Source organism: Pseudomonas sp. JAI111 (genome assembly GCF_024809425.1).
GTDB lineage: Bacteria > Pseudomonadota > Gammaproteobacteria > Pseudomonadales > Pseudomonadaceae > Aquipseudomonas.
Genome location: NZ_JANUCB010000008.1, coordinates 227,290 through 284,960 on the forward strand (window position 1 = coordinate 227,290; position 57,671 = coordinate 284,960).

Annotated in this window: 53 protein-coding genes (2 of these 53 only partly in view); 27 read left to right on the plus strand and 26 right to left on the minus strand. The window is 60.0% G+C overall.

What is annotated here, in order from left to right; all coding sequences use genetic code 11:
• Window positions 1-324, plus strand: partial view of an oxidoreductase gene (locus HNR03_RS23350; protein ID WP_222588613.1) — the 3' portion only. 318 nt of this gene lie to the left of the window's left edge; only the last 324 of its 642 coding nucleotides appear in the window; its start codon lies off the left edge, out of view; the stop codon is at window positions 322-324.
• Window positions 325-460: 136 nt separating this feature from the next.
• On the opposite strand, the gene HNR03_RS23355 is transcribed toward HNR03_RS23350, so the two are convergent.
• The 4 genes from HNR03_RS23355 to HNR03_RS23370 form a co-directional block, all read right to left on the minus strand.
• Window positions 461-745, minus strand: coding sequence for a YceK/YidQ family lipoprotein (locus HNR03_RS23355; protein ID WP_222588614.1), 285 nt, complete (start codon window positions 743-745; stop codon window positions 461-463).
• Window positions 738-1,370, minus strand: coding sequence for a flavin prenyltransferase UbiX (ubiX, locus tag HNR03_RS23360; protein WP_222588615.1), 633 nt, complete (start codon window positions 1,368-1,370; stop codon window positions 738-740). The genes HNR03_RS23355 and ubiX overlap by 8 nt, the downstream gene beginning before the upstream one ends.
• The gene (mpl, locus tag HNR03_RS23365; RefSeq protein WP_259156132.1) at window positions 1,367-2,716 is read right to left on the minus strand and encodes a UDP-N-acetylmuramate:L-alanyl-gamma-D-glutamyl-meso-diaminopimelate ligase; all 1,350 of its coding nucleotides are present in this window, start codon (window positions 2,714-2,716) and stop codon (window positions 1,367-1,369) included. The genes ubiX and mpl overlap by 4 nt, the downstream gene beginning before the upstream one ends.
• Before the next feature lie 264 nt (window positions 2,717-2,980).
• On the minus strand, window positions 2,981-4,894 hold the full coding sequence (locus HNR03_RS23370; RefSeq protein ID WP_259156133.1) for a sigma-54-dependent Fis family transcriptional regulator: 1,914 nt from the start codon (window positions 4,892-4,894) through the stop codon (window positions 2,981-2,983).
• Between the two features lie 408 nt (window positions 4,895-5,302).
• On the opposite strand from HNR03_RS23370, the gene HNR03_RS23375 reads away from it, so the two are divergent.
• The 9 genes from HNR03_RS23375 to HNR03_RS23415 all read left to right on the plus strand — a co-directional run bounded on the left by HNR03_RS23375 (window position 5,303) and on the right by HNR03_RS23415 (window position 14,761).
• A complete protein-coding gene (locus HNR03_RS23375) occupies window positions 5,303-6,823 on the plus strand; it encodes an aldehyde dehydrogenase family protein (protein ID WP_222588618.1) in 1,521 nt (506 codons plus the stop codon).
• Between the two features lie 267 nt (window positions 6,824-7,090).
• Window positions 7,091-8,461 carry an ethanolamine permease gene (gene eat, locus HNR03_RS23380; protein WP_259156136.1) on the plus strand — a complete coding sequence of 457 codons (1,371 nt, stop codon included), beginning with the start codon at window positions 7,091-7,093 and terminating at the stop codon, window positions 8,459-8,461.
• A gap of 175 nt (window positions 8,462-8,636) precedes the next feature.
• Window positions 8,637-10,031: an ethanolamine ammonia-lyase subunit EutB gene (locus HNR03_RS23385; RefSeq protein WP_259156137.1), complete on the plus strand. Its 1,395-nt coding sequence runs from the start codon at window positions 8,637-8,639 to the stop codon at window positions 10,029-10,031.
• An 8-nt stretch (window positions 10,032-10,039) separates the two neighbouring features.
• Window positions 10,040-10,864, plus strand: a complete 825-nt coding sequence (eutC, locus tag HNR03_RS23390) for an ethanolamine ammonia-lyase subunit EutC (RefSeq protein ID WP_259156138.1) — start codon at window positions 10,040-10,042, stop codon at window positions 10,862-10,864.
• 120 nt (window positions 10,865-10,984) lie between these two features.
• Entirely contained in the window at window positions 10,985-11,443 is a 459-nt protein-coding gene (locus tag HNR03_RS23395; protein WP_090179395.1) for an N-acetyltransferase, read from the plus strand.
• 225 nt (window positions 11,444-11,668) lie between these two features.
• Entirely contained in the window at window positions 11,669-12,319 is a 651-nt protein-coding gene (locus HNR03_RS23400) for a DedA family protein (RefSeq protein ID WP_259156139.1), read from the plus strand.
• 12 nt (window positions 12,320-12,331) lie between these two features.
• A complete protein-coding gene (locus tag HNR03_RS23405; RefSeq protein WP_259156140.1) occupies window positions 12,332-13,144 on the plus strand; it encodes a zinc-dependent peptidase in 813 nt (270 codons plus the stop codon).
• 113 nt (window positions 13,145-13,257) lie between these two features.
• Window positions 13,258-13,785, plus strand: coding sequence for an inorganic diphosphatase (ppa, locus tag HNR03_RS23410; protein ID WP_222588625.1), 528 nt, complete (start codon window positions 13,258-13,260; stop codon window positions 13,783-13,785).
• 229 nt (window positions 13,786-14,014) lie between these two features.
• Window positions 14,015-14,761: a S24 family peptidase gene (locus HNR03_RS23415; RefSeq protein ID WP_259156141.1), complete on the plus strand. Its 747-nt coding sequence runs from the start codon at window positions 14,015-14,017 to the stop codon at window positions 14,759-14,761.
• Between the two features lie 561 nt (window positions 14,762-15,322).
• On the opposite strand, the gene HNR03_RS23420 is transcribed toward HNR03_RS23415, so the two are convergent.
• Entirely contained in the window at window positions 15,323-16,000 is a 678-nt protein-coding gene (locus tag HNR03_RS23420; RefSeq protein ID WP_259156142.1) for a hypothetical protein, read from the minus strand.
• Window positions 16,001-16,324: 324 nt separating this feature from the next.
• On the opposite strand from HNR03_RS23420, the gene HNR03_RS23425 reads away from it, so the two are divergent.
• From HNR03_RS23425 to HNR03_RS23440, 4 genes are all read left to right on the plus strand, one after another.
• Window positions 16,325-16,975, plus strand: coding sequence for a response regulator transcription factor (locus tag HNR03_RS23425; protein WP_259156143.1), 651 nt, complete (start codon window positions 16,325-16,327; stop codon window positions 16,973-16,975).
• A 538-nt stretch (window positions 16,976-17,513) separates the two neighbouring features.
• Window positions 17,514-19,178, plus strand: coding sequence for a ShlB/FhaC/HecB family hemolysin secretion/activation protein (locus HNR03_RS23430; protein WP_259156144.1), 1,665 nt, complete (start codon window positions 17,514-17,516; stop codon window positions 19,176-19,178).
• 64 nt (window positions 19,179-19,242) lie between these two features.
• Window positions 19,243-21,816, plus strand: a complete 2,574-nt coding sequence (locus HNR03_RS23435; protein ID WP_259156145.1) for a filamentous hemagglutinin N-terminal domain-containing protein — start codon at window positions 19,243-19,245, stop codon at window positions 21,814-21,816.
• Window positions 21,817-21,932: 116 nt separating this feature from the next.
• Window positions 21,933-22,709 (plus strand): hypothetical protein, encoded by a 777-nt coding sequence (locus HNR03_RS23440; protein WP_259156146.1) that lies wholly within the window; start codon window positions 21,933-21,935, stop codon window positions 22,707-22,709.
• 198 nt (window positions 22,710-22,907) lie between these two features.
• On the opposite strand, the gene HNR03_RS23445 is transcribed toward HNR03_RS23440, so the two are convergent.
• From HNR03_RS23445 to HNR03_RS23470, 6 genes are read right to left on the minus strand one after another with little or no spacing between them, the layout of a single operon-like run.
• Window positions 22,908-23,723, minus strand: a complete 816-nt coding sequence (locus tag HNR03_RS23445) for a YfaP family protein (RefSeq protein ID WP_259156147.1) — start codon at window positions 23,721-23,723, stop codon at window positions 22,908-22,910.
• Window positions 23,724-23,726: 3 nt separating this feature from the next.
• Window positions 23,727-25,346 (minus strand): DUF2300 domain-containing protein, encoded by a 1,620-nt coding sequence (locus tag HNR03_RS23450; protein ID WP_259156148.1) that lies wholly within the window; start codon window positions 25,344-25,346, stop codon window positions 23,727-23,729.
• Window position 25,347: 1 nt separating this feature from the next.
• Window positions 25,348-29,922: an alpha-2-macroglobulin gene (locus HNR03_RS23455; protein ID WP_259156212.1), complete on the minus strand. Its 4,575-nt coding sequence runs from the start codon at window positions 29,920-29,922 to the stop codon at window positions 25,348-25,350.
• The gene (locus HNR03_RS23460) at window positions 29,919-30,569 is read right to left on the minus strand and encodes a DUF1175 domain-containing protein (protein WP_405046081.1); all 651 of its coding nucleotides are present in this window, start codon (window positions 30,567-30,569) and stop codon (window positions 29,919-29,921) included. The genes HNR03_RS23455 and HNR03_RS23460 overlap by 4 nt, the downstream gene beginning before the upstream one ends.
• Window positions 30,554-32,266 carry a DUF2138 domain-containing protein gene (locus HNR03_RS23465; protein WP_259156149.1) on the minus strand — a complete coding sequence of 571 codons (1,713 nt, stop codon included), beginning with the start codon at window positions 32,264-32,266 and terminating at the stop codon, window positions 30,554-30,556. The genes HNR03_RS23460 and HNR03_RS23465 overlap by 16 nt, the downstream gene beginning before the upstream one ends.
• Before the next feature lie 36 nt (window positions 32,267-32,302).
• Window positions 32,303-33,094: a YfaP family protein gene (locus HNR03_RS23470; RefSeq protein ID WP_259156151.1), complete on the minus strand. Its 792-nt coding sequence runs from the start codon at window positions 33,092-33,094 to the stop codon at window positions 32,303-32,305.
• 276 nt (window positions 33,095-33,370) lie between these two features.
• Between HNR03_RS23470 and HNR03_RS23475 the strand changes: the two genes are divergently transcribed.
• From HNR03_RS23475 to HNR03_RS23495, 5 genes are all read left to right on the plus strand, one after another.
• Window positions 33,371-34,513 (plus strand): Fic family protein, encoded by a 1,143-nt coding sequence (locus HNR03_RS23475; protein ID WP_259156154.1) that lies wholly within the window; start codon window positions 33,371-33,373, stop codon window positions 34,511-34,513.
• 77 nt (window positions 34,514-34,590) lie between these two features.
• Window positions 34,591-34,833, plus strand: coding sequence for an exodeoxyribonuclease VII small subunit (locus tag HNR03_RS23480; RefSeq protein ID WP_007894317.1), 243 nt, complete (start codon window positions 34,591-34,593; stop codon window positions 34,831-34,833).
• On the plus strand, window positions 34,830-35,717 hold the full coding sequence (gene ispA, locus HNR03_RS23485; RefSeq protein ID WP_259156162.1) for a (2E,6E)-farnesyl diphosphate synthase: 888 nt from the start codon (window positions 34,830-34,832) through the stop codon (window positions 35,715-35,717). The genes HNR03_RS23480 and ispA overlap by 4 nt, the downstream gene beginning before the upstream one ends.
• A 92-nt stretch (window positions 35,718-35,809) precedes the next feature.
• On the plus strand, window positions 35,810-37,708 hold the full coding sequence (gene dxs, locus HNR03_RS23490) for a 1-deoxy-D-xylulose-5-phosphate synthase (protein WP_259156164.1): 1,899 nt from the start codon (window positions 35,810-35,812) through the stop codon (window positions 37,706-37,708).
• A gap of 158 nt (window positions 37,709-37,866) precedes the next feature.
• Window positions 37,867-39,750, plus strand: a complete 1,884-nt coding sequence (locus HNR03_RS23495) for a TonB-dependent receptor domain-containing protein (protein WP_259156166.1) — start codon at window positions 37,867-37,869, stop codon at window positions 39,748-39,750.
• Between the two features lie 113 nt (window positions 39,751-39,863).
• On the opposite strand, the gene HNR03_RS23500 is transcribed toward HNR03_RS23495, so the two are convergent.
• The 12 genes from HNR03_RS23500 to nrdR all read right to left on the minus strand — a co-directional run bounded on the left by HNR03_RS23500 (window position 39,864) and on the right by nrdR (window position 48,830).
• The gene (locus HNR03_RS23500) at window positions 39,864-40,664 is read right to left on the minus strand and encodes a helical backbone metal receptor (RefSeq protein ID WP_259156168.1); all 801 of its coding nucleotides are present in this window, start codon (window positions 40,662-40,664) and stop codon (window positions 39,864-39,866) included.
• On the minus strand, window positions 40,664-41,083 hold the full coding sequence (locus HNR03_RS23505; protein WP_259156170.1) for an MFS transporter: 420 nt from the start codon (window positions 41,081-41,083) through the stop codon (window positions 40,664-40,666). Before HNR03_RS23505 ends, HNR03_RS23500 begins: the two co-directional genes overlap by 1 nt.
• Window positions 41,080-41,697, minus strand: coding sequence for a GTP cyclohydrolase II (gene ribA / locus HNR03_RS23510; RefSeq protein WP_045057501.1), 618 nt, complete (start codon window positions 41,695-41,697; stop codon window positions 41,080-41,082). Before ribA ends, HNR03_RS23505 begins: the two co-directional genes overlap by 4 nt.
• Window positions 41,698-41,949: 252 nt before the next feature.
• Entirely contained in the window at window positions 41,950-42,687 is a 738-nt protein-coding gene (locus tag HNR03_RS23515) for an ABC transporter substrate-binding protein (RefSeq protein WP_259156172.1), read from the minus strand.
• A 22-nt stretch (window positions 42,688-42,709) separates the two neighbouring features.
• Window positions 42,710-43,213: a phosphatidylglycerophosphatase A gene (locus HNR03_RS23520; protein ID WP_259156173.1), complete on the minus strand. Its 504-nt coding sequence runs from the start codon at window positions 43,211-43,213 to the stop codon at window positions 42,710-42,712.
• Entirely contained in the window at window positions 43,210-44,175 is a 966-nt protein-coding gene (gene thiL / locus HNR03_RS23525; protein WP_259156174.1) for a thiamine-phosphate kinase, read from the minus strand. The genes HNR03_RS23520 and thiL overlap by 4 nt, the downstream gene beginning before the upstream one ends.
• Window positions 44,176-44,350: 175 nt before the next feature.
• Entirely contained in the window at window positions 44,351-44,851 is a 501-nt protein-coding gene (gene nusB, locus HNR03_RS23530) for a transcription antitermination factor NusB (protein ID WP_259156175.1), read from the minus strand.
• Window positions 44,848-45,324, minus strand: coding sequence for a 6,7-dimethyl-8-ribityllumazine synthase (gene ribE / locus HNR03_RS23535; RefSeq protein ID WP_003185938.1), 477 nt, complete (start codon window positions 45,322-45,324; stop codon window positions 44,848-44,850). Before ribE ends, nusB begins: the two co-directional genes overlap by 4 nt.
• 91 nt (window positions 45,325-45,415) lie before the next feature.
• The gene (ribBA, locus tag HNR03_RS23540; protein WP_090179339.1) at window positions 45,416-46,507 is read right to left on the minus strand and encodes a bifunctional 3,4-dihydroxy-2-butanone-4-phosphate synthase/GTP cyclohydrolase II; all 1,092 of its coding nucleotides are present in this window, start codon (window positions 46,505-46,507) and stop codon (window positions 45,416-45,418) included.
• A 16-nt stretch (window positions 46,508-46,523) separates the two neighbouring features.
• Window positions 46,524-47,189 carry a riboflavin synthase gene (locus HNR03_RS23545; protein WP_008000433.1) on the minus strand — a complete coding sequence of 222 codons (666 nt, stop codon included), beginning with the start codon at window positions 47,187-47,189 and terminating at the stop codon, window positions 46,524-46,526.
• Between the two features lie 46 nt (window positions 47,190-47,235).
• Window positions 47,236-48,369: a bifunctional diaminohydroxyphosphoribosylaminopyrimidine deaminase/5-amino-6-(5-phosphoribosylamino)uracil reductase RibD gene (gene ribD / locus HNR03_RS23550; RefSeq protein WP_259156176.1), complete on the minus strand. Its 1,134-nt coding sequence runs from the start codon at window positions 48,367-48,369 to the stop codon at window positions 47,236-47,238.
• The gene (gene nrdR, locus HNR03_RS23555; RefSeq protein ID WP_003228656.1) at window positions 48,366-48,830 is read right to left on the minus strand and encodes a transcriptional regulator NrdR; all 465 of its coding nucleotides are present in this window, start codon (window positions 48,828-48,830) and stop codon (window positions 48,366-48,368) included. The genes ribD and nrdR overlap by 4 nt, the downstream gene beginning before the upstream one ends.
• 128 nt (window positions 48,831-48,958) lie before the next feature.
• Between nrdR and HNR03_RS23560 the strand changes: the two genes are divergently transcribed.
• The 3 genes from HNR03_RS23560 (at window position 48,959) to trxA (ending at window position 51,130) form a co-directional block, all read left to right on the plus strand.
• Entirely contained in the window at window positions 48,959-49,423 is a 465-nt protein-coding gene (locus HNR03_RS23560) for a hypothetical protein (RefSeq protein WP_222588641.1), read from the plus strand.
• Window positions 49,420-50,076 (plus strand): methyltransferase, encoded by a 657-nt coding sequence (locus HNR03_RS23565; protein ID WP_222588642.1) that lies wholly within the window; start codon window positions 49,420-49,422, stop codon window positions 50,074-50,076. Before HNR03_RS23560 ends, HNR03_RS23565 begins: the two co-directional genes overlap by 4 nt.
• A gap of 181 nt (window positions 50,077-50,257) precedes the next feature.
• Window positions 50,258-51,130: a thioredoxin gene (gene trxA, locus HNR03_RS23570; protein ID WP_208671254.1), complete on the plus strand. Its 873-nt coding sequence runs from the start codon at window positions 50,258-50,260 to the stop codon at window positions 51,128-51,130.
• 103 nt (window positions 51,131-51,233) lie between these two features.
• Here the strand turns inward: trxA and HNR03_RS23575 are convergent, their stop codons facing one another.
• The gene (locus HNR03_RS23575) at window positions 51,234-51,575 is read right to left on the minus strand and encodes a hypothetical protein (protein ID WP_259156177.1); all 342 of its coding nucleotides are present in this window, start codon (window positions 51,573-51,575) and stop codon (window positions 51,234-51,236) included.
• Between the two features lie 135 nt (window positions 51,576-51,710).
• Here HNR03_RS23575 and HNR03_RS23580 point away from each other — a divergent pair, with 135 nt between their 5' ends.
• From HNR03_RS23580 to HNR03_RS23600, 5 genes are all read left to right on the plus strand, one after another.
• Complete coding sequence (locus HNR03_RS23580) at window positions 51,711-52,283, plus strand: DUF2796 domain-containing protein (protein ID WP_259156178.1); 573 nt, start codon at window positions 51,711-51,713, stop codon at window positions 52,281-52,283.
• A 137-nt stretch (window positions 52,284-52,420) separates the two neighbouring features.
• The gene (locus HNR03_RS23585; RefSeq protein WP_259156179.1) at window positions 52,421-53,131 is read left to right on the plus strand and encodes an ABC transporter ATP-binding protein; all 711 of its coding nucleotides are present in this window, start codon (window positions 52,421-52,423) and stop codon (window positions 53,129-53,131) included.
• 1 nt (window position 53,132) lies between these two features.
• Entirely contained in the window at window positions 53,133-54,398 is a 1,266-nt protein-coding gene (locus tag HNR03_RS23590) for an ABC transporter permease (RefSeq protein WP_208671250.1), read from the plus strand.
• Between the two features lie 11 nt (window positions 54,399-54,409).
• Entirely contained in the window at window positions 54,410-54,928 is a 519-nt protein-coding gene (locus tag HNR03_RS23595; RefSeq protein WP_090179313.1) for a DUF3299 domain-containing protein, read from the plus strand.
• 222 nt (window positions 54,929-55,150) lie between these two features.
• Entirely contained in the window at window positions 55,151-55,849 is a 699-nt protein-coding gene (locus HNR03_RS23600; RefSeq protein ID WP_222588648.1) for an OmpW family protein, read from the plus strand.
• 126 nt (window positions 55,850-55,975) lie between these two features.
• Here HNR03_RS23600 and HNR03_RS23605 read toward each other — a convergent pair whose 3' ends face one another.
• Window positions 55,976-56,905 (minus strand): NAD-dependent epimerase/dehydratase family protein, encoded by a 930-nt coding sequence (locus HNR03_RS23605; RefSeq protein ID WP_259156180.1) that lies wholly within the window; start codon window positions 56,903-56,905, stop codon window positions 55,976-55,978.
• A protein-coding gene (locus tag HNR03_RS23610; protein ID WP_222588650.1) for a sugar nucleotide-binding protein crosses the window boundary here: on the minus strand, window positions 56,898-57,671 show its 3' portion. 111 nt of this gene lie beyond the right edge of the window; only the last 774 of its 885 coding nucleotides appear in the window; its start codon lies beyond the right edge, outside the window; the stop codon is at window positions 56,898-56,900. The genes HNR03_RS23605 and HNR03_RS23610 overlap by 8 nt, the downstream gene beginning before the upstream one ends.

Here is a 57,671-nt window from a genome sequence, read left to right on the forward strand (position 1 = left end):
CGGCACCTGATCGTGATCAGTGCCTTGGGAGCCGATCGCAGGTCGCCTGTTTTCTACAATCGGGTCAAAGGCGAGATGGAACACGCGTTGATCGCACAGAATTGGCCGCAACTGACCATTTGTCGGCCGTCATTGCTGCTGGGCGATCGCGTGGAACCGCGTATGGCGGAACAAATTGCCGGACCGTTGTCGCGACTGATCCCCGGAAAATATCGCGGCATCGAGGCCTGCCAATTGGCGCGGGCGATGTGGCGATTGGCGTTGGAAGAGCAGGATGGAGTGCGGATTGTCGAGTCGGATGAATTGCGCAAACTCGGCAAATAACTCTTCATCGACTGTACCGACACCTTCGCGGGCAAGCCCGCTCCCCCATTTGACCGTGGTCGCTCGGACAATTCGGTTAATGTGGGAGCGAGCCTGCTCGCGAAGGGCGCGACAGACACCGAATTAATGCCGAACGCTACATCCCGCCAGTTGCCTGGAAGCTGACGCCGATCACCGTCAACACCGACAATGGCAGCAACAGCGTATCGAGCAATGCGCTGGCCGGCAGGTCGACACCGGGATAGCTCGGGGCTTCAGCACCAAAACGGTCCTTCGCGCAGCAACCGCCGTTCATCGCATACAAATCCAGACGCGTCCCCGAGTACACCACGGGCGCCCCGGGTTTGGCCGCATCGAGGGTGCGCGCCGTGGCGCAACCCGTCAGCTGCAACACCAGCACCATGATCAGCAGCTTATTCATCGCTGCTCAAATGGTGTTCCCCCCAGCGCGGAAGCATGTCTTGCGGGATGTTCAGCAGATTGAGAATCCTCGCCACCACAAAGTCGATCAAGTCATCGATGGTCTGCGGCTGATGATAGAAACCTGGCGAGGCCGGCAAAATCGTCACGCCCATGTTCGACAACTTGAGCATGTGCTCCAGATGGATGCTCGAATACGGTGCCTCACGCGGCACCAGAATCAGCTGGCGACGCTCCTTCAGCGTGACGTCGGCCGCCCGCTCGATCAAGTTGTTGCAGGCGCCGGTCGCAATCGCCGACAGCGTCCCGGTCGAGCACGGCACCACCACCATCGCCGCTGGCGCACCGGAGCCCGAGGCTACCGGCGACATCCAGTCTTCCTTGCCGTACACCTTGATCTGCCCGGCGGCGGCGCCGGTGTATTCGGTCAGGAAAGCCTGCATCGTCTGCGGTTTGGCGGGCAGCGTGACGTCGGTTTCGGTGGCCATCACCAGTTGCGCTGCCTTGGAGATCAGGAAATGCACCTCGCGGTCTTCGCGGATCAGACAGTCGAGCAGACGCAAGCCGTACTGGGCGCCCGAAGCGCCCGTCATCGCCAGGGTGATGCGTTCCGGGCCGCTGTTCATTTGAGCGCCTCGGCGAGCTTGCCGTGCAGGCCGCCGAAGCCGCCGTTGCTCATGATGACCACATGGGTGCCCGGTTGAGCCTGGGACTTCACGCGCTCAATGATGCCTTCCAGCGAATCACTGACGATCGATGGCACGGTGCACAACGCAGCGGTCGCGCCCAAGTCCCAGCCGAGGTTGGCCGGGGCGTACCAGATCACCTGATCGGCATCGACCACGCTTTCCGGCAAGCCATCGCGGTGGGCGCCAAGTTTCATGGAATTGGAGCGAGGCTCGATGATCGCAATCAACGGCGCATCACCGATGCGCTTGCGCAGGCCATCAAGGGTTGTGGCGATGGCCGTCGGGTGGTGAGCGAAGTCGTCATAGATGGTGATGCCGCGAACTTCGGCGACTTTTTCCATCCGGCGCTTCACGCTTTTGAAGGCGCTCAATGCAGCTATGCCCATCGACGGCACGACGCCGACGTGGCGGGCAGCAGCCAGCGTGGCCAAGGCATTGGCGACGTTGTGCTGGCCAGTCATGTCCCACTCGACCACGCCTTGGGCGACGCCTTCGAACATCACTTCAAACTTCGAGCCGTCTTCGCTGAGCAGTTTGACCTGCCACTGACCTCCGGCGCCGGTGGTTTGCACCGGTGTCCAGCAGCCCATCTCGATGACACGCTGCAAGGCAGGTTCCGTCGTCGGGTGGATCACCAGGCCTTCGCTCGGAATGGTCCGCACCAAATGGTGGAACTGGCGCTCGATGGCCGGCAGATCGGGGAAGATGTCGGCATGATCGTATTCGAGGTTGTTCAGGATCGCCGTACGTGGGCGGTAGTGAACAAATTTCGAGCGCTTGTCGAAAAACGCGCTGTCGTACTCGTCGGCTTCGATGACGAAGAACGGCGTATCGCCCAAGCGGGCCGACACCGAGAAATTCTGCGGCACGCCGCCAATCAAGAAGCCCGGGCTCATGCCCGCGTGCTCCAGGACCCAGGCGAGCATGCTGCTGGTGGTGGTTTTGCCGTGGGTGCCGGCGACGGCCAGGACCCAGCGACCTTGCAGCACGTGATCCGCCAGCCATTGCGGGCCGGAGACGTAAGGCAGGCCTTTGTTCAACACGTATTCCACGGCCGGGTTGCCGCGGGACATTGCGTTGCCGATCACCACCAGATCCGGTGCCGGATCGAGTTGAGCGGGATCGTAGCCTTGGGTCAACTCAATGCCCTGCGCTTCAAGCTGAGTGCTCATCGGCGGATAGACGTTGGCATCGGAGCCCGTCACGTGATGACCCAGCTCTTTGGCCAGAACCGCCATCGAACCCATGAAAGTGCCGCAGATACCAAGAATATGAATGTGCATTAGTCGACCTCGTAAAACATGGCCGCAGGTTAGCGTAGGGAGGGGGAAATCGCACCTTGTGTTTCGGTCTCACGGACGCCATCGTCGGAATGCCGCCCAGACCAAGCCCACTCCCACAGGGTCCAACGGCGTTCGGATAATTGATCGTTCCCACGCTCCGCGTGGGAATGCAGCAAGGGACGCTCTGCGTCCCAACAGCGGACGCGGAGCGTCCGGGGAGGCATTCCCACGCAGAGCGTGGGAACGATCAGCGCTACAAAGCCTCTACCTGGCAATCCCGTGCTTGCGCAGTTTTCGATAAAGCGTATTGCGGCTGACGCCGAGCTGTTCTGCTGTATTCGTCATATGCCAGCGCGTCTGCTCCAGCGCATTGAGCAAGGCCAATCGCTCGGCATCGTCCAGCGGATGCTCGGACGGTTCTTCAACGACCACAGCCGGCAATGGCCGAACCTGACGAATCATCGCCGGCAGATCTTCCAGCCCGATCCGTCCACCGTCACACAGCGCCGCCAAGGTGCGCAGCACATTGCGTAATTGCCGCACGTTTCCCGGCCATGCGAAGCCCAGCAACGCCTGCCGTGCCGGCTCATCGATCACCACCGTCTCACCGCCCGCCTCTTCAGCCAGCAAAAAGTCGAGCAGTTGCGATTTATCACTGCGATCGCGCAACGCCGGCAACGCCACTTCCAACCCATTGAGCCGGTAATACAGATCCTCACGGAAACTGCCGTCCTGCACGCGCCCCAGCAAATTACGGTGCGTGGCGCTGATGATCCGCACATTGACCGGCTCCGGCTCACCACCGATCGGCACCACCTGGCGATCTTCCAGCACTCTTAATAGCCGGGTCTGCAATGCCAACGGCATGTCGCCGATTTCATCGAGGAACAAGGTCCCGCCGTCGGCCTGCTGCAACTTGCCGCGCATGCCTTCCTTGCGCGCGCCGGTGAAACTGCCGCCGCGATAACCGAACAGTTCGCTCTCGATCAGGCTTTCGGGAATGGCCGCACAATTGAGGGCAACGAAGGCTTTTTCGGCCCGTTGACTGGCCTGGTGCACGGCTTTGGCGAACGCTTCTTTGCCAGAACCGGTTTCGCCGTTGATCAACAGCGGCACGTCCCGTTCGAACACGCGCAGGGACTTGCGGAAATCTTCCTGCAACGCGATATCGCCAATACAAATCCCCGACAGGCGCGCCGGCTCGGCAATCACCGGACGTTGCACCACCGGCACCGGAATGCTGCGTGGCTGCCCACGCAACAGCGCAAACAGACTCCGCCCGTCTCGGGTGCGCAGCGGCCAACTGGCGCTGGCGTTCACGCTCGCGCGGCCGAGCAACTCATCCAGCGAGCAATCGAAAAACGCCTCGACCGGCTGCCCCAATAATCCGCAGCGACCATGCCCCAGCAGGTTCAGGGCACTTTGATTGACGGCACTGATCCGCCCTTCTCCGTCAAACGCCAGCAACCCTTCGCTGAACAGCCCGACGGACTCGGCCTGCAGGTGAAAACGCAACAGCCATTGATTGTCGAAGTAGCGCAGGAAATAGCAGCTCTCGATCATCTTCGCCGACAGATTGACCAGTGCCATGGTGTGAAACTGGCTCTGACGCGAAACCTCGTGACGCGCCGAAGACACGTCGAGCACCGCCAGCAGCTCGCCATGCGGGTCGAACACCGGGCTCGCCGAGCAGGTCAGGCCCGTGTGGCGACCGCGAAAGTGTTCGTCCTGGTGGATGGTCAGCGACTGACGCTCCACCAGGCAGGTGCCGATGCCGTTGGTGCCTTCGCAGGCCTCGCTCCAGTCGGCGCCGAGCCAGAGCCCGGCACGCTCGAAAATCTTGCGTTCGGCGGGCGCTGTGACGCAATTGAGGATCACGCCACGGGCGTCGGTCAGCAGCACCGCGTGGCCGGCGCCGGAAAGTTGCTGATGCAGGCTGGTCATTTCGTTGCCGGCGATGTGCAGCACTTGCTGCAGGCGCTCGCGGCTTTCCAGTACGCGGCCGTGCTCCAGCACCGTCGGCGCTACGGTCAGGGCCGGGTCGAGGTGATAGTCCTCAAGACACCGCAGCCAGGAACGGGCAATCGACGGATCGCTGCCCGGGCCGTGCAGGTGGGATTTGCCCTGAGTGACCGTCAGGACCTGCTGGGCATGGCGACTCAAATGGTTGTCGTGCATTTTCTTATTGTTCTCCCCGAGCGGTTTTCACCGCCCCCGTAGGAGCTGTCGAGTGCAACGAGGCTGCGATCTTTTGATCTTGCTCTTAAAAAACAACATCAAAAGATCGCAGCCTCGTTGCACTCGACAGCTCCTACAAGGGTTATGCGGCTGTAGCGAGCATCCTCCAGCCTAGCCGGCATTGCAATGGTGGCAAGACCGCTCGGTCACAGGTTGTGCCACAAGCGGTACAAAGTGTCACGGCGACTGTACCGAAAGCGTCACAGCGGCGTTCCGCCCGTCCGACAAAAACAGCGCAAGGCCTTGATTTACCTGACCTGCAAGGCAGTGGCCCGACCTTTGCTCTACGCTTATAGCAAGCGCACATGCGCTCTCTCTTATAAGTACAAAAGCCAAGGAGAAATCACTATGCGTTACGCTCACCCCGGTACTGAAGGCGCTATCGTTTCGTTCAAGAGCAAGTACGGTAATTACATCGGCGGCGAGTTCGTCGCGCCTGTCAAAGGTCAGTACTTCACCAATACCTCGCCAGTGAATGGCCAACCGATTGCCGAATTTCCGCGCTCCACGGCCGAAGACATCGACAAAGCCCTGGACGCCGCCCACGCCGCTGCCGATGCCTGGGGCGCCACGTCCGTCCAGGCGCGCTCGCTGGTGCTGCTGAAAATCGCCGACCGCATCGAACAGAACCTGGAACTGCTGGCAATCACCGAATCCTGGGACAACGGCAAAGCCGTGCGTGAAACGCTCAATGCCGACATCCCGCTGGCCGCGGACCATTTCCGCTACTTCGCCGGTTGCATTCGTGCCCAGGAAGGCAGCGCCGCCGAGATCGACGGCAACACCGTGGCTTATCACATCCATGAACCGCTGGGCGTGGTCGGGCAGATCATCCCTTGGAACTTCCCGATCCTGATGGCCGCGTGGAAACTTGCCCCGGCCCTGGCTGCCGGTAACTGCGTCGTGCTCAAGCCTGCCGAGCAAACGCCACTGGGCATTACCGTGCTGATGGAGCTGATCGGCGACCTGCTGCCGCCGGGCGTGCTGAACGTGGTGCAAGGCTTCGGCAAAGAAGCCGGCGAAGCGCTCGCCACCAGCAAACGCATCGCCAAGATCGCCTTCACCGGCTCAACCCCGGTCGGCTCGCACATCATGAAATGCGCAGCTGAAAACATCATTCCGTCCACCGTGGAGCTGGGCGGCAAGTCGCCGAACATCTTCTTCGAAGACATCATGCAGGCCGAACCGACCTTCATCGAAAAAGCCGCCGAAGGCCTGGTGCTGGCGTTCTTCAACCAGGGCGAAGTCTGCACCTGCCCTTCGCGCGCCCTGGTGCAAGAATCGATCTACGACGAGTTCATGAAAGTGGTCATGAACAAAGTCCTGCAAATCAAACGTGGCGACCCGCTGGACACCGACACCATGGTCGGCGCCCAGGCGTCCGAGCAGCAATTCGACAAAATCCTTTCGTACCTGGAAATCGCCAAGGGCGAAGGCGCCGAACTGCTGACTGGCGGCAAGATAGAAAAACTTGAGGGCAACCTGGCGACCGGGTATTACATCCAGCCGACCCTGCTCAAGGGCACCAACAAAATGCGCGTGTTCCAGGAAGAAATCTTTGGCCCGGTGGTGAGCATCACCACGTTCAAGGACGAAGCCGAAGCCCTGGCCATCGCCAACGACACCGAGTTCGGCCTGGGTGCCGGCCTCTGGACCCGCGACATCAACCGCGCCTATCGCATGGGCCGCGCCATCAAGGCCGGTCGTGTGTGGACCAACTGCTACCACCTGTACCCGGCGCATGCCGCGTTCGGTGGCTACAAAAAGTCTGGCGTCGGGCGTGAAACCCACAAAATGATGCTCGATCACTATCAGCAGACCAAAAACCTGCTGGTGAGCTACGACATCAATCCGCTGGGCTTCTTCTAAAAACCGGGGGCGACACAGAAGTTTCTGTGTCGCCCTTCAAATGGCTATCGCGAGCAAGCCCGCTCCCACAGGGATTTGTGGTTATTCCCAACATTTTGGTTCACCCCAAAACCCTGTGGGAGCGGGCTTGCCCGCGATGGCGTCCTTAACGACAACATAAAAACATTGCCCTGCCGCTCTGGCACGGGCCTTGCGTGCCCGCTCCACACCCAAACGTCGTATCCGAAAGTCCAAAAGATCAAACAATAAAAAATACAGCGAGGACTTATGACTTCTTCCACACAGCTCAAACCCACACTCGGCACCCTGCATTTATGGGGTATTGCCGTCGGCCTGGTGATTTCCGGCGAGTATTTCGGCTGGAGTTACGGCTGGGGCACCGCAGGCACCCTGGGCTTTCTCGTCACCGCCCTGATGGTGGCGACGATGTACACCTGCTTCATCTTCAGCTTCACCGAATTGACCACCGCCATTCCCCACGCAGGCGGGCCGTTTGCCTATAGCCGGCGGGCCTTTGGCGAGAAAGGCGGATTGATCGCCGGCATCGCCACCCTGATCGAGTTCGTCTTTGCGCCCCCGGCGATTGCCATGGCTATTGGCGCCTATCTGAACGTGCAATACCCGGACTTGGACCCGAAGATCGCCGCCGTTGGCGCCTATTTTGTGTTCATGACCCTCAATATTCTCGGCGTCAGCATCGCAGCCACATTCGAACTGGTGGTCACCGTACTGGCGGTCGCCGAGCTGCTGGTGTTCATGGGCGTCGTTGCTCCCGGCTTCAGCTTCAGTAACTTCGTGCTCAATGGCTGGTCGGGCTCCAACGAATTCACCATGGCTTCGATCCCCGGCATCTTTGCGGCGATCCCTTTTGCCATCTGGTTTTTCCTCGCCATTGAAGGCGCGGCCATGGCGGCCGAAGAAGCCAAGGACCCGAAACGCACGATTCCCAAGGCCTATGTCAGCGGCATTCTGACCCTGGTGTTCCTGGCCATTGGCGTGATGGTGATGGCCGGCGGCGTTGGCGACTGGCGCCAACTGTCGAACATCAACGATCCACTGCCGCAGGCGATGAAAGCCGTAGTCGGCAACAATTCGAGCTGGATGCACATGCTGGTCTGGATCGGCCTGTTCGGTCTGGTGGCGAGTTTCCACGGGATCATCCTCGGCTACTCGCGGCAGTTCTTTGCCCTGGCCCGGGCCGGTTACCTGCCCCCTTCGCTGGCCAAGCTTTCGCGCTTCCAGACGCCACACCGGGCCATCCTGGCCGGCGGCGTGATTGGTATCGCGGCGATCTATAGCGACGGCCTGGTCAATCTGCAAGGCATGACCCTGACGGCGGCGATGATCACCATGTCGGTGTTCGGCGCCATCGTGATGTACATCATCAGTATGCTGAGCCTGTTCAAACTGCGTAAAACCGAGCCGAACCTGGAACGCACCTTCCGCGCGCCGGGCTATCCGATTGTGCCGGGGATTGCGCTGTTTCTGGCGGTGGTGTGCCTGGTGGCGATGGCCTGGTTCAACACGCTGATCGGCTGTGTGTTCCTCGGCTTCATGGCGGCCGGATACTTGTATTTCCAATTGACCGCCAAGCAGCGTTTCGATGCCCCGGCAGATGCGATGCTCGAAAGCGTCTGAGTTGCACCGGCGCCGGGCCAATCTGCCGGCGCCTGCCATATAGAAGTGCACACCAACCCTGTAGGAGCTGTCGAGTGCAACGAGGCTGCGATCTTGAAAGGCAAGATCAAAGGATCGCAGCCTCGTTGCACTCGACAGCTCCTACAGTGATTCATGATTTGGAGGACACCGTTCCATGGCCACATTTGCCCATTCCGTCGGCGCCCAGACCTATCGCTTCGCCAGCCTCAAAGACGTCATGGCCAAGGCCAGTCCCGCGCGTTCCGGGGACTTTCTGGCCGGCGTCGCGGCCCTCAACGATGGCGAGCGAGTGGCCGCGCAGATGGCCTTGGCCGACATCCCGCTGACGCACTTCCTGGAGGAAATGCTGGTTCCTTACGAGGCCGATGAAGTCACCCGGCTGATCATCGACACCCACGACACTCAGGCTTTTTCAGCCGTCAGCCACCTCACTGTTGGCGGTTTTCGCGACTGGCTGTTGAGCGACGCCGCTGACGAACAGAGCCTGCGCGCGCTCGCCCCCGGCCTGACCCCGGAAATGGCCGCCGCGGTGTCAAAGATCATGCGCGTGCAGGATCTGGTGCTGGTGGCGCAGAAAATCCGTGTCGTCACAAAATTTCGCGGCACGATGGGCCTGCGTGGACGTTTATCCACTCGCCTGCAACCCAATCACCCCACCGACGAACCGGCCGGCATCGCGGCGAGCATTCTCGACGGCCTGCTGTACGGCAACGGCGACGCGATGATCGGCATCAACCCGGCCACCGACAGCATCGCCTCGATCTGCGCCATGCTGGAAATGCTCGACGCGATCATCCAGCGCTACGAAATTCCGACCCAGGCCTGCGTGCTGACCCACGTCACGACCTCCATCGAGGCGATCAATCGCGGCGTTCCGCTGGACCTGGTGTTCCAATCGATCGCCGGCACTGAAGCGGCCAATGCCAGTTTCGGCATCAACCTGAATGTCCTGCAGGAAGGTTACGACGCCGGCCTGAGCCTGAATCGCGGAACGCTGGGCCGCAACCTGATGTATTTCGAGACCGGCCAGGGCAGCGCCCTGTCAGCCAACGCCCACCACGGCATGGATCAACAGACCTGCGAAACCCGCGCCTACGCCGTGGCACGCCATTTCAAGCCGTTCCTGGTCAATACAGTTGTAGGATTCATCGGTCCGGAATACCTCTACAACGGCAAACAGATCATTCGCGCCGGCCTCGAAGACCACTTCTGCGGCAAGCTGCTGGGCGTACCGATGGGCTGCGACATTTGCTACACCAACCACGCCGAAGCCGACCAGGACGACATGGACACCCTGCTGACCCTGTTGAGCGTGGCCGGGATCAACTTCATCATGGGCATCCCCGGCTCCGACGACATCATGCTCAACTACCAGACCACCTCGTTCCACGACGCCTTGTATGCCCGCCAGACACTGGGGCTGAAACCGGCGCCGGAGTTCGAACAGTGGCTGGCGAAAATGGGCATCCTCACCCAGGCGGATGGCAAGATTCACTTCGGTGACAGGCTACCGCCGGCTTTCCGCCAAGCGATGGCGCAACTGGGATGAGTGTTGAAATGGATAAACCGCCTGTAGATGCAGAAAATCCACTGCTGGAATTGCGTCGCCTGACGCCGGCACGCATTGCCCTGGGCCGCACCGGCACCAGCATGCCAACCAGCGCGCAACTGGATTTCCAGTACGCCCACGCCCAGGCTCGGGATGCGGTGCATTTGCCGTTCGATCATGCCGGGCTCAGCGCGCAATTGGCTGAATGCGGGCGCGACAGTCTGTTGCTGCATAGCGCCGCTGCCAACCGGGACAGTTACTTGCAGCGCCCCGATCTGGGGCGAAAGTTGAGTGATGAGTCGGCGCAGACCTTGCGCGATTACGCCTTGGCTCATCCTGGCGGCGTGGATCTGGCGATTGTCGTGGCCGATGGACTGTCGGCGCTGGCCGTTCATCGTCATACGCTGCCGTTTCTGGCGCGAATGGAAGAACAGATCAAGGCGGAAGGCTGGTCGGTGTCGCCGGTCATGCTGGTCGCCCAGGGCCGGGTCGCCGTGGCCGACGAGATTGGCGAGCTGTTGGGCGCAAAAATGGTGGTCATCCTGATTGGCGAGCGCCCGGGCCTCAGTTCGCCAGACAGCCTGGGGTTATATTTCACCTACGGTCCCAAGGTCGGGCTGACGGACGCCTACCGCAATTGCATCTCCAATGTTCGACTTGAGGGCCTGAGTTACGGCATGGCGGCACACCGCTTGCTGTACTTGATGCGTGAGGCTTGCCGGCGCCAACTGTCGGGCGTCAACTTGAAGGACGAAGCGCAGATTCACACCCTGGAGTCGGACGCAGGTGCGGACATGAAAGGTAATTTCCTGCTCAGTCCACCTGATGCCTGAACCGTTTCCGCATTGCGTTTGTGCTTTGATTTCAGGCAGGATCGATGCACGGCTGCCCGAGTGAAGAACCGTTCGCCGTCAGAGCACGTGATGACAGCCACTTGAAGACGAGACCTATCGATGCGGATTATTCAAGCGACCCTCGAACACCTGGACCTGCTGACCCCGTTGTTCGTCAAATATCGCGAATTTTATGGCGCCCTGGCGTATCCGGACTCGTCCCGGGCGTTCCTTGAGAAACGTCTGCGACGCAAGGAATCGGTGATCTACCTGGCACTGGCCGATTCCGACGACAAACTGATGGGTTTCTGTCAGTTGTATCCGAGCTTTTCGTCCCTTTCGCTTAAACGCGTGTGGATCCTCAACGACATCTACGTCGCCGAAGACGCCCGCCGCCAGCTGGTGGCCGACAACCTCATCCGCACCGCGAAGAAAATGGCCAAGGAAACCAATGCCGTGCGCATGCGTGTTTCCACCAGCAGCAACAATGAAGTGGCGCAGAAAACCTACGAGTCCATCGGATTCAAGGAAGACACCGAATTCAAGAACTACGTGTTGCCGATCAGCGACGAACTTTAAGGTTGCTCCTGTGTGGCGACGGGCCTGCCCCCGCTCGCCACAGGGTTGGTGTGCAGCCTGTCGGACCTCTGACATTCCCCGCTACAAACTCGACAGGTTTTTCACGAATCAAATCGTATAATGCCGCACTTTCCGGCTTGTACGAAAAACTACATTCGTCTGTAGGCTTTCGCGAAGTCATCCGCACAGGCCTGCAGAGTCGGGCCATCACGACAGGTGCCCTCCATGGATTTCAACCCGATCGACCTTATTCTGCATCTCGATGTTTACCTCGACTTGCTGGTAAAAAACTACGGGTTATGGATCTACGCCATCCTGTTTCTGGTGATTTTCTGCGAAACCGGTCTGGTGGTGATGCCGTTCCTGCCGGGTGATTCCCTGTTGTTCATCGCGGGCGCCGTAGCGGCCGGCGGTGGCATGGACCCGGTATTGCTGGGCGGCCTGTTGATGCTGGCGGCGATCCTCGGCGACAGTACCAACTACATCATTGGCCGAACGGCCGGCGAGAAGCTGTTCAGCAATCCAGACTCGAAAATCTTCCGCCGCGACTACCTGCAACAGACCCACGACTTCTATGACAAGCACGGTGGCAAGACCGTCACCCTGGCGCGCTTCCTGCCGATCATCCGAACGTTTGCACCGTTCGTCGCCGGTGTCGGCAAAATGCCTTACCTGCGTTTCTTTTCCTTCAGCGTCCTCGGCACCGTTTTTTGGGTGGGCGGCCTGGTGACCCTCGGTTACTTCTTCGGCAACGTCCCGTTCATCAAGAAAAACCTCTCGCTGCTGGTCGTGGGCATCATTCTGCTGTCGCTGCTGCCGATGATCATCGGTTTCATCCGCAGCCGTTACGGCAATGCCGCGTCCAAAGTCCAATAGCGCTGATCCACGATGTGGTCGCTTAGTGCCTGGCGTCGCCAGCGCACCCTGGCCAAACACCCGATTGCCGACGACCTGTGGCAACGGGTGCGTCACCACCTGAGTTTTCTCGATGGCATCAGCGCCGCTGAAGACCAGTGGCTGCGTGAAGCCTGCGTCTTGTTCCTGCAGGACAAGCACCTCACCGCCTTGCAGGGCGTCGAACTCCACCAGGAACAGCGCCTGCTGCTTGCCGCTCAGGCGCAATTGCCGCTGCTGCACCTGGGCGATCTGAACTGGTATCAGGGCTTCCACGAAATCGTCCTCTACCCCGACGACTTCCTCAGCCCCCAGCGTCATCGTGACGCCAGCGGCGTCGAACACGAGTGGGACGGCGAACACAGCGGCGAAGCCTGGCAGCAAGGCCCGATCATCCTCGCCTGGCCCGGTGTAATGGCCAGCGGCGGCTGGGAAGGCTACAACCTGGTGATCCACGAACTCGCGCACAAGCTCGACATGCTCAACGGCGACGCCAACGGCCTGCCGCCATTGCACCCTGACATGCGCGTCAGCGACTGGGCCAAGGTCATGCAGCAAGCCTACGACGACCTCAATCGGCAACTCGACCGCAATCCGGACGTCGAAACAGCCATCGACCCCTACGCGGCGGAAAACCCCGCCGAGTTCTTTGCGGTTACCAGCGAGTACTTCTTCAGCGCTCCGGATCTGCTGGTCGAGGCTTATCCCAAGGTCTATGAGCAGTTGAAGCTGTTTTACCGCCAGGACCCATTGGCCCGGCTGCGGCAACTTCTGGCCGAAGACCCGGTCTATCAGGCACGCGACTAAGGTCTACACGACCTCTGATCCATAGCAACGGTGGCGGAATATGCCTATAATCGCCGCCACTTTTTGGTCAATCCGGCCAAGTGTTTTTGGTCAACTAACGGGGGCACCGCCCAATGAGCTACAGCAAGATTCCGGCTGGCAAAGACCTGCCGAACGACATCTACGTCGCGATCGAGATTCCGGCCAACCACGCGCCGATCAAGTACGAAATCGACAAAGACAGCGATTGCCTGTTCGTTGACCGTTTCATGGCCACCCCGATGTTCTACCCGGCCAACTACGGTTACATCCCGAACACCCTGGCTGACGACGGTGATCCCCTCGACGTGCTGGTCGTGACCCCTTACCCGGTTGCTCCAGGTGCGGTGATCCGCGCTCGTCCAGTCGGCATCCTGAACATGACCGACGACGGCGGCGGCGATGCCAAAGTCATCGCAGTCCCACACGACAAGCTGTCCCAGCTGTACGTCGACGTGAAGGAATACACCGACCTGCCACCACTGCTGATCCAGCAGATCGAGCACTTCTTCGCGAACTACAAAGATCTCGAAAAAGGCAAATGGGTCAAGATCGAAGGCTGGGCCGGTGCAGATGCCGCTCGCGAAGCGATCACCAAGTCGGCTGCAGCTTATAAAGGCTGAGACGCCATTGGCCTTGCGCCACTGACGACTTGAAAAAAACCCCGGTTGATCCGGGGTTTTTTGTGGGCGCTCATAACGCGTATTAAACAGCGTGTTTATCTTTCGGCTGTTGCGGTTTTTTTCTGTTTAATTTGTTCCAAATACGTCTTACATCCGGTCGTAAATTTCCCGCCAAATTTGAACGGTTCGTTTATTCAAAGCCCCGCCCTGCGCCCGTAGACTCGTGTTTATGAAAAAGAACACTAGCGGCCCACGGTTCAAGGCGCTCCTCGAAAAAGCGAAGATCACGACGACAGGATTTGCTGCTTTTTTCGACACGGAAGCTCAAAACATCCACAACTGGTACACCCGCGGTGTGCCCGCCTACCGCATGGAAGAGGTCTCCAGATTACTCTCGGTCAACAGCGACTGGCTCAAGACAGGCGAAGGTCCACAGGACTCCAAACACCTGCACCTGCTCGACGAGTCGGGCAACACCTTCGACGCCCAGGCGATTCGTGGCATCTACACGGTCATCGAGCCCAGTGACGTCGAACTGCCCGTCTACATGGAAAGACCCATAAACCCGGGGTCCAGCAAAACCCACGTCGTCGAAGACCCTGGCCAGTCAATACGTCTGCCCAAAAGCCACCTCGACTCCCTGGAAATCAACCATGCGGATGTGTTCTGCGTGCAGATGGTCGGTAATGGCATGGGGGCAAGGATTGAGGATGGCTCCACACTCGCCGTCGACCGAGGGCTGACCAAGGTGATTGATGGAGAGATTTACGCGATTGAGCACGACGGAATGCTGCGAATCAAATACCTGCACCGGATGCCAGGCAATGCGTTGCGGTTGCGCAGCTACAACAAGGCCGAGCATCCCGACGAGATCTTCAATGCCGAACAGATTGATAAGCAGAACATCCGGGTATTGGGCTGGGTGTTCTGGTGGTCGACGTTGAACAAGCGGCGGCCGGTGGTGCCGTTTCTGTGACCCCTGCCCACGCCCACCGGCATCACACGATCCTGGTGGGAGCGGGCTTGCCCGCGAAGGCGATGCAACATTCACCCAAAAAATCCGGAAAGGTAGCCTGCCCCCAAGCCCCGACAGCTCTAATACGCACACCACACTGGGAATTCCCCAAAAAAATCAGTATGCTGCGCCCCACATTTGCGCATCGACCCGCCCCGCGGCCCGATCGCACCGACAAGGCAGATGATTTTCTCGCCAAGTCCCACAGCCGGACGCAAGATCCGGGTGTACGTTTTGAAGGCTGGCGCGGTTTACCAAAAATGAACCAAGCCAGTCCCCGAGAAGCCGGCCACAAGCCGGCTTTTTAATGCCTGAAAGCCAAGCAGAACTCCACAGTTTCAACGGAAAAGAACGAAGCGGTGGAGTCATTTTTCAAGCGAATGCTAATTTCCGCACCTGATTGAGCGACCGTCCAGCCACCAAACTACGCTCCAGGCACAGCGTGTGGTTACACATTGCGCCATGCGCCCCGTGCGTTAAATCCTCGCCAGCTAAAGGTTAAGAGGTCGGGAAGAGATAAACTCACAAATCTGCAACGCGCTCGGCCGTAATTTTTGTCCCGGGCCCTGAGTAGAGTCTTCCCATAAGCTCACCGACAATCTGTTCGGCGCGTTTGACGCTGATGTAGATCCTCGACGCCACATTTGTAGCCTCCACGCCAATCTCTTTGCACTGCAAGAGAATGTCGGCGCTGAGCATGATCGCTCCCAGGTGGGTGCGCATGTCGTGGCCAAGCACGCCAAAGCGAGATCGGGTTTCTTCGACGGCGCCCGAATAGCTTGCGACGGATTCGGCGATTGCTTGATCCACCGTCTCGTTGAAGCGCATCGTATCCTCGACATCGAAATCCGCCCCCGACTTGACACGTTGCAACCACACTATCAATACGCTCATGCGCAAGAGCCGATATTCGGAAATCGTCTGATTAATGGTGAAGCCTGCCATCAACCCCATCACGGGATGACTGTGAATAGCTGTTTCATGGTGCTGCGCAGCCATAGCGCTGTGCTGTTTGAAAGACCGCTCATGTGCAATTTGAGCCACCATTAAATCGCTGACAACCGCTTTAAGCATTTCTGTGGCATGGCCGCGCAATGCAACTGAGTTTGAATCACGGCTTGGCGCAAGAGTGACTGAGAACTTTTCCCAATTACTAATAATAGGATCGATATTTTCAAGAATAAAATCACCTAGACGCATATTGCTTCCTCGCCAGTCACGCTGCGCTCAACGCCGATTGAGAAAGTAATTAGAGAATGCGATCAGGGTCGCGCACAGTCATGGCTCACTATTGGAGTTTAATGAATGGCGGAAAGTTGCATTATTGTTGGATGATCAACGAAAGTACCTGCGATGCGTTCAATGATCACATGTATGGCCCCGCGATAGACGGCACTACAACTAGATTAAAGTCTTGTTTGAAGCGACGCTTGACTTGGTATAATCGCCAGGCATTAGATAATTCCCACCTCAAAAACCCGCGGACACAGGTCCGAACTGAGCTGTGCGCGTCTGGATTGTATGATGATCAAAAACACGGTTGGCGGCGCCACTACAAGCGAAACGGTCCATGTGGTCGATGATGACTCCAATACCCGCGCTGCGCTCTTTCAGTTGCTGACAATTGCCGGCTATCGGGTAAAGCTCCATGCCAGCGCTGCCGAGTTTTTAAAAGCCTACGACGGCCTTCCTTCGTGCCTGATTCTTGATCTGGCAATGCCTAAAATGCGCGGCGAGGTGCTACTGGACAATATCGTACAGCTCAAACTGAATGTGGTCGTATTGATCATGACCGGACATGCCACCATTGAAGCTGCAATCCGGGTTACCCGTGCCGGCGCGCTGGGGTTATTGCAAAAACCTTTCAATAGCGTCGAGCTATTGAAAACAGTTGAAGACATTTTCCACAAGGCTAGACCGGTGTTTGCTCGCCGTGCCTTGGCTGATGACTACCGACAGCACCTGAGCAGCCTGACGGCCCGAGAGCGGGAGGTGTTTGACCTGATGGTGGCAGGTATGACCAGCCAGGAAATAGCAGCGCTCCTGGGTAACAGCAAAAAAACCATCGATATCCATCGAGCCCGGGTCATGCAAAAAATGGGGGCCCGCGCTATCTCGGAGTTGATCATGGGCTGGACACTGCTTTTTCGTGATCATTCGCCCGAGCACTATTAAGCGTTACAACCACTCCCGCATAGGTACCTATACCTACAGCGAACTTCTTCTACTTGCACAAAAAAAACGAGAGCATACATTGTGCTTCGAAGTACGCAATCGCACCGGCATTGCTAGGGATAGACGCGATTGAATCGCAAATAAACCAATGGCTATCTAGTCTGCAACCCTGAGAGCAGCAACCGTGGCCTGTGCTTGAGTATCTATAAGAAGAAACAGAACGCACCTATATTTAACTATCGTCCGACTACAGAACTTTTCCTGTGATGAATGCAGTGCGTTGCCGAAAATTATGCGACGGGCGTAAGTGCGCTCGTTACCTAATGACGGGATATAAATAATTGCCAGCGCAGTCACATAATTATTAAAGTTTCTAACCATAGCGTCGATAGTTATGGTGAGTTGGGAAAGTTCAATGCTGCCTGCGATCCGCAACCCTATCTGATGTATCAAGTCTTCCACTTTTGCATATAGCAATTAACGATCGCCTGTGCTCCCACGGGCTCCTGTATCAGGTAGAAATACCGAGGGCATCATCTTGCAAAAAAAATACGTGGCGCTAGCTCTATTGACCTTGAGCCAGGGAGCCTTTGCCGTACAACCTTTGGGCGCAGGCAGTCAGATACAACAAGTACCCGCTTCTCCAACACGCCAAAAAACAGAGCCGGAAATCCGTGTTCAACCGCGCTCGACAGCAAACGTGCCGGCCCAGAACAGTGCTCGCATAAAGGTCAATGCGCTACGCATCACTGGGCAAACTCTCTACTCAGAAGCCGAACTCCTTAAACTGACACGCTTTACGGCGGGTAACGAATTAAGCCTGGGCGATCTGCAGACGATGGCCGCGAGAATTGCCGACTTCTATCGTCAAAAAGGCTATTTCGTTGCGCAGGCTTACTTGCCTGCTCAGGAAATCAAAAACGGGGTCGTAACCATCGCGGTCATGGAAGGCCAGTATGGCGCCGTGACGGTGCGGAATCAGACGAACTTGTCTGACCGACTGGCCCGCGGCCCGGTGGACAACTTGCACAGCGGCGATACGATCAACTCCGGTCCCCTGGAAAGCGATCTCCTGCTGTTGTCGGACACTCCCGGCGTCGAGGTGCGTTCCACGCTAGTGCCAGGCGCCTCCGTCGGAGCGGCTGACCTCATCGTCGACGTTACGCCCGGACAGCGGGTAACCGGCAGCATCGACGCTGATAATGGAGGCAACCACTATACCGGCGAGTACCGTTTAGGCGGGACCCTGAATATCAACAATCTGGCTGGGCAGGGCGACGTTGCCACACTTCGCGCGCTCTCCAGTTTCGATGGTCTTGACTATGCTCGCGCCGCCTACCAGATGCAGTTTGGCAAGGCGACAGCGGGCGTCGCCTATAGCCGGCTGGATTATGAGATGGGTAGGGAGTTCAGTGATTTACGCGCAAACGGAACGGCGGACATCGCCAGTATCTATGGCAGTTACCCACTGCTTCGCTCCCGCAGAAGCAACATCTACGCTCAGCTCGGTTTCGATTACAAAACTTTTGAAGATCGCATCGATTCAATCCCGGCGCATGTCGACAGGAAAGTCGAGGTTCTCATGGCAACCCTACGCGGCGACCATCGTGATGACTTCGGCGGTGGAGGACTGACCGCGGGCTCCCTGACCTGGTCGACTGGCAACCTTGACATCCAGACCCCTGAGGCACGTGCGGTCGACGGACTCACCGCACGAACTAATGGGCATTACGACAAATTGGGTTTCAGTGCCATGCGCTTGCAACGTATCACCGATGCGTTCTCGCTCTACGGCGCAGTCAACGGGCAAGTGGCTTCCAAAAACCTCGATATCTCAGAAAAGATGTACCTCGGCGGCATAGACGGCGTAAGAGCTTATCCGCAGGGCGAAGCCTTTGGCGACGAAGGTTATTTGGCAACCGCGGAGGCCCGATACCTGTTGCCGCAATTCTCTCAACTACGGATGGGGCAATTGCAGCTGGTGAGTTTCGTCGACACCGGTACGGTCACCCTCAACGAAAATCGCTGGGACGGCTCGGACAGGACCAGAACATTAAGCGGGGCCGGTGTAGGCGTTAACTGGTTCGAGACTAACAACTTCTCCGTGAAGACCTACTACGCCCACAAACTGGGTGACGAGAAGTCTATCTCGGCGCCGGATTCGAGCGGGCGCTTCTGGGTCCAGATGGTCAAATATTTTTGATCGCCGACTTGGTTACCGCAACGAATCCTGGGCTAGCAATGCCTGAACAGAGTAGGTACACATCATGAATATCAGTTATCAATCCATCTGGAACGCCAAGACCGGAACGTTCGTAGCTGTTTCGGAAAACGCTAAAAACGGCGGCAGTAAAGCAGCAGGTCGAAGCAGCTCAATCACGATCACTGCAGTTCATTTCACGTTGAAATCGTTGACCGCTGCCATCCTGCTCTCGGCCGGATTTGATGCTTATGCACTTCCCGTGGGCGGAGCCGTGTCAGCTGGCAGCGCGACAATAGGCGGTACTGCCGGCACTACGACAGTGACTCAAACGAGCCAGAACGCGGCCATCAACTGGCAGAGCTTCAACATTGGGTCGAACGAGTCGGTAAAGTTCGTGCAACCCAATAGCAGCGCCATTGTCCTCAACCGCGTGCTGGGCTCTGATCCCTCAAGCATCTTGGGGTCGCTCAACGCCAACGGCAAAGTGTTCCTGGTCAACCCGAACGGCATCGTGTTCGGTCAAGGGGCTTCGGTTAACGTCGCCGGCCTGGTGGGCTCGACCCGGAACATCAGCGACAGCGATTTCATGGCGGGTAAATATAATTTCGAAGGCTCAGGGCCTGGCAGCATCGTCAACTACGGCTCGATCAATGCCGATGGCGGCTCTGTTGCCCTGCTAGGCGCCAACGTTAGCAACCAAGGCACCATCCAGGCGCAGCTCGGCACTGTCGCCCTCGCCGCAGGTAACTCGATGACCCTTGATGTGGCGGGTGACGGGCTGTTGAGCGTGGCGGTCAACAAGGGTGCGGTTGACGCTCTGGTACAGAACGGCGGCCTGATCCAGGCTGACGGTGGCCGGGTCGTGATGACTGCGAAGTCGGCCGGCAGCCTGTTCGAATCCACAGTGAACAACACCGGCGTGATTCGGGCGCAGACCCTGGAAAATCGCAATGGCACCATCATGCTGATGGGTGACATGCAGACCGGCACCGTGAACGTGGCTGGCACTCTCGATGCGAGTGCACCCAAGGGCGGTGATGGTGGCTTTGTCGAAACTTCGGCCGCGCATGTCAAAGTGGCGAGCGGTACAAGAATCACCACAGCCGCCCCTCAGGGAAAAACCGGGACCTGGCTGATTGACCCCAGTGATTTCACCATTGCAAACACGGGAGGTGATATCGCAGCCACTACCCTTGAACAGCAATTGGTAAACAACAGTGTCGTCATTACCAACAGTCCCGGTACCGGGAACGGTGACATTTTCGTTAATGACGCGGTGACATGGACGCCGACCCCAACCCCCACAACGCTGACTTTGAGCGCCAATCGTGACGTCGTCGTAAATCAGGCCATTACCACCACCGGCGGAAATCTGACAATGATCGCCGGGCGCAACATAGATCAAAATGCCGCAGTTACCGTGACGGGAGGTAACCTTACCCAAGTGGCTGGCCACGACGTCAATATCAACGGGATGTTCACCGTGACCAACGGCAACGTGCTGCTGGTGGGTGCCAATGACGGTACAGGCGTCGGCACCGTGAATTTCGCGGCTGGCGTTCTTCCGGCTGTTACCGGCCCGCTTTCCACCATCAGGATTTTTTACGCACCGGTCTCTTATGCCACGCCTACGGATTTCTCCGGTAACTTCACGCTGACGGGAAACGCTTCGTTAAACCAATTCATGTGGGCATTCGTACAGGCCAACAATAAGGTTTACGACGGTAACAATGCGGCCACGCTATCGTTCAAGGGCAATCCTACCTTGGCTGGCGACGTCGTTCTGCAACCGGGGTCTGCAACGTTTAATTCTCCGGACGTAGGCTTCGCCAAACCGGTGAATTACACCGGCTATTCGCTTGGAGGTGCGGACGCAAACCGGTTTGCCTTGTTCACGCCATTCGATTCGATTACCGCAATCCAGGGCACTGCAGGTGCCGGGATCACTCCCGGGAATATCACCCAGGCACCACTGACGATCATTGCTAACGACGCCACCAAACAGTTCGGTGAAACCCTGGTACTTGCGACATCTGCCTTCACATCAACAGGCCTGGTTAATAACGAGACCGTTGGAAGTGTCACCCTCACAAGTCCGGGGACAGTCGCGAACGCGCCGGTGGCTGGTAACCCCTACGTGATCACAGCCAGCAATGCGACCGCAGGCACTTTCAATCCCGCCAACTACGCCATCAATTACGTCCAGGGCCGTTTGCTCATCGCAGAGGCGGCGATACCAGGGTCGACACCACCGGGCTCGACGCCTCCTGGCTCAACACCGCCAGGATCGACACCGCTAGGCCCTACCACTCCGGGCTCGACACCATTTGACTCAGCATCTCGCGGTCAGTCGTTGCAAGCGTACCGCGGCGCAACGAATCCTGATGTCAACAACACGACCTATGCGACCACGCCGTTTGCCAAGAAAGGAAGCCTGCAATACGCAGGTCCTGAGCTAGTCAACGCAAACCTCCCGTTAGAACCAGCGCTATCAGTCGTGGGAAGCGGAATCAACGTGCCGTCCAATCAGTTGACACGGGTAACGCCCGTTGTACAGGCGCCCGTAATAGAGCCTGCGGTAGAACAGCCTTATATCTACGAAGCCCCGGTGTATTTGCCTCGACAGGAGCGCAACTGAAACCTGTCTCAACATCGCCGACAGGCACACTATTTCGGCAAAAACCGGCAATCAGGGCCAACGCCCTGCCTGCCGGTGGGGTGGACACTTCACAACTATCAATGGGAAAGATTGCATTGCACACTCCGATCACGGCGAAAGAAAGTACCGCCCCACACAAGGTCCTTCGCCCGGTATCGGCACTCTGTTTCGCTCTGCTGACCATTGTCGCCGCGTATCAGCAATCAGCCTTGGCCGACATCGCCAGGCAGCCCTCAACGCTGACTCAGACTGCTTCGCCTACGGATCCAACCCCTGCAAAAGCAGCTCGGGCAAGCTCATCATTTCGGCATGCCGACTTCAAGCATGATGATGTGTCTCAGGAGGCGCGCGATACGGCTAACTGGGTCGTCGACTCAGGCGACAATCACGGCATGCCGTTCATGATCATCGACAAGAAGCGGGCGCGGGTGCTGGTCTTTGATGCCCACGGGCAACTTGGCGGTACCTCGTCAGTGTTGCTTGGGCTGGCTATCGGAGACGACTCGGCACCGGGTATCGGCCACCGCAAGCTGTCGAGCATTCAGCCTCAAGAACGCACCACTCCCGCTGGCCGTTTTGTCGCTTCATTGGCCCGCAACCTGAAAGGCGAGGAAATTCTCTGGATCGACTATAACAACGCCATCGCGTTGCATCCGGTCGTGACCAGCAACCCGAAAGAGCACCGTACAGAGCGGTTGGCGTCGTCAAATCTTCAGGACAAACGTATTTCTTACGGCTGTATTAACGTTCCGGCCAACTTTTACCGAAGTTATATCAGCCCTGCGTTCAAAGGGACCAACGGGGTCGTGTATGTGCTCCCGGAAACCCGGCCAAACCGGGATGTCTTCGCTTCATATTATGGGGTTGAATAAAAAGTCGATCCGCTCGAAACAAAGCCCCGGTTCCTCAGCGCGAGGCTTGGGTATCGATTCAGTCGGGTCGGCTTCTGGGTCAGAGACGTCAGGCGATTCAGATCGAATCGATCCTGATCCTAAAACAGGAAAACTTTGGCCGGGCGCAAACCATGCAAGAGGTGCTTGCGCAATTGCCGCGATCGCCGCATACAAGCCTCAGGGATAACTAAACCCCTTCACCAACGTCAACTCCCCCACCGCCCGCATCGGCACCAGGAACGTCTCCATCTTCTCATTCGGCGTCCCCTCCTCCGTAATCACTGTCACCTGCGCAGTGGTCAGCGGCTGAACCGCCTCTTCCTGTCCTTCTTCATCACTGCGATACCCGCCCCCGAAGTAGTTCACGTACACCAGATACTGCCCCTTGATCGGCGCCGGCATGGCGAAGATCTCCGGGCCATACCCTGTCGTCACGTCGACATCCAGCGCTGCTCCGTTGGGTGCAACTCGATCGCCGTACCAGATGTGCGCGCCGTCGGGCGTAATCAGGTGTAGATCCAGATCCGTGTTGTCGCTGTCCCAGGACAACAACACCCGCAACTTGGCCGGGGTTGCGCCGCCGCTGGCGTTGAGAAACTGCGTGCGATGGCGCTGCTGGCCATCGGGGCTGCGGACTTCGACGCTGTTGCGGCCTTTGGGGAACGAGAACGGGCGATCAAAGCGTCCGGCGGGATCAATCTTCAGCGGCATGCTGACGCCGTTGACGATCAGCCGGCCGGGTTCGCCGGACTTGGGCGTGGCTTTGATCTGGCCGGTGATGCGCGCGGTGTTGGCCTGTCCCACCGGCGTGTTCACTGATGAAGCAGGGTAGTTGACGGTCTGACGGAAGTTTTCACCTTCCCCCTCAACAGCGCCCGTACGCCAGCCGCCGACAGGCGTATCAAGTTTTACCGCGCTATCGGAGGCGAACACCGTCGGCAATACGCAAAAAGAGCAAAGGAACAGGAAGACCTGTGGGTAACGGAGTTTCATGGCCTATTCCAGCAAGAGGTGGCGGGCGAGCCCTTCGATGTAGGTTTCATCCTGGCCGTTGGGATGTGCTTCGAAGGCCAGGTGCAGGTATTCGTGGGTCAGGTCGAGTCGGTCTTGCAGCGTTAGCACGCCGCGCACGTAGATGCGCTGGCGTTCGCGGTCGACGTAGGGCCGACCGAAGGCCAGGCGGCAGACGGCGAAGGTGCTGATTTCGTTGTAGCCGACTTCGCTTTCCAGACGTTGGCGCCAGCCGCGACGTTGGGTTTGGAGCCAGTCCTGGGCGGCGGGGAGTGCTTCGCAGGAGGCAACGGGGTTGTCCCAGCGGCTGAGGCTGGCGCGCGGGTAGGCGTGCAGCAGGATGGCGTCGTAGCGTTGGCCGGCGTTGGCTTGTTCGACGGCTTGCTGCCAGGAGAGTCTGTCCGGACCGGGTTGGTCGGAATGGTAGGTGACGGTGCTGCCAGCGAGGACCAGGTCGCTGGTCCAGGCAGCGATGTGGCGCGACTCGACAGTGGCCGGGCGTGGGGCAACGCGTTGTCGGCTGCTGCTGTCGTCGATGCTCAGGCAGTCGCCGTGGCGGGCGGCGTTTTGCAGCAGGTAGGTGCGGATGGCGATGGCCAGGGCTTTGGCGGCTTCGGCAGGTTCGGGCCTGGCTTCTCGCTGCAGGACTCGGGCGACGTATTCTTCTCGGTCCAGACGGGCGACAAGCTGGTCCTTGAGCAGAAACAGTTCGCCGTCACTGTGGATATCGAGTTGATTGCCGTTGGTGAATTCGACGCGGTAATCGCCTTGCAAAGGCCCAGGAGCAACAACCCGATCCCCGGCCAGAACACGCCCGATCGGATAACGGGAAAACAGCCCGACCTCGACACAACGCCCTGCATCCGAGGGCCAATCCACCGGCAACACCGAAGCCAACGCAGCACCATAATGACGAAGCACCATCTGACTGGTCCCGCGCCCACCGGCCCAGACTGGCGTGCCATCCACCGTCCAACCGGCAAACCCGCCCTGACGCGACGACGGATCCTGATCCCCCAACCAGCTCCAGGTTTTCACCCGCAAGCGGCCACCGAGTTCTCCCACGACGTTGCCGTCAGCGGCGTTCAACACCACATCCAGCAACACCCGCCGCGCCTGATCCTGCGCGGGCATAACCGCCAGCGCCTTGAGCAATTCAGCCACAGGCACTCGTGTCGAAGGCTGCAACGACGGCAAGTTCAGCAACCATTCCGGCGCCTGTCGCGCTTGCCAATACGTGCGCCAGTCAGCGGCAATGATGCCCAAGCGCGCCGGCTCGAAATACAACCCGCACGACTTCACCAACGCCTGATCGCGTTCAATCTTGCCGCCCGCGGTGCAGCAATAAACCTCGTCCTTCGACTGGCCACGACATTCATAAGGCGATTCATGAACGCCGCTATCCACCAGCCAGCCGTACACAAACAACTTCCACACGCTACCCAACGGGGTCTGTAAATCAGCAGGCAGCGGCTCGCGTGAAATCACTTGCGTGCGGCTCAACGAAATCAATTCACCCTTGAAGCCCAGGCGCAACGGCTCGTCCTGCGCTGTCGCCAGCGCAGGGAGCAAACACAGCAGCCACCAGACCAGAGGGCGGATCACATCAGTTGACCGTGATCTGGCCAAGCGCCGGTTGCTGTTCCTGGGCCTGATGCTGTGGCGCATAGACCTGTGTGAAGCGCACCGGCGGCAGGTTGAACTGGCCTTTCTGCGAGAAGCGCACCAGATGACGCAGGCGCAACTCGCCGCTCAAGGCATCCACAGGAATCGCGTATGCCATTTGCCCCGGCTCGAAACGCGCCTTCTCCAGCGCCGTCGGTTCGGTGCCAGCCTTGCCCATCAACTTGATGCCCCAAGTGGTGCGCTCGACATCTGCACCCGGTGGCAGCGGCACTTCGATCATGCCGTAGCGCAGCGGTTTCGCGGCTTTGCTGGTGATGATCACTTCGTCCAGATAAAGGCTGTCGCTGGACAACGGTTTGCCACCTACCGCTTCAAGTTTGAAGTTGAAGGCTTCGTCGCCCGGCACCAGACGCGACAGGCGACGGGTGATGGTCACCGCCATCGGGTCAACCGGCGGCTGTTTGGTCTGGAAGCTCAATGCCGCCCGCAACGGGCGCTCTTGCGTTCCCGCCAGCGATAGCACCGCAGGCACCGGCGTAGCGCCCTGCCACGTCCAATACATCTCACCGGTATCGCCGTACTGTTTCTTCCAGCCCTCACCGGGCGCCAGTGCGATGGTCGGCGAAGCCTGTTCGATACCCCGTTGCAACCAGGTCAACGCCAACGCACGTTCGAGCGTCGATTGCTGCGGCAGCAAACGTTGCAACAACGCTTTCGCGTGAGCCTGATCGAAGGTTTGCAGCGACAGGTTCAGCGCCTCGGCAAACGGTTGAGAACTGACGGCCAGACGCTGCTGCGCATCAGGCAGTTGACGGTTGAAGGCATCAGGCAGCGTCACCTTGGACTGACGCGCCAGAGAGGCCGTCAACGCACGCGCTGCCGCCAGCCCCAGTGCCGAATCCGGATCGCTCATGACAATGCTGTCTTCGCCATCCTCCATCAGGTTTGCCGCATTACCCTCGCCGGCTTTCGACAAGTCATCCATCAAGCCGCTGAGCAAAGTGTTGACCGGCAATTGCATCTGCTTGGCGAACGACAGAATCAGTGCGCGCTGCAACAGCGGCGTATTTTTCGCCTGCTTGGCATACACCTCCAGCACACGCTGCCAATGTTCCGGCGGCAGGCTCAATTCCAGCGCTTTGCTGGCGTGCCAGTCGGCGTAATAGGCGTACGCGGTGAGGAACGCATCCGGCTCACCGTCCATGCCCCACCAGGTGAAACTCGCCGACGGCCCGGCCATTTGCACCAGGCGCAGACGGCTGTTTTGCATGATCAGGCGCAAGCGATCACGGATCTGCGGGTTCGAGGACAAGGTCGGATACGCGATGCTCAAGGGCAGCAAACGGCTGGCCGTCTGTTCGACGCCGCCATACGGATAGCTCAGCAAATCATCGAGCGCCGAGCGGAACAGCGCTTGCGGACTGTCATCCAGACGCAGGCGAATATCCGTAGCATCCGCCGGCAGCGTCAGCGGCGTATCACCGCTGGCCACGTCCAGGCTTTGGCTTTGCGTGACCTGCCAGCCCTCACCGGTCGCGGTCAGGCGCACGGCCAGCGCATCGGCGGTTTTGCCGTCCTGCACCAGTTCAGCGGTCCACTCACCCGAGGCCAATGCAAACGCTGGCAGTGCGATGTAGTTGATGCCGTTGTTCAGGGTCACCGGCACACGTTGATCGGCGCCACCGTAATGGATGACCAGCTCGGCCTTGACCGGTTTTTCGGCTTGACTGAAAGCGAACACGCCGAGATCTGGTTTGTCGCCCGTGCGGAATTTGCTTGGGCCGCTCCACTTCAGGTACAGCGGTTTTTCCGAGCGCACGAATTGCTTCTTCTGCCCGACCTGGCCGTCATCGGCGATGGCTCGCGCCGTGATGCGCCAGCGGGTCAGCGAGTCCGGCATCTTGAAGGTGAAACGGGTTTTGCCATTGGCGTCGGTCACCAATTCAGGCTGCCACGCGGCAGTGTCGACGTCTTCGCGACGTGGCCGTTCCAGCACTTTCACGCCGCGCTCGCTGCGATTGGCTTTGCCCGGCGCCCCCGGGCTACCCGGCAATGCGACGTCGTAGCTGATGAACGACAAACTGGCGCTGGTGCGCACGTTGTTGCGGCGCGGATGGTAGAAGAACTGGTCGATGGTCGGTGCGACTTCCGGTTGCAGCGCGTAGATCATTTCGTCGACGACACTGACCGTCAGGTGCGCCGGAATCGGGTTGCCGGCGAACTGCGTGGTCAGGTCAACCGACACCGTATCGCCCGGCTGATACGTCTCTTTATCGGTGGCGATGGCCACGTCGATCTGCGGTGCGATCACCTTGATGCCGGCGTTCTGGAAGCTGTATTGACCGCCCTTGGTGTACAGCACCGAGAACGTCAGGTTCGGTGCGAAGGTGCTCTTCACCGGGATCCGCGCGCGGTATTGGGTGTCGCTGAGTTTTTCCATCTTCAGCCAGTCGCCGCCCTTGGACAGCAGCGCCGTGGCCTCAACCTTGTCCCGCTCCAGCGAGAGCAATGCATCGCTGACAGGCTCGGGGAAGGTGATCAGCGCCAGGGCTTCATCGCCCGATGTGTACTCGGGTTTATCGAGGACGATTTCCACCGTGCCCGGCACGGCTTTGACGCCGTCGCCAGTGACTGAATGACCGGTCGCACCGACCACGCGGCCATGGTCATCCTTCAACGTCAGGTTGTAAGTGCCCGGACGCTCGAAGGCCAGCGTGAAGCCTTTATCCGCTGCGGCCAGTTTGCCTTCGCCGGTGCTCTGGTCTTCAAGACGCACCCAAGCGTAGCTGCTCGGTTTCACCGCTTTGCCTTGTTCGCTGCCGCCTTCATTCAGATAGCTGAACGTGACCTTGTCGCCCACCGCACTGAAGCGTTGCGGCGCACGCAGACTGAAACTCGCCGCGCCACGGTCGATGAGGATTTCCTTGGTGGTCTTCACCCGATACGCCGCGCCATCGCTGGCAAAAACCGTGAGCATGTAGCGGCTTGGTTTTTCAGCGGCGGGTAGCTCGAGGGTCGCGTTGCCCTTGGCGTCGGTGGTCAGTTCGGTGCTGGTCAGCTCTACCGGGAATTGCCCGAGGTATTGCAGTTCGTTGTCGACCATCGACAGTTGTTGAGCGCGCAGGCTCAGGCTCAACTTGGCGTTGGCCACCGGTTTGCCGTCCGGGTACAGCAGCACCAGGCTGCCTTTCACCGGCTCGCCGGTGCGGTAATCCTGCTTGGCCAGGTTCAAGGAAATTTCGAAGTGCGGCTTGATGTATTCGGCGACACGGAAGGCGCTGCTATAGGCCTGGTCCTTGTAGCTGAAACGCAGTTCGTAACCGCCGGCCACAGCGTTGTCCGGCAACTGGAAGCGACCTTGGGTGCCGGCCTTGGAATCGAGTTTCAGCGCCAGCGATTGCAGGGCTGTGCCGGTGGCATCGAGCACGGTCACGTTGACGTCGGCAGCCGTCGGCGCCACGGAATCCCTGGCGTTCTTGAACTCGCGACCGACGATTTTCAGCGACACCCAATCCCCCGGCCGATACAGCGGCCGATCAGTGAAGGCATAGAGTTTGGTGTCGTAGATTTCGCTGTCGTAGTAGAAGTTTTCGGAGACAAACACCCCGCCCTCTTCGTCCTCGCCAATCACGAACGAACGCTCGGGGCTGACGTGTTTCAGACGCAGCAAACCATCGGCATCGGTAGCGCCGCTGCTCATGACACCCAGGCCATCGGTCCACAGCACATTGACCTTGGGCACCGAACTGCCTTCGTGCTTGCGCGCGGCCCACACCAGCAATTCATCACCGGCAATCTTGCTCACGGCCACGGTATTGGAAACGAACACCATCGTTGTCGCGCGGTACTTGCCGATCAGCGCTTCCACCAGATACAGGCCCGGTTTCAGGTTGCCCAACGGGATGTAGACGTTGCCCGGCGCGACGCTGACGAACTCGCTGGACGAACCGGCCAGGTTCACGCCCTCAGGCGGCTGGATCGGCTTGGCTTGCCACAGTGGATAACGGAACTGGGTGACCACCGGCAGGCCCGGGATCAAGGCGAATTGCGGCTGCGCATCGTAAGGCGTTGGCGCAGCAATCGCGTTGCCCATCTTCAGTTCCGGCACTTCTTCAGTGACTTGTTTACGCGACTCATAGGAAAACGCACGCTGCATCACCCGGCGGGATTTGCGGTACCAGTTGTCCCACAGGTACGCGAGGGTGTTCGACAGACCTTCGCCCTTGAACTGGCCGTCGCTGACCACGCGGTGCAGGTTCTTCTGACGCTTGAGGAAATCCAGCGGCTTGTCGATCCGGTACACGCGAATATCCGCGCCACCGTAAGGCTCCATGCGGAAACGACGATAGTCACGGCCCGGCGCTTCGAGGCGCACCATCGCCTGTTCGTCGCTGGCGAAGCTGCTGTCAGCCAGCAGGAAAAAGCTTTCGCCGGCCACCGGTGTGTAGCCGCTGGGCTCGACGGTGTCTTCGGCGTTGACCGGCGTCAGCGGCAGAATCAGCGCCAGCAACAACGGCAGTTTCGAACAGATACGCAGCATGCGGGCACCGATCATTGGGAGAGAAAGTTCAGTCGATAGACGCCGATGAAGTTGGGGTTGGCTGCGTCGGGTATCCATCGGGTGTCCTTCCATGTCATGAGTTGCTGCAGGCTCGCGGATCGCATGCCGTTGTCAGTGGGGGTCGTGGTGCCGGTGTGATAGGCGATGTAGCGGCCCATCCAGATCATCAGGTGCTGGTCGTCGCCCTGATCGAAAAACATCAGGTCGCCGGGCCGGGCTTGCGCCACATCCCGGCCGACCAGATGGCTGTTGAACTGAATCAGTTTGATCGCATTGACGTACGGCCCGACCTTGCCACCGCCCTGTTGCCATTGTTGGGCGAGGCCGCGCTGGGCTTCACTCAACTGCAATTCGGGCGGCAGGTAGCGGTTGGACAGGCCATTGCTGCGCAGCCATTTGTCGTCATGGACTTTCAGCGCTTCGTTGGCGGCGAAACGCACAAGGCCGGCGCAGTCCTGCTGATACCAGCGCGGGCTTGGGCCTTGGGTCAGTTGTTCCTGGGCGATGCGTACAAACCAGGCACGGAACACCTGGGATTGCTGCGGATCCAGCGCGGGGGCGTCACCGGCAAATGCACGGCTGCCCAGCAACATCGCCAGCAGGCCGAGGCCTCGGATGAGTGCGGTCACAGGGCTTTCCATTCCAGCGGCAGCCATTGCCAGTGGCCATCGGGTTCGCTGCCTTCGGGCAAGGTCAGGGCGTATTTGCCATAACCGCCGAGCTTGCGCAATTTCGGGATCAGGTAGGTCTGCGCGGCGTTGTAGAACACCGGTTCCATGTCCTGCGGCAAGCTGTCGAGGGTTTCCTGTTGCATCAGCTGCGCCATCGAATCCGGGCCGAAGTAGACCGGCATCAGCAAATCCTTGGGCACCACGTCGGCCATCGGCGGGAAACGTTTGTCGAGGGTGCCGAGGGCTTTGTCGACCAACTTGTCGTCGAGGGAAAACAGCAGCGTCGAACCGTGACGGGCGAGGCTCACGCGCATGAATGCCTTGCCGGTGATCGCGTCCGGTTGTTCGGCGTCCTTGGCCGCGTAAGGGCCGAAGTTGGAACTGACCTGGCGCTGCCATTGGTGAGTGGTGCTTTCCTGCTTCTCGACCACCGGAAAGGCGTGGTCTTGAACGTTGCCCTCGTAGGCGCCGACCATCGAGCTGAACAGGTTGCCCAGGTCGCCATCGAGCTTGGCGCTGTCATCATCATTCAGGCTGGCCACCAGCAGCGGCGTGTACAACCGCGAATCGGCGTACCAGCACAGGCCGGCAGCACCGGCCATGTGTTCGGTCAGCGCCTGTGCCACGGTTTCATCGGCACCGAGTTTAACCAGCAGCGGTTTCTGTTGTTCGGCGGCCAGAGGCAACGCGACGCAGGCGCTGGCGCCCATCGGCATGGCTTTCCAGATGGGTTTGAAATCGAAGTCCGGCTGCTTGTCCAGTTCATCCATGGCGAGGAAGCTGTGCCAGCCTTTGTCATCCATGTCGAAACGCAGACCGGCGAAGTTCGGGATGAAACGCTGGTAACCCATGGCCAACACACTGGCGTTGACTGAAAGACGTTGTTTCACCTCAGGCGCGCGGGGTGGCAGGCCAAACGCTTCGGGGAACAGTTTGTCGCCGTTGAGCAACGCGGCGATGGCCTTGGTCGAGACGCTGCCCGGTTCTTCGGAGGTGCCGCTTTCGGGGTCGTAGAGCTTGGTCGGATTGGACAGCACCACCAGTTTGTCGCCGTGGGAGGCGAACACCAGCGCCTTGCTGGCGTTGTAGGTGAGTTGATAAAGCGCCACGTCGTCAGTGCCGACTTTCACGTCACTCAGTTTGGTCAGTTGCGAATCATCCAGCGCCACTTTGGCCAGTGGTTCCAGCACCTTGGCCAGCCCGCCGCGATCCATCACCAACAAAAAGTCTTTCAGACGACCATCCGCCCCACGCCACAGCGCTACGTCCGCCGGTTGATCGAAGAGCTGCTCGATCAGGCTGTCCTGCAATTTCAGGTCATGTTCGTAAATGATCCGCCGCAGACTGCCGATCAAGCCGAGGCGATCGGCGTGCGCTTCGTAATAGAAGACGAAATCTTCGGTCAGGGTTTCCTTGAGGAACGGCACCGCCAGCAAGTCCTTGGGCAACTGGCTCAAGGAGTGGGTTTCGAGCAGGCCGTCCGGGCGGCTCATGCCCAGCTTGTCGCTGGCCAGCTCGGCCGGTGGTGCCTTGGGCTTGTGCATGAACCAGCCCAATCCGCCTGCCACGCCAGCGACCAGGACCAGCCCGACCAGCACGGCCGGCCAGCGGCGGGAAGGTTTCGCGGCCGGTGCGTCAGCGGCAGGAGTCACAGTGTTATCGCTCATGTTCACAAAGCCCATTTCATCCGTGGAGCGGGATGCTTAATAGTTGAAAGTCTTGACCAGCAGCAGGTCACCGATCGCGCGCAGGGGCACGATGAAGGTCTCGCGTTTTTCGTCGACGGTGTTTTCGTTCAGCACCAGATTGATTTGCGAGGTGATGACCTCGTTCTGGTTGCTGGTCTCATCGAAGTTATAGCCTTCGCTGCCGAAGTTGCCCCAATAGTTCACGTAAACCAGATAGGTGCCATGCAGCGGCGCGGTCATGGTGAACATCTCCGGCCCGGGGCCATCGACGCCATCCGGGTCCAGACCGCCGCCATTGGTCAACGCCGTGTGGGCGAAAAACGCGTGCTGGCCGTCGGGGGTAATGATGTGCAGGTCGAGTTCGGCTTTCGGATCGTCCCAACCCAGCACCACGCGAATCCGTGCCGGGGTGCGCAGGTTGTTGGCTTCATAGAATTGAACGCGCTTGAGCGACTTGCCTTCGGCGCTGCGCACTTCGACGCTGTTGGAACCCGCGCCGAACGCATACGGCCGGGCGAAACGCCCTTCCTCGTCGGTGTAAAGATTCAGTGGATTGCCATTGACCGCCAGGGTGTGAGGCCCGCGTTGAGTGCCGATGGCCTTGAGCTGGCCTTCGATCATCGTGCGATTGCGCTGCACGCCCCGGTCGATGGGCGGTGTGGGATAAGCGACTTGAGGATTTTCACTGCGATCGAGCAGACCGGAATAACGCCAGCCGCCCACCGGTTCCGATACCTCGGCCGTCGGTTCGGCCCAGGCCGCGCTCGCGCAGACCAGCCCCATCATCAGCAAAAGAAATGAACGCATGTGACGCCTCCTGCCATGCATAACGAAACCTTGCGCCCGATCCTCGGCGCGTTACAGATGTAAAAACTGCGTTTCGTCAGAAAGACCCATGACTATCGGGTCGTAGAAGGCGCGAAGGTTAGCCATTCGGCGGTTTTTTAACAATCAGATACATCTTTATTTGTGGCGGGAATCACGGTGAAAGCGAGGCATGAGCCGAATAGCGCAGTTATTCGGCTCACCAAATGAGCCGAATAGGACTATTATTCGGCTCATTCACCCTGGAGCACCCGGTTAATGGCACCTCACTGGATCTGGCAACAGCCCGATTGGCCAAATTTCAACTGGCACGCCGAGCGCCTGACGCCGCTGTTGCGCGAGTGCGTACAGGCCCAGGGTCAGTTGATGGGCATGGCCAGTTCTGTGGGCCGTTCACTCAGCGCACAGACCGAACTGGATGCGTTGTTGCAGAACATCGTGACGTCTTCGGCTATCGAGGGTGAACAACTGAATGTTGGCTCGGTGCGCTCGTCGCTGGCGCGGCGTCTGGGCCTGGAAGCAGTCGATGGCGGTCAAGTCAGCCAACGCAGCGAAGGGCTGGCGCAATTACTGCTCGATGCTACTCAGCACTTCGCCTCTCCCCTGACATTGGAGCGACTTCTGGCGTGGCATGAATGGCTGTTCCCGGATCAGGACACAAACTTTGCCACTCGTTCCATCCATGTCGGTGCTTTACGCGGCGATGAACCGATGCAAGTGGTGTCCGGGCGTATCGACAGACCCACCATTCACTTTGAAGCACCACCGCGCAAAGGACTGGAGCAGCAATTGGACACCTTCCTCAACTGGTTTGAAGCCAGCAAGAGTCAGGTCGGGCTCGATCCTTTATTGCGGGCCGGCATCGCACACTTCTGGTTCGTCACCCTGCACCCCTTCGATGATGGTAATGGACGGCTGACGCGCACCATTACCGATCTGGCACTGGCTCAGGGCGAGGCGCAGGCGATCCGTTTCTATGCGATGTCAGCGAGCATCCTGGAGGACCGTTCCGGCTACTACCGGGTACTTGAGGCCAGCCAGAAAGCCACCGTGGATATCACGGATTGGCTGGAGTGGTTCCTGCAAACCCTGTTACGCAGCCTGCAACAGGCCATGACCCGGATTGAATCAGTGCTGGGCAAGGCGCGTTTCTGGCAGGCCCACCGCGAGTCCGTTTTGACGGCGGAGCAAACCAAAGTGCTGAATCGCTTGCTGGATGGCGGGGAGCGCGGTTTCGAGGAAGGCATCAGCGCTGCGCAGTATCAGGCGGTGGCAAAGGTGTCCAAGGCCACTGCCACTCGTCATCTGGCTGAATTGCTGGAGAAAGGCTATGTGAAGCGGCTTGCGGGGGGTGGGCGTAATACTCGATACCAGATCAGCTATCCCGAAAGCAGTGGCTGAAATGCCCCGCTCATTTGCCCATAACCCCCATGTCTGCTAGTGTCGCGCCGGTTTAACGTCAACCGGAAATAGCCGCCATGGCCCGCAAAAAAGCTGCACTGGATTTCGAACAATCTCTCGCTGACCTGCAAACGCTGGTGGAGCGTCTGGAGAACGGCGAACTGTCGCTGGAAGACTCGCTGACGGCTTTCGAGCAAGGCATCGGTCTGACCCGCGATTGCCAGGCGGCGCTGGCCCAGGCCGAGCAAAAGGTTCAAGTGCTGCTCGAGCGTGATGGCGAGTTGGCTGAGGAACCCTTCGACGCGGATCAGCCAGAATGATTGCAGCGTATTCGGCGACCAGCCAGGCCCGCGTCAACGCAGCACTGGAAACCCTGTTCAATCCGCCAAGCTCTGAGCTGGCGCGGTTGTACGAAGCCATGCGCTACAGCGTGATGAACGGCGGCAAACGCGTGCGTCCGCTGCTGGCCTATGCCGCCTGCGAGGCGCTGGGCGGCAAGGCTGAGCAAGCCAATGGCGCGGCGTGTGCAGTGGAGCTGATCCACGCCTATTCCCTGGTGCACGACGATTTGCCGGCGATGGACGACGACGATCTGCGCCGCGGCCAGCCGACTACGCACAAAAAATTCGATGAAGCCTGCGCGATTCTGGCCGGCGACGGCTTGCAGAGCCTGGCGTTCAGCGCCCTGCTCGACCCGCGCCTGAACGCTTCGGATGCTGAAATTCGACTGCAAATGGTCAGCGCGCTGGCGTTGGCAGCAGGCCCGGCGGGCATGGTCGGCGGTCAAGCCATCGACCTTGGTTCGGTTGGCCTGAAACTCGATCAGAAAGCCCTCGAGTACATGCATCGGCACAAGACCGGCGCGCTGATCGAGGTCAGCGTCAAGCTCGGCGCCCTGGCCAGCGGTCGTGCCGAGAAAGACGAACTGAAGTCCCTGCAGACTTATGCACAGGCCATCGGTCTGGCTTTTCAGGTGCAGGACGACATTCTCGACGTCGAAAGCGATACCGAAACCCTCGGCAAGCGCCAGGGCGCCGACATTGCGCGTGACAAACCGACCTACCCGGCCTTGCTCGGCCTCGACGCGGCCAAGGCCTACGCCCTGGAACTGCGCGATCAGGCCCTGCACGCGCTGCGACCGTTTGACGCGGCCGCCGAGCCACTGCGCGACCTGGCCAGGTACATCGTCGAGCGTCGCAGCTGACGGCGTATCCGCCAAGTTAAAACCAACGCGTGGGCAGGGGGCGATGCATCAGGTAAACTGCCGCATCTTTTATACCTATAACGATTCGCCTGATGCCCACGACGTTTCATGAGATTCCCCGCAAGCGCCCGACCACGCCCCTGCTCGACCGTGCCAACACGCCGGACGGCCTGCGCCGGTTAGGCGAAGCCGAGCTGGAAACCCTGGCCGATGAGTTGCGCCTGGAATTGCTCTACACGGTCGGTCAGACCGGTGGGCATTTCGGTGCAGGCCTGGGCGTCATCGAACTGACCATTGCGTTGCATTACGTCTTCGACACCCCGGACGACCGGCTGGTGTGGGACGTGGGTCATCAGGCCTATCCGCACAAGATCCTCACTGGCCGTCGCGAGCGCATGAGCACCCTGCGCCAGAAGGACGGCGTCGCCGCCTTCCCGCGCCGCTCCGAGAGCGAGTACGACACCTTTGGCGTCGGCCATTCCAGCACCTCGATCAGTGCAGCGCTGGGCATGGCCATTGCCGCCCGCCTGCAGAACAGTGATCGCAAGGCCATCGCCGTGATCGGCGACGGTGCGTTGACTGCCGGCATGGCCTTCGAGGCGCTGAACCATGCGCCGGAAGTGAACGCCAACATGCTGGTGATCCTCAACGACAACGACATGTCGATTTCGCGCAATGTCGGCGGCTTGTCGAATTATCTGGCAAAGATTCTTTCCAGCCGCACTTACGCAAGCATGCGCGAGGGCAGTAAAAAGGTCCTCTCACGCCTGCCCGGCGCCTGGGAAATCGCCCGTCGCACAGAAGAATACGCAAAAGGCATGCTGGTCCCCGGCACGCTGTTCGAAGAGCTGGGCTGGAACTACATCGGCCCGATCGATGGTCACGACCTGCCGACCCTGATCGCCACCCTGCGCAACATGCGCGATCTCAAAGGCCCGCAGTTCCTGCACGTGGTCACCAAGAAAGGCAAAGGCTTCGCCCCGGCGGAAGTCGATCCGATCGGTTACCACGCCATCACCAAGCTCGAACCTTTGGACGCTCCGGCGGCCGCACCGAAAAAAGCCAGCGGGCCGAAGTATTCCGGTGTGTTCGGCGAATGGCTGTGCGACATGGCCGCCGCCGACCCGCGCCTGGTGGGCATCACCCCGGCGATGAAGGAAGGTTCCGATCTGGTGGCCTTCAGCGAGCGTTTCCCGCTGCGCTACTTCGACGTGGCGATTGCCGAGCAGCACGCGGTGACCTTCGCCGCCGGCATGGCCTGTGAAGGCGCAAAACCGGTGGTGGCGATCTATTCGACGTTCCTGCAACGCGGTTACGACCAACTGATCCATGACGTCGCCGTGCAAAACCTCGACGTATTGTTTGCCATCGACCGCGCCGGTCTGGTGGGCGAAGACGGACCGACGCACGCGGGCAGCTTCGACCTGTCGTTCCTGCGCTGCATCCCCGGCATGCTGGTGATGACCCCGAGCGACGAAAACGAACTGCGCAAAATGCTCACCACCGGCCACCTGTTCAATGGCCCGGCGGCGGTGCGTTACCCACGTGGATCCGGTCCGAATGCAACGATCGAGAAAAACCTTGAGCCGATCGAGATCGGCAAAGGCGTGGTTCGTCGTCAGGGCAGCAAAGTCGCCTTGCTGGTGTTTGGCGTGCAATTGGCCGAAGCGCTGAAAGTCGCCGAGACGCTGGATGCAACCGTGGTCGACATGCGTTTTGTCAAACCGCTGGACGAAGCACTGGTTCGTGAAATGGCCGGCAGCCATGAATTGCTGGTCACCGTAGAAGAGAACGCGATCATGGGCGGCGCCGGTGGCGCGGTCAGCGAGTTCCTCGCGCGTGAAAACATCCTCAAGTCGATGCTGCATCTGGGCTTGCCCGACAGCTACGTCGAACACGCCAAGCCTGCGCAAATGCTGGCGGAGTGCGGATTGGATGAGGCAGGGATCGAAGCTTCCATTCGTCAGCGCCTGCAACTGCTAAATATTTAAACGCATCACCCTGTGGGAGCGAGCCTGCTCGCGATGACGGACTGACAGTCGACACATTTGTTGACTGACACACCGCCATCGCGAGCAAGCCCGCTCCCACAGTGGTTTCTGTGCCTTTCAAAATTTGTGTTCGCTTTAAAGCGCCAACGGACTGCCCGATGAAACTCTCTCCCCTCGCCCTGACGCTGACGTTGCTGCCGGCCGGCCCACTGCTGGCCGACACGTTCGAACGTGACGAGGCCCTGAAGCTGCCCGACCTTCTGATCAGCGCCAACCGTCAGGTCGAAGCGCGCAACGACAGCAGCGCCGCCAATACCGTGTTCACCCGCGAGGACATCGACCGCCTGCAACCGGTCAGCGTCACTGACTTGCTCAGTCGCGTGCCTGGCGTGCAAGTCGCACAAACCGGCGGGCGCGGCAGTCTGCCGGGGATTTACATTCGCGGCACAAACTCGGCGCAAAGCCTGGTGTTGGTGGACGGCCAACGGATTGGCAACTCGACGTCTGGCGACAGCAACCTGCAACACATCAACATCGAACAGGTCGAGCGCGTGGAGGTGTTGCGTGGCTCGCGCTCGGTGATTTACGGCAGCGATGCGATTGGCGGGGTGATTCAGATTTTCACCCGCCGTGGCGGCGAACCGGGCTTGCAGCCACGAATGCACGTAGGATTGGGTAGCCATCAGACGTGGGAACGCAGCCTCGGCGTGTCTGGCGGCAATGACAAAACCCGCTTCAACCTTGGCACCAGCCTCGATGAAAGCGCCGGGATCAATCGCACTCACGAGTCGTATCCCAGCGACGGCGATCACGACGAGTACCGCAATAAGTCGCTCAGCCTGAGCCTCAGCCACGCGCTCACAGATGACATTGAAATCGGCGCCAACATCCTCGATAACCGCGGTAAAGGCGAGTTCGACAATCCGTTCGGGCGCTTCGACACGAATACCTTCGAATCGGTGCAACAACAGCCTTACAGCGATTTTGACGTCAGCAGCATCAGCAGTTACGTCGATGCCCGGGTTAACGACCGCTGGAAAACCCGCGTCGAATTCGGCCACAGCGAAAACCGCGAAAAGACCTTCGACAAGCTCAGCGACGAGCGCAGCGTGTTCAACACCTACCGTAATTCGGTGAACTGGCAGAACGACCTGACGCTCGACGAGCGCAACAGCCTGATCCTCGGCGGCGACTGGTACGAAGACCGGATCAACAGCAGCACACCTTTCGACGAGGACAGCCGTTGGAACCGTGCGGCGTTTATCCAGCATCGCTACCAGTCGGACAGTTTCTCCACGGAACTGGGCCTACGCCGGGACCAGAACCAGCAGTTCGGTGGGCAGAACAGCTGGAGTGGCACTTTTACCCTGCCGCTGAATCCGGACAACGACGTGCTGTTGACCTACAGCGAAGGCTTTCGCGCACCAACCTTCAATGACCTGTATTACCCGGATTTTAGTAACCCGGACCTCAAGCCCGAAACCTCGAAGAGCTATGAGCTGCAATGGCGCAGCCAGTTGACCGACAGCAGCCGACTGGAAACCTCGCTGTACCGCACAAACCTTGAAGACGCGATTATTTTCGGCAGCAATTCACGCCCGCAGAACGTTGCTTCGGCGCGGATCAATGGTTTTGAAGCGGCGCTGAAACAAGAATTGTTCGGCTGGCAGAGCAACCTTGGCGTGGCAATCATCGACCCACGGGATCGCGACAGCGGTCACACCTTGGCTCGTCGCGCGCGGCGCACGTTGAGCCTGGATCTGGATCGGCAGTTTGACCGGCTCGGGCTCGGCGCCACGTGGCAGGCGGTGAGCAGCAGCTATGACGACCAGGACAATCAGCAAGCCCTGGGCGGGTACGCATTGCTCGGGTTGCGCAGTAGCTGGGAACTCAATCGCGCAATCAAACTTGAGCTGAAGGTCGATAACCTGCTGGACAAGGGTTACAGCCGGGCGCTGTACAGCCATGAGGGCAGTCAGTATGGGTATCGCGAAGAAGGACGGGCGTGGATGTTCGGGGTGACCTGGACGCCCGAAATCTAACCCTCGATCGTTCCCATGCTCTGCGTGGGAATGCATCCCGTGACGCTCTGCGTCACATCCAAAGCAGACGCGGAGCGTCCATGGCGGCATTCCCACGCAGAGCGTGGGAACGATCAGCGTGAGGGCGCGATCACCTGGCACAACTTGGCGGTCGCCTCGATCATCTGCCCACTCGGTCGCTCCAGGCCCTTATCCGCGACCAACAACAATTGACCCTGCGCGACCGCCGCTACTTGCGGCCAGGCTTTCCACGCATTGAGCTGCGCCTGGTCGCTGGCCAGAATCACCTCGGGATTGCGCTGCAACACCGCCTCGACGCTGACCTGCGGTGCCGGCAACGTCAGGTCCGCGAACACATTACGTGCGCCACACACGTCAAGCGCATCGCTGATGATCTGCCCGCCGCCAACGGTGTACAGCGGCCGATCCCACACCTGATAAAACACCCGTAACGGCTCATCCCGACGATAGCGCTGGCGCAAGGCAGCCAGTCGCTGACGCAACGCTGCGGCCAATGAAATGCCACGTTCAGGCCGGCCGAGCTGCGCGGCAATCGCTTCAATCTGCGCGGTCAGTTGGCCAAGGTTATGCGGTTCGGCGACGTAGGTGAGGATATTCAGGCGCTTGAGCTGGTCACGCTGGGCAGGACCCACACTGCCCGGCCATAGCAGCAATAAATCGGGCTTGAGGCTGAGCAACCGCTCCATGTCCAACTGGCCGTAGCGGCCAACGGATGGAAGACCGTCGAGTTCGGCAGGACGCTCACCGGCATCCAATACGCCGACCAGAAGGTCCGCCGAGTTCAATTCAACAACGATTTCAGAAAGTGACGGCGCAAGACTGACAACCCGCAAGGCCGCGAACGTCGAGCCGCTGACGGCCAGCAGCAACACCGCCAGCCAGACACGAACCATCAGCCGAGTTGACGCGGGATACGGTAGAGGTAGAACAGCACCGTGGTCGACAGCGCAAGCAGCACCAATGGCACCGCTTCGAGGCCGACGAACACCGCCAGCGCGCCGATCCAGGCCGGCAGCGCAGCCGCCAGGAACGCGACGCGACGCTTGGCCGCCAGGGCGATCCAGGCTGCGGGTTCTTCAGGGGTGTCGAGGGCTTTCTGGGTGGCGATCAGCGCGTGCTTGTAGCCACCGAAAAACTTCAGACTGACAAACATCGAGGCCACGCCAGCAATGAACAACGGCATCGCCAGCACCGGCAGGATCGCCTCGCCTTGACCGAATACGCCATTGATCACGAACAACGGCAGCAAGGCCAGGGCCAGATACTGCCACCAGTTGAAAGACAGCCGCCGCCGAACCTGCCCGCGCGTCACGCCCGGTCTGCCTCGCCCTGATGCTCGTTGCCCATCATGTGGTCGAGCTTGCTGGCCTTGGTGGCCAGGTAGAGTTTGTTGTGCGGATTATGGCCGGTGTGCAGCGGCACGCGCTCGGCGACGACGATACCCATGTCGGTCAAGGCTTTGACCTTGCGTGGGTTGTTGGTCATCAGGCGCAGGGATTTAACGCCCAGGTGCTCCAGCATCGGCAGGCACATGGCGTAATCGCGCTGGTCGGCGGCAAAGCCCAGGCGCTCGTTGGCTTCAACGGTGTCGGCGCCGCCGTCCTGCAATTCATAGGCACGGATCTTGTTCAACAGACCAATGCCCCGGCCTTCCTGACGCAGGTAAAGCAGCACGCCGCGCCCTTCACGGGCGATGGCCTGCAACGCGGCCTCAAGTTGCGAGCCGCAATCGCAACGCTGGCTGAACAAGGCATCGCCAGTCAGGCATTCGGAGTGCAACCGGCCGAGTACCGGGGCACCATCGTCGAACTCACCCAGGCTCAACACAACGTGCTCGCGCCCGTTTTCTTCATCGAGAAAGCCGTGCATGGTGAATTGCGCAAAAGGCGTTGGCAGCTTGGAAGCGGCGACAAAAACGACAGGCACCGGTGTGCTCCTGATCAATAAGTACTGGAGATTCGCAGACGCGGCATTGTAACAGCACGCTCCCGTGGACGCTTAGGCTGAATTATGGGGCATAACGATCAAAAAGTTCGATCCCAGGCCCACCAAAGCCTACTTGTGGGAGCGAGCTTGCTCGCGATGGCGTGTGTCTGTCTGCATATTTGTATCTGACAGACCGCCATCGCGAGCAAGCTCGCTCCCACAGGGGTTCAGCATCAACCAATAGATCCGTGTTCAGTTTACGTCGAATGGATACGGCTGTTTCCAGCGTTCGAAGATCGGTTTCAGCCGACCGCTTTTCACCAGCAGCTCCATGCGTTCATCGAACAGCGCCATCAACGTGCGAGCCTTGGGCGTATCGGCGAAGCACAGGTACAGCGGCAAATCCGCGATGTGCGTGCGACGAAACTGCGCCGGATCCTTGGCCCGCTTGAGGACATAGTCGACCTCGGCGAGTGCGTCGATGTAGTAGTCGGCTCGATTGTGGGTCAGCATCGACAGAATACCGGTGCGCCGAACGACTTCGTTATAGCGGCTCACGTTGGGCAGGTAATTCTCGAAGCTGTAGCCACGGACCCAGGCCAGCCGATAGTTGCCCAGGGTTTGCGGGGTCGGCGCCGGATTGCTCGCCAGCCCCAAGGCATAGATGTGATCGGTATCGAAATTCCAGCGCGGATAGAGCAGGTCGTGGGTCTCATCACGATAGGAGCCGACACAGGCGTCGACGTCGCCACGTTGTGCCAGGCCGATCGCGCGCAGGTAAGGTTCTGTGCGGATGTCCAGTTTGACGCCGGCCGGCTCGAACACCTCCCGCAGCACGTCCCAACCCAGGCCATGACCGTCAGCGGCGGTGTAGTCTTCCCAGTCTTCGCTGGCCAGATGAATCACCGACGGTGTCGTCGCGGCATCGCCCGCGCTGGCAAGCGAGCAAAACGTGGTGAACACCATCATAGCCAACCAGCGCAGAGCCATCCTTAGTCCCCTGTTTCGCCTGTCAGGCGAAAATCCATACCAACCCCTGCATCGCCAGCCACGCAAACACGCCTGCCAATACATCGTCGAGCATGATCCCGACGCCACCGTGCACATGCCGGTCGATCCAGTGAATCGGCCAGGGCTTGAGAATGTCGAAGAAGCGGAACATCAGGAATCCCGCCAACAACCAGTACCAACCGTCCGGCACCAGCCACAGGGTGATCCACATCCCGACCATTTCGTCCCAGACGATGCCTTCGTGATCGTGTACCCGCAAATCGTCGGCAACCTTGCCGCACAGCCAGAAGCCGAACAGCATGGTGACGCCCAGCATCAGCCAGTAACCCCAATCGGGCAGCATCTGCCATAACGGGATAAAGGGTAGCGCAACTAACGACCCCCAGGTGCCCGGTGCCTTTGGCAAGGTGCCCGAGCCGAAGCCGAACGCCAGGAAATGCCAGGGATTGCGCCAGACCGACGGCGGTACGAATTCCGCCGGGACCTGTTTGGGATGATCTGTCACGGTGTCTCCCGAAAATGTTGATAGCCGCGGGTTTGCGGGGTGATGTCTTGTCCATCGGCATCCAGCAGCACGACGCCCTGCCCTGCCATAACACGCCCGACCACATGGATCGGCCAGCCGTCGGCCAGCAACGCGGATAACTCGACGGGCGGCAGGGTGAAGGCCAGCACGTAATCGTCACCGCCACTCAAGGCTGCGCTTTCGGCACCCGATTGGCCAAGGAAAGCCACTAAAGCGTTGGACAGCGGCAATCGGTCCCGTTCAACCTGAATGCCAACTCTCGACGCCAGGGCTATATGCCCGCAGTCAGCCAGCAGGCCGTCGGAGATATCCAGCGCCGAGGTGGCTTTGCCGAGCAGCGCCTGACCGAGAGCCAGTTGCGGTTGCGGTGACCAGTAATGGCGCAGCAGCGGGTCGGCGATGGCCGCATCGGCGGTTCGCTGCCCGAGTACCAGCGGCAAGGCGCCGGCCCCATTTCCCAACTCGCCGCCCACACAGAGCAAATCGCCTGGCTGCGCCCCGCTGCGAGTCAACGCATGACCTGTCGGCACGCGCCCAACCACCGTCATCGTCAAGCTCAACGGGCCGCGAGTGGTATCGCCGCCCACCAAAGCCACACCGCAGCCCTGGGCCATGACGGTCAAACCAAGGGCGTAGGCCTGCAGCCAATCGGCGGTCACCGTCGGCAAGGTCAGGGCAAGGGTAAAGGCAATCGGGGTGGCGCCCATGGCGGCCAGATCGCTGACCGCGACGGCCAGCGAGCGCTGACCGAGCAGGAAAGGATCGCAGGGATCTGCGAAATGCACGCCGGCAACCAGCGTGTCGGTGGAAATGGCCAACTGCTCCCCAGGAGGAACGGTCAGCAAGGCGCAGTCATCGCCGATTCCGAGAGCAACGCCCTCGCCGCCCTGCGCACAAGGCGCGGCGGCGAAGAAATTGCGGATCAGCTCAAACTCACCCATAGGGGTGTCCTCTCTCACCAATACTGTTCATTTTTAAGCGGCGTCTGGTGTCGCCATACTGCGTTGCCGCTCCTCGCCATAGCACGCTATGACTCGTCGCGGCGCCTTGTCTGGCAACACCAGCCACTCGCTAAAAAACGAACGTATCGGCGAGACAGGACACTGCAAGCGCCGATTAGCGCTTGTACGCCTTCACTTCAGCTTCACGCAGACGCGGGGCCAGCTTGTCGAGCACACCGTTGACGAACTTGTGACCGTCGGTGGAACCGAAGACCTTGGCCAGTTCGATACCTTCGTTGATCACAACGCGGTACGGCACATCGACACGCTCAAGCAGTTCCCAGGTGGACAGGCGTAACACCGCCAGTTCAACCGGGTCCAGCTCTTCGATGGTCAAGTCCAGGCAAGGCTTGAGTGCGGCGTCGATCCTGTCCTTCTGCGCTGGAACCCCGTGCAGGATTTCGCGGAAGTAGGCACCGTCGACATCGCTGAAATCGTTATCGACCCGAAACTGCGCTTCGATCTCGTTCAACGACTGCTTGGCCATGTGCCATTGGTATAGCGCTTGAGTCGCGAGCTGACGGGCTTCGCGACGCTTGACGCTTTTCGATGGCTTGCCGGCATCCGCAGGCTTTGGATCGCGCGGGTTGAAACGATCACTTTCGTCGCTAATCACTTGGCCTCCAACTGCGCCAGCAGGCTGACCATTTCCAGAGCGGACAGGGCAGCTTCAGCACCTTTGTTGCCGGCCTTGGTGCCGGAACGTTCGATGGCTTGTTCGATGGAATCAACGGTCAGGACGCCGAAAGCGACCGGAACGCCGAACTCCATGGACACCTGGGCCAGGCCCTTGGTGCATTCGCCCGCCACGTATTCGAAGTGCGGAGTACCGCCACGAATGACCGCGCCCAAGGCGATGATTGCCGCGTATTCACCCTTTTGAGCGACTTTCTGCGCAACCAGGGGAATTTCGAAGGCGCCAGGCGCACGGATGATGGTGATGTCGCTTTCGCTCACGCCATGGCGAACCAGGGCATCAACTGCACCGCTGACCAGGCTTTCAACGACGAAGCTGTTGAAACGGCCCACTACCAAAGCGTAGCGGCCTTTAGGGGCGATGAAGGTACCTTCGATGGTCTTCAGGGTCATTCGTTAGATCTCTTAAAGAGCCGGGACGCGTTTTCTACGCATCCCTCAGTGATATTTGAACCGCGAATACAGGGCCGGGAACAACCGGTCATTATTCGGAGGGCACGTATTCTACAACTTCCAGATCAAAACCGGATATCGCATTAAATTTCATTGGCGCGCTCATCAGGCGCATTTTGCGTACGCCCAGGTCCCGAAGGATCTGCGAACCGGCACCGACAATGCTGTAGGTGGTCGGTTTTTTCACCGCGGTCTGATCGGCGGTTTCGCGGATGTGCGCCAGCAACACGTCGCCATCGAGCGGATGACCCAGCAACAGCACCACACCGCTGCCAGCCTCGGCCACCGCAGCCATCGCGGCGCGCAGGCTCCAGCGCCCCGGTTGCTTGACCATCAACAGGTCGCGCAGCGGGTCCATGTTATGCACCCGAACCAGGGTCGGTTCATCAGCGCACACGGTGCCCAGTGTCAGGGCCATGTGCACGTCGCCTTCCACGGAATCACGATAGGTCACCAGGTTGAACTGGCCCAGTTCGCTGTCCAAAGGCTGCTCGGCAATCCGCTGAACGGTACGTTCGTGGATCATCCGGTAGTGGATCAGGTCGGCGATGGTGCCGATCTTGATGTTGTGTTCAGCCGCGAAGGCTTCGAGTTCGGTGCGACGGGACATGGTGCCGTCGTCGTTCATCACTTCGCAGATCACGCCGCTCGGCTCGAAACCGGCCATGCGCGCAAGATCGCAAGCCGCTTCGGTGTGACCGGCGCGAGCGAGTGTGCCGCCGGCCTGGGCCATCAGCGGGAAGATGTGGCCCGGGCTGACGATGTCTTCCGCCTTGGCGTCTTTCGCCGCAGCCGCTTGCACGGTGCGCGCACGGTCGGCAGCGGAGATGCCGGTGGTCACGCCTTCGGCCGCTTCGATGGACACGGTGAACTTGGTGCCGAAACCGGAGCCGTTGCGTGGTGCCATCAGGGGCAGCTTGAGCAGTTCGCAGCGCTCACGGCTCATCGGCATGCAGATCAGGCCACGGGCGTGCTTGGCCATGAAGTTGATGTGTTCGGCCTTGCAGCATTCGGCGGCCATGATCAGGTCGCCTTCGTTCTCGCGGTCTTCGTCATCCATGAGGATGACCATCTTGCCTTGGCGGATGTCTTCAACCAGTTCTTCGATGCTATTGAGCGCCACAAGGCACCCCCTTGAGTCAGGATTTGAGGTAGCCGTTGGCGGCCAGAAAGCTTTCGGTGATGTTTCCGGATTTTGCAGGCTCTGCGGCCTTGTCGCCCAACAACAGGCGTTCCAGGTAACGGGCCAGCAGGTCGACCTCAAGGTTCACCCGGCGACCTGGCTGGTACGAGGCCATGATGGTTTCGCTCAGGGTGTGCGGAATGATGGTCAGCAGGAACTCGGCGCCATCGACCGCGTTCACGGTCAGGCTGGTGCCGTCGACGGTGATCGAGCCTTTATGGGCGATGTACTTGGCCAGTTCCTTGGGCGCACGGATGCGGAACTCCACAGCGCGCGCGTTCTCGGTGCGGGCAACGACTTCGCCCACGCCGTCGACGTGACCGCTGACCAGATGTCCGCCCAGGCGTGTGGTCGGGGTCAGGGCTTTTTCCAGGTTCACCGGGCTGCCGCTTTTCAGGTCATTCATTGCCGTGCAGTCGAGGGTTTCGCGACTCACGTCCGCCGCAAAGCCGTTGCCTGGCAATTCAACCGCCGTCAGGCACACGCCGTTGACCGCGATGCTGTCGCCCAGTTTGACGTCGCTCAAGTCGAGCTTGCCGGTTTCTACGTGTACCCGCACATCTCCGCCTTTTGGGGTCAATGCACGAATACTGCCGATGGATTCGATGATGCCGGTAAACATGGAGTCCTCCTCGAGAACAGGGCCGACGCGTGACGCAGGCCGGGAATTATACGCTCGCCGCTGGCACAGGAATGGCGATGACTCGCCAGTCATCGCCAACCGCGCGGATTTCGGTAATTTTCAGCTCGGGTGCGTCTTTCATGTGCGCCAGCGGCCAGTCCAGCAGCGGTCGCGCCGATGAGCCAAGGAACTTGCCGGCGATGAAAATCTGGAACTCATCCACCAGACCTTGCTGGGCAAAAGCCCCCGCCAGGCGCGGGCCGGCCTCGACCAACACTTCGTTGACGTCGCGATGGGCCAGCTCAACCAGCAACTTGCGCAGGTCGACCAGACCATCCTCGCCCGTCACGATCAGGCATTCCGGGCCGTTGGCGTATTGCTCTTCGACCGCCATGCAGGTGGCGACCAGGGCCGGGCCGGCCTTGAAGAACGGCGCGTCCAGCGGCACGCGCAAACGGCCATCGATCAACACCCGCAGTGGCGGACGGCTCATGGCGAGTGCGGTCTGCTCGGCGTCCAACCCCAGTTCATCGGCGCGTACGGTCAAACGGGCATTGTCTGCCAGCACCGTGTCGGCGCCGGTCAGCACCACACTGGCTTGCGCGCGCAGGCGTTGAACCGCCGAGCGTGCGGCCGGACCGGTGATCCATTGACTTTCGCCACTTTCCATCGCCGTGCGACCGTCCAGGCTCATGGCCAACTTCACCCGCACGAACGGCAAGCCGTGTTCCATGCGCTTGAGGAAGCCTTCGTTGAGCTTGCGCGCCTCGCCTTCCAGCACACCGCTTTCAATGGCGATACCGGCCTGGGCCAAACGCTGCATGCCGCGACCGGCGACCGCAGGATTAGGGTCCTGCATGCCGGCCACTACCCGCGCGACACCGGCGTTCACCAGCGCATCGGCGCAGGGCGGCGTGCGGCCGTGGTGGCTGCAAGGTTCGAGGGTCACGTACGCCGTCGCACCTCGGGCCTTGTCACCGGCGGCGCGCAAGGCGTGGACTTCGGCATGCGGTTCGCCAGCACGCACATGCCAGCCTTCGCCGACGATTTGGCCGTCACGCACGATCACGCAGCCGACCCGAGGGTTGGGGTGCGTCGTGTAATGACCTTTGCGCGCCAGTTCCAGGGCGCGGGCCATGTAATGGGCGTCGAGGATGGCTTGTTCCGGGGTGGTGGTCATTCTTTCACCGGCTCACGGGCCAGGCGATCGATCTCTTCACGGAACTCATTGAGGTCCTGGAAGCGGCGATACACGGAGGCGAAACGAATGTAGGCGACTTCGTCGAGCTTTTGCAGCTCGGCCATCACCAGTTCACCGACCACGAGGGATTTGACCTCGCGCTCGCCGGTGGCGCGCAGCTTGTGTTTGATGTGCACCAGCGACGATTCCAGGCGTTCGACACTCACCGGGCGCTTCTCGAGCGCTCGCTGCATGCCGGCACGAAGTTTTTCTTCGTCGAACGGCTGGCGGCTGCCGTCGGTTTTTATCAGGCGCGGCAACACCAGTTCAGCCGTCTCGAACGTCGTGAAACGCTCGCCGCAGGCCAGGCATTCACGCCGGCGGCGCACCTGTTCGCCCTCGGCGACCAGACGCGAGTCGATGACCTTGGTGTCGTTGGCACCGCAGAAGGGACAGTGCATGGTGGCAGGCAACAAAAAAAGGGAGGGCCATGGTAGCGCATCCCCGTGGCAAGACAAGCCATAGGGTTTGCGGTATACAGACGGGTTATAGAGCTTGATCCATGGATTTCACCTCGCTGGAGCCGCAAATGTCCCTAAGACCGCTCGTTATGCTCAGTCTTTTCAGCCTGCTGGTGGCCTGCGGCAGCGATGCGCCCAAGCCCCAGCCGCCAACGCCGGGGCCCGCCCCGCAGGCGGCGCAGAAGAAAGCCCAAGAGTCCGCCAACCTCGGCCCACTGCCCGCTTATCAGCGCGAATTGAGTGGCACCCTGCTAGGCGTGCCGGCGGGTGCCGAAGTCGAATTGGCGTTGCTGGTGATCGATGACAAGGCCCGTCCGCAACAATTGCTCGCCAGCTCCAGCCTGATCGGCACCAATCAAGTGTTGCCGTTTCACCTGCGTTTCAACCCGGACTCGTTTCCGGTGGGTGCCCGCGTTGAACTGCGCGGCCGCGCCAGCCAGTCCGGCCAGCTGATTTTGCATCTGCCGTCGCAGATCATTACCCAGCCAACGACGCAAGCACTGGGTCAGCTGCAATTCGTCAAAGCGCCATGATTGCACCGTTCGACCTTCAACAGGCGTTGGGGCAATTGCTCGGTGATGCGCAGCTTGTGCCTGTCGCCTTGCCGGACTGCGAGCTGAAACTCTGGCTGATCGACGGCGACAACATGGACCGCGCTTTCAGCCCGGAAGAAACCCGGCGGATTCTGCACGAACCACCGTACTGGAGTTTCTGCTGGGCCAGCGGCCTGGCAGTTGCCCGTTATCTCGCCGAATTTCCGCAGTGGGTCAAAGGCAAACGCGTGCTGGATTTCGGCGCCGGCTCCGGGGTCGCGGGGATTGCCGCGGTCAAGGCTGGCGCGCTGGAAGTGGTGGCCTGTGACATGGACCCGCTGGCGATTGCGGCGTGTCGGGCGAATGCCGAACTCAATGACGTACAGCTCAACTACTCGACGGATTTTTTCGCCGAGGCGGATCGCTTCGATCTGATTCTGGTGGCCGATGTGCTCTACGACCGGGCGAACCTGCCGTTGCTCGATGAGTTTTTGAGCCGTGGCCAGCAGGCGCTGGTGGCGGATTCGCGGGTGAGGGACTTTCGTCATCCGCTGTATCAACGCATCGAAATGCTGGAGGCGATGACCCTGCCGGATCTGGCCGAGCCTGAAGAGTTTCGCTATGTAAGCCTCTACCACGCCACCCGGACATGATCGTTCCCACGCTCTGCGTGGGAATGCAGCCCTGGACGCTCCGCGTCCATTCGTACAGCGTGACGCACAGCGTCACAGGAGGCATTCCCACGCGGAGCGTGGGAACGATCATTGCTCCGACTTCCGGCCGCCCACCACCAAGCCGTATAGTGGCCCCATTCACGCTTCCAAGAGATCCCCCATGAGTCAGGAAACGCCGTATATCTTCGACGCCACGACTGCCGATTTCGACCAGTCGGTGATCGAGAACTCCTTCCATAAACCGGTGCTGGTGGATTTCTGGGCCGAATGGTGTGCGCCCTGCAAAGTGCTGATGCCAATGCTGCAGACCATCGCCGAGAGCTATCAGGGCGAGTTGCTGCTGGCCAAGGTCAATTGCGATCTCGAACAGGACATCGTCGCCCGTTTCGGCATTCGCAGCCTGCCGACCGTGGTGCTGTTCAAGGACGGTCAACCGGTGGACGGTTTTGCCGGCGCGCAACCGGAATCGGCGGTGCGGGCAATGCTCGAGCCTCACGTTCAAATGCCACCACCGGCAGCGACCGACCCAATCGAGCAGGCTCAGGCCTTGTTCGACGACAGCCGCTTCGCCGACGCCGAAGCCGTGCTCAAAGTGCTGCTGGGCGAAGACAACACCAACGCTCGTGCACTGATTCTCTATGCCCGCTGCCTGACTGAACGTGGCGAGTTGGGCGAAGCACAAACCGTGCTGGATGCGGTGAAAAGCGATGAGCACAAAGCAGCGCTGGCTGGTGCCAAGGCACAGATCCAATTCCTCGGTCAGGCCAAGGACTTGCCGGATGCGGCGGACCTGAAAGCGCGCCTGGCGAAAAATCCGCAGGACGATGAGGCGGTGTATCAACTGGCGATCCAGCAGTTGGCCCGCCAGCAATACGACGCCGCGCTGGATGCGTTGCTCAAGCTGTTCATCCGCAATCGCAGCTACAGTGAAGGCTTACCGCACAAGACCTTGCTGCAGGTGTTTGAACTGCTGGGCAATGATCATCCTCTGGTGACCACGTACCGCCGCAAGTTGTTTGCTGCGCTTTATTAAAAAGTCAAAAGATCGCAGCCTCGTTGCACTCGACAGCTCCTACATGGGATTTAGCTTTCCTGTAGGAGCTGTCGAGTGCAACGAGGCTGCGATCTTTTGCGGTTTACTCGATCCAGCTATAGAGCGGCGTATCGCCGCCGCTCGTCACCTTCACATCGGCGCAGTGACGCAGGCGCACCAACAGGCGTTTGCCCGAGGCTGCGCTGCCGGTCAGACCTTCCAGTTGTTCAAGCAAGTCCGGCCCGCTCAATTGCCCGGCCTTGCGTAGCAGGTCTTTGGCGATCTGCCACAACGCATCATCCTGATTCACCGGTTTGGCCGACGCCGCAACGGCCTCAGGTTGGGTCACTTGCAGCTGCGCGCCGAGTCGCGCCCAATCGCTGTCATCCATCTCCAGCGTCAAATCCACCGGCCAGTCGCCGATGCTTCCGCGAATTCGCAACATGAGTCTGCTCCCGCACATTTCTGACGTGCATGCTCCCATGCGACTTGCGCAACGCCAAGCAGACGGTCAAACTCCTCGCACTTACGTTATAAGATTACATAACAAATTATTCATTTTGCTTTCCGGAGACCCGTCATGCGCCGTCTGCTTCTCGCTTTGCCGTTTGCCCTGCTGCCGTTGGCCGTAGCCCACGCTGCGGATGAACATGACCATGAGCACGGCAGTCTCGGTGCGCACGAACATGGCGTCGGTCGCCTGAACGCGGCGCTGGATGGCCAGACGCTGGAACTGGAGCTGGAAAGCCCGGCGATGAATCTGGTGGGTTTCGAACACGCCGCCACCACCGATGCCGATAAAGCCAAGGTCGCCGCCGTCCGTGCGCAGCTGGAAAAACCGCTGGCGCTATTCAACCTGCCCAAACCCGCCGGTTGCACAGTGGCGACTCAGGAACTGGAAAGCCCGCTGTTCGGTGACAAGCCAGATGCCGATCACGATGAAGACGCCAAGGACGAACATCACCACGACCACAGCGAAATCCACGCGCACTATCAATTCACCTGCGCGGCCCCGGGTGCGCTGAAAAACCTGGACCTGGCGAATATTTTCAACACGTTCCCGGCGACTCAGAAGATTCAGGTACAACTGATCAGCCCGAGCGGCCAGCAAGGGGTTGAAGTGACCGCGAAGGCTGCTGCCCTCAAATTCTAAATCCACCGCAAATCCCCTGTGGGAGCGAGCTTGCTCGCGATGGCGGTGTAACAGCCAGCATAGATGCTGAATGTTATGGCCCCCATCGCGAGCAAGCTCGCTCCCACAGGTAATTCAACACCCATGAATTCGGCGCTATGACCCAAGCACTCATCGAACTGTCCGACCTGGGCTTCAGCTGGCCCGGTCACCCGCCGCTGCTGGATATCCCGGCGTTTCGCCTGGAGCCCGGTGAAACCCTGTTCCTCAAGGGCCCCAGCGGCAGTGGCAAAACCACCCTGCTCGGCCTGCTCGGCGGGGTGCAGAAGCCCGATCGCGGCAGCATTCGCCTGCTGGGCCAGGAACTTACTGAACTCGGTGCCGGCGCACGTGACCGTTTTCGCGTCGATCACACCGGCTACATCTTCCAGCAGTTCAACTTGCTGCCGTTTCTCTCGGTGCGCGAAAACGTCGAGTTGCCCTGCCACTTCTCCAGACTGCGTGCCGAACGGGCGAAACAGCGTCACGGCAGCGTCGATCAGGCCGCAGCCACCCTGCTCGCGCATTTGGGTCTGAAGGATGAAAGCTTGCTCAGCCGTCGCGCCGATTCGCTGTCCATCGGCCAACAGCAACGGGTCGCCGCTGCTCGCGCATTGATCGGTCAGCCGGAACTGGTGATTGCCGACGAACCGACCTCAGCCCTGGATTACGACGCGCGCGAAAACTTTATTCGCTTGCTGTTCGCCGAGTGTCGCGAAGCCGGATCGAGCCTGTTGTTTGTCAGCCATGACCAGAGCCTCGCGCCACTGTTCGATCGCCATTTGTCGCTGGCCGATCTCAATCGCGCCGCCACCCCGTCCGAGGTTTGAGATGTATTTGTTTCGTCTAGCCCTGGCCAGCCTGGCTAACCGCCGCTTCACCGCGATTCTCACCGCGTTCGCCATCGCCCTGTCGGTCTGCCTGTTGTTGGCCGTGGAACGGGTGCGCACCGAAGCCAAGGCCAGTTTCGCCAGCACCATCAGCGGCACTGACTTGATTGTCGGTGCACGGTCCGGTTCGGTGAACCTGCTGCTGTACTCGGTGTTTCGCATTGGCAACGCCACCAACAACATTCGTTGGGACAGCTTCGAGCACTTCGCCAACGACCCGAAAGTGAAATGGGCAATCCCGATGTCTCTCGGTGATTCCCATCGCGGTTATCGCGTGATGGGCACCACCGAGGCGTACTTCGAGCATTACCAGTACGGCCATCAACAGCACCTGGAACTGGCCGATGGTCGCGCCTTCGCCACGGATCCGTTCGAGGTGGTGCTCGGCGCCGAAGTGGCGGATGCGTTGCATTACAAGCTCGGCGACAAACTGGTGCTGTCCCACGGTGTGGCAGCGATCAGCCTGGTCAAGCACGACGACAAGCCGTTCACCGTGGTCGGGATTCTCAAACGCACCGGCACCCCGGTGGATCGCACGCTGCACATCAGCCTTGGTGGCATGGAAGCCATTCACATCGACTGGCACAACGGTGTGCCCGCGCGCGGCAACGGTCGGATCAGTGCTGATCAGGCGCGCAACATGGACCTGACGCCGCAAGCGATTACCGCGTTCATGCTCGGCCTCAACAACAAGATTTCCACCTTCGCCGTGCAACGTGAAATCAACGAATTCCGCGGCGAACCGATGCTGGCGATCCTGCCGGGCGTAGCGTTGCAAGAACTCTGGAGCCTGATGAGCACGGCGGAAAAAGCCTTGTTTGTGGTCTCGCTGTTCGTGGTGCTGACCGGGCTGATCGGCATGCTCACGGCGATCCTCACCAGCCTTAATGAACGTCGCCGCGAGATGGCGATTCTGCGTTCGGTGGGCGCGCGGCCGTGGCACATCGCAACCTTGCTGGTGCTGGAAGCGTTTGCCCTGGCGCTGTCGGGAGTGATTGCCGGCGTGGCCCTGCTGTACGTGTGCATCGCTGCGGCGCAGGGGTATGTGCAGGCCAATTATGGTTTGTATTTGCCGCTGGCCTGGCCCAGCGAATATGAATGGACGCTGCTCGGTGGCATCCTGATCGCCGCGCTGCTGATGGGCAGCGTGCCGGCCTGGCGCGCGTATCGCCAATCTCTGGCCGATGGCCTGTCGATCCGACTATGAGGACGTTAACGATGCCCCGCGCCTTGCTTGCGCTGTTGATGCTGGTCGCCCTGCCGCTGTGGGCGGCCGAGCCGAAAGAACTGACCTGGTCGGAAATGATTCCACCGGACGCCATGCCGGAAGTGCCGAACATGACGCCGCTGCACGACCTGTCGCAGATGGGTAATGCGCTGGCCGCTGAATCGGCGCCGGCCGCCAAACAAGACATGCCCAACGCGCCAGTGGTTAAGAGCCTCGATGGCCAGAACATTCGCTTGCCGGGCTACATCGTGCCGCTGGAAGTGAGTGAGGAAGGTCGCACCACGGAGTTCCTGCTTGTGCCGTATTTCGGCGCCTGCATCCATGTGCCGCCACCGCCGTCGAATCAGATCGTGCATGTGAAAAGCGCAGTCGGCGTGAAGCTCGATGAGCTGTATCAGCCGTACTGGATCGAGGGTGCGTTGCAGGTCAAGGCGTCCACCAGCGAGTTGGCCGATGCGGGGTATCAGATGGAGGCCGACAAGATTTTTGTGTATGAGCTGCCGGAGTGAATCCGGTCGCTCTGTATTGCCAACTAGATAGCCTTCGCGAGCAAGCCCGCTCCCACAGGGATTAGGCGATCCCTTGTGGGAGCGGGCTTGCTCGCGAAGTGGCAATCTGCCGCACTACAAAAAAAGGGCCATCACTGTTTCATTGAGCTGCATCAAAAGACCGGATCAGACGCCTCCGTACCATTGGACATCGAATATTTTTAACGTCCTTTGGAGCCCTCCATGCACAAGTCCAAGCTCTGCGCGTCGCTACTTGCCCTCGCGCTCGCAGCCCCGCTCGCCTACGCCCACGAAGCAGGCGACATCATCGTTCGTGCCGGTGCAATCACCGTCAACCCCAAAGCCGACAGCTCCAGCGTCAAGGTCGATCAAGGCCCGTTGGCCGGCACCAATCTGGGTGGCAAGGCCACCATGAACAGCGACACGCAACTGGGCTTGAACTTCGCTTACATGATCGACAGCCACTGGGGAATCGAGCTGCTGGCGGCTTCGCCATTCGAGCATGACGTGAAGCTCAAAGGCACCGCCCTGGGCGCAGCCAACGGCAAACTCGGCACCCTCAAACACCTGCCGCCGACCTTGAGCGTGGTGTACTACCCGCTGGCGGCGAAGTCCCCGTTCCAGCCGTATGTCGGCGCGGGTATCAACTACACCTGGATCTACGACGAACACGTCAGCAGCGAAGCCCAGGCCAACGGCTTCAGCAATTTCAAGGCGGATAACTCCTGGGGCATGGCGTTTCAGGTCGGTGCTGACTACATGATCACCGACAACATCATGCTCAACGCCCAGGTGCGCTACATCGACATCGACACCACGGCGACCGTGGAAAACGACGCCGTGGCTCCGGGCACTCGGGCCAAGGTCGACGTGGATGTCGACCCGTTCATCTACATGGTCGGCTTGGGTTACAAGTTCTAAGGCACCGTCGTGATCGTTCCCACGCTCCGCGTGGGAATGCAGCCAGAGACGCTCTGCGTCTCAAGAGCGGACGCGGAGCGTCCATTGAGGCATTCCCACGCAGAGCGTGGGAACGATCATCAAACCTTAGCGCCCCAACAACCGCGCCAGCCCGACACTCATCGGTGTCTGCTCCGGGTAGGTAAAGCGCTCCAGCAATCGCTGGTTGTTCGCCCGCGAATGGCGGATATCGCCGGAGCGCGCCGGACCGTAGGTCACCGGCGGCAATTCACCGACCACCGCCGCCAGCGCTTCAAGCATTTGCTTGAGCGAGGTCGCCTGGTTCCAGCCGACATTCACTGCACCGACTTCGACCTGCGGTTTCTCGATGGCTTGCACCAGCAGGTCGACCAGATCCTCGACGTACACGAAATCACGAGTCTGCTCGCCATCGCCGAACACGGTGATCGGCAGGCCTTTCTGCGCACGCTCGCTGAAAATACTGATCACGCCGGAATACGGTGAAGACGGGTCCTGGCGTGGGCCGAAGATATTGAAGAAGCGGAAGATCACCGGCTCGAGGCCATGCTGGCGGCGGTAGAAATCGAAGTAATGCTCGCCGGCCAATTTGTCCGAAGCGTAGGGCGTCAGAGGCGCCTTGGGTGTGTCTTCGTCGATTGACTGACCTTCGCCATTGTTGCCGTAGACCGCCGCGCTGGACGCGTACAACACGCGTTTGACTCCGGCCTGGCGCATGGCTTCGCAGACATTCAGCGTGCCGATGAAATTGCTCTGGTGCGTTTTCACCGGATCATCCACCGAAGCCTGCACCGATGCCACCGCAGCCAAGTGCGCCACCGCGCTGCAACCGGCCATGGCCTGAGCCACCAGCGCGGCATTGGCGACATCGCCCACGATCAGCTCGACCTTCGGATTGTCCAACGGCAGGTTGCTGCGTTTGCCCGTGGACAAGTCATCGAGAATACGGACCGAATGTCCCTTGGCAAGCAAGGCATCGGTCAGGTGCGAGCCAATGAATCCGGCGCCACCGGTGATCAGAACAGGGCCGTCAGCCATGGCGATAGAACCTATCCAGTAAACCCGGGAGCGCTGCGCGCCAGGCGCGAGGCTTGATCCCGAACGTGTGCAGAATTTTCTTGCAGGCCAGCACCGCATGCTGCGGCTCTTCGGCGGCATCCGGGCGCGCGGCGTGAGCCTGAGCCGTCGGTGCTTCGATGGCCAGCGGGTGCAGGCTACGCGCTTCGGTGAGGATGGCCTGTCCCAATGCCAGCGGCGTCGTCGCCTCATGTCCGGCGTAATGATAGGTGCCCCATAACGGCGCCGCGCAATCGAGTTGCTTGAGCACCGAAATAATCACCCGCGCCGCGTCGTCGACCGGTGTCGGGTTACCCCGGCGGTCATCGGCCATGAGCAATTCTTCCGGCAATTCCGCACGGGCGAGGAATCGGCCGAGCGTGCCTTCGGGGCTGTCATCGAGCAGCCAGCCGAATCGCAGCAGCACGTGTTGCGGGCAAGTGGCACGCACGCTTTGTTCGATCCGCCACAGCGCCTGCCCCCGCTGCCCCAAGGGAACCGGTTCGTCTTTTTCGCTGTAAGCGGTTGCCCGGGAGCCGTCGAACACGCGATAGCTCGAAGGTTGCAGCAGCACGATGTTGTGGTGCTGGCACAGTTCGGCCAGACGTTCGATCGCCCGCTCCTGCCCGGCCAGACGCTGCTCGCTGACCGTCTCCGCCTGGAACCAGTCGAAATAGTAGGCGAGGTTGATCAGCGCGTCCGGACGGGTGTCGTCGAGCAGCTGCGTCAGGCTCGCGGCGTCCCAGCC

Bases quoted from the DNA above. Each gene is read 5' to 3' on its own strand.
- ribD (WP_259156176.1), bottom strand. From the start codon at position 48,369: ATGACCACCACCCCGGAACAAGCCATCCTCGACGCCCATTACATGGCC.
- ubiX (WP_222588615.1), bottom strand. From the start codon at position 1,370: ATGAACAGCGGCCCGGAACGCATCACCCTGGCGATGACGGGCGCTTCG.
- HNR03_RS23400 (WP_259156139.1), top strand. From the start codon at position 11,669: ATGGATTTCAACCCGATCGACCTTATTCTGCATCTCGATGTTTACCTC.
- HNR03_RS23460 (WP_405046081.1), bottom strand. From the start codon at position 30,569: ATGGAAAGCCCTGTGACCGCACTCATCCGAGGCCTCGGCCTGCTGGCG.
- HNR03_RS23480 (WP_007894317.1), top strand. From the start codon at position 34,591: ATGGCCCGCAAAAAAGCTGCACTGGATTTCGAACAATCTCTCGCTGAC.
- HNR03_RS23475 (WP_259156154.1), top strand. From the start codon at position 33,371: ATGGCACCTCACTGGATCTGGCAACAGCCCGATTGGCCAAATTTCAAC.
- HNR03_RS23385 (WP_259156137.1), top strand. From the start codon at position 8,637: ATGGCCACATTTGCCCATTCCGTCGGCGCCCAGACCTATCGCTTCGCC.
- HNR03_RS23605 (WP_259156180.1), bottom strand. From the start codon at position 56,905: ATGGCTGACGGCCCTGTTCTGATCACCGGTGGCGCCGGATTCATTGGC.
- HNR03_RS23470 (WP_259156151.1), bottom strand. From the start codon at position 33,094: ATGCGTTCATTTCTTTTGCTGATGATGGGGCTGGTCTGCGCGAGCGCG.
- eat (WP_259156136.1), top strand. From the start codon at position 7,091: ATGACTTCTTCCACACAGCTCAAACCCACACTCGGCACCCTGCATTTA.
- HNR03_RS23370 (WP_259156133.1), bottom strand. From the start codon at position 4,894: ATGCACGACAACCATTTGAGTCGCCATGCCCAGCAGGTCCTGACGGTC.
- HNR03_RS23405 (WP_259156140.1), top strand. From the start codon at position 12,332: ATGTGGTCGCTTAGTGCCTGGCGTCGCCAGCGCACCCTGGCCAAACAC.
- HNR03_RS23355 (WP_222588614.1), bottom strand. From the start codon at position 745: ATGAATAAGCTGCTGATCATGGTGCTGGTGTTGCAGCTGACGGGTTGC.
- HNR03_RS23545 (WP_008000433.1), bottom strand. From the start codon at position 47,189: ATGTTTACCGGCATCATCGAATCCATCGGCAGTATTCGTGCATTGACC.
- dxs (WP_259156164.1), top strand. From the start codon at position 35,810: ATGCCCACGACGTTTCATGAGATTCCCCGCAAGCGCCCGACCACGCCC.
- HNR03_RS23560 (WP_222588641.1), top strand. From the start codon at position 48,959: ATGTCCCTAAGACCGCTCGTTATGCTCAGTCTTTTCAGCCTGCTGGTG.
- HNR03_RS23465 (WP_259156149.1), bottom strand. From the start codon at position 32,266: ATGAGCGATAACACTGTGACTCCTGCCGCTGACGCACCGGCCGCGAAA.
- HNR03_RS23595 (WP_090179313.1), top strand. From the start codon at position 54,410: ATGCCCCGCGCCTTGCTTGCGCTGTTGATGCTGGTCGCCCTGCCGCTG.
- ppa (WP_222588625.1), top strand. From the start codon at position 13,258: ATGAGCTACAGCAAGATTCCGGCTGGCAAAGACCTGCCGAACGACATC.
- HNR03_RS23500 (WP_259156168.1), bottom strand. From the start codon at position 40,664: ATGGTTCGTGTCTGGCTGGCGGTGTTGCTGCTGGCCGTCAGCGGCTCG.
- HNR03_RS23565 (WP_222588642.1), top strand. From the start codon at position 49,420: ATGATTGCACCGTTCGACCTTCAACAGGCGTTGGGGCAATTGCTCGGT.
- HNR03_RS23375 (WP_222588618.1), top strand. From the start codon at position 5,303: ATGCGTTACGCTCACCCCGGTACTGAAGGCGCTATCGTTTCGTTCAAG.
- HNR03_RS23435 (WP_259156145.1), top strand. From the start codon at position 19,243: ATGAATATCAGTTATCAATCCATCTGGAACGCCAAGACCGGAACGTTC.
- HNR03_RS23495 (WP_259156166.1), top strand. From the start codon at position 37,867: ATGAAACTCTCTCCCCTCGCCCTGACGCTGACGTTGCTGCCGGCCGGC.
- eutC (WP_259156138.1), top strand. From the start codon at position 10,040: ATGGATAAACCGCCTGTAGATGCAGAAAATCCACTGCTGGAATTGCGT.
- thiL (WP_259156174.1), bottom strand. From the start codon at position 44,175: ATGGGTGAGTTTGAGCTGATCCGCAATTTCTTCGCCGCCGCGCCTTGT.
- HNR03_RS23515 (WP_259156172.1), bottom strand. From the start codon at position 42,687: ATGGCTCTGCGCTGGTTGGCTATGATGGTGTTCACCACGTTTTGCTCG.
- HNR03_RS23445 (WP_259156147.1), bottom strand. From the start codon at position 23,723: ATGAAACTCCGTTACCCACAGGTCTTCCTGTTCCTTTGCTCTTTTTGC.
- HNR03_RS23575 (WP_259156177.1), bottom strand. From the start codon at position 51,575: ATGTTGCGAATTCGCGGAAGCATCGGCGACTGGCCGGTGGATTTGACG.
- HNR03_RS23425 (WP_259156143.1), top strand. From the start codon at position 16,325: ATGATCAAAAACACGGTTGGCGGCGCCACTACAAGCGAAACGGTCCAT.
- HNR03_RS23580 (WP_259156178.1), top strand. From the start codon at position 51,711: ATGCGCCGTCTGCTTCTCGCTTTGCCGTTTGCCCTGCTGCCGTTGGCC.
- mpl (WP_259156132.1), bottom strand. From the start codon at position 2,716: ATGCACATTCATATTCTTGGTATCTGCGGCACTTTCATGGGTTCGATG.
- HNR03_RS23590 (WP_208671250.1), top strand. From the start codon at position 53,133: ATGTATTTGTTTCGTCTAGCCCTGGCCAGCCTGGCTAACCGCCGCTTC.
- trxA (WP_208671254.1), top strand. From the start codon at position 50,258: ATGAGTCAGGAAACGCCGTATATCTTCGACGCCACGACTGCCGATTTC.
- HNR03_RS23415 (WP_259156141.1), top strand. From the start codon at position 14,015: ATGAAAAAGAACACTAGCGGCCCACGGTTCAAGGCGCTCCTCGAAAAA.
- ispA (WP_259156162.1), top strand. From the start codon at position 34,830: ATGATTGCAGCGTATTCGGCGACCAGCCAGGCCCGCGTCAACGCAGCA.
- nrdR (WP_003228656.1), bottom strand. From the start codon at position 48,830: ATGCACTGTCCCTTCTGCGGTGCCAACGACACCAAGGTCATCGACTCG.
- HNR03_RS23420 (WP_259156142.1), bottom strand. From the start codon at position 16,000: ATGCGTCTAGGTGATTTTATTCTTGAAAATATCGATCCTATTATTAGT.
- HNR03_RS23585 (WP_259156179.1), top strand. From the start codon at position 52,421: ATGACCCAAGCACTCATCGAACTGTCCGACCTGGGCTTCAGCTGGCCC.
- HNR03_RS23395 (WP_090179395.1), top strand. From the start codon at position 10,985: ATGCGGATTATTCAAGCGACCCTCGAACACCTGGACCTGCTGACCCCG.
- HNR03_RS23455 (WP_259156212.1), bottom strand. From the start codon at position 29,922: ATGATCGGTGCCCGCATGCTGCGTATCTGTTCGAAACTGCCGTTGTTG.
- HNR03_RS23600 (WP_222588648.1), top strand. From the start codon at position 55,151: ATGCACAAGTCCAAGCTCTGCGCGTCGCTACTTGCCCTCGCGCTCGCA.
- ribE (WP_003185938.1), bottom strand. From the start codon at position 45,324: ATGACCCTGAAGACCATCGAAGGTACCTTCATCGCCCCTAAAGGCCGC.